General features: G+C 62.2%; 48 protein-coding genes (2 of these 48 running past the window's edge). 39 read left to right on the forward strand and 9 right to left on the reverse strand.

What is annotated here, in order from left to right:
* The 9 genes from DLM86_RS21755 to DLM86_RS21795 form a co-directional block, all read left to right on the forward strand.
* A protein-coding gene (locus DLM86_RS21755; RefSeq protein ID WP_245954807.1) for a GT-D fold domain-containing protein crosses the window boundary here: on the forward strand, nt 1-913 show its 3' portion. Its footprint begins 104 nt before the window's first position; only the last 913 of its 1,017 coding nucleotides appear in the window; its start codon lies off the left edge, out of view; the stop codon is at nt 911-913.
* Between the two features lie 82 nt (nt 914-995).
* Nucleotides 996-2,375, forward strand: coding sequence for a glycosyltransferase family 2 protein (locus DLM86_RS21760; RefSeq protein ID WP_245954808.1), 1,380 nt, complete (start codon nt 996-998; stop codon nt 2,373-2,375).
* Between the two features lie 20 nt (nt 2,376-2,395).
* Nucleotides 2,396-5,239, forward strand: a complete 2,844-nt coding sequence (locus DLM86_RS21765; protein ID WP_110842180.1) for a glycosyltransferase — start codon at nt 2,396-2,398, stop codon at nt 5,237-5,239.
* Between the two features lie 19 nt (nt 5,240-5,258).
* Nucleotides 5,259-6,044 (forward strand): class I SAM-dependent methyltransferase, encoded by a 786-nt coding sequence (locus tag DLM86_RS21770; RefSeq protein ID WP_110842181.1) that lies wholly within the window; start codon nt 5,259-5,261, stop codon nt 6,042-6,044.
* A gap of 189 nt (nt 6,045-6,233) precedes the next feature.
* Nucleotides 6,234-8,063: a cache domain-containing sensor histidine kinase gene (locus tag DLM86_RS21775; RefSeq protein ID WP_110842182.1), complete on the forward strand. Its 1,830-nt coding sequence runs from the start codon at nt 6,234-6,236 to the stop codon at nt 8,061-8,063.
* Entirely contained in the window at nt 8,035-8,808 is a 774-nt protein-coding gene (locus DLM86_RS21780) for a response regulator (protein WP_110842183.1), read from the forward strand. Before DLM86_RS21775 ends, DLM86_RS21780 begins: the two co-directional genes overlap by 29 nt.
* A gap of 131 nt (nt 8,809-8,939) precedes the next feature.
* Complete coding sequence (locus tag DLM86_RS21785) at nt 8,940-10,277, forward strand: ABC transporter substrate-binding protein (protein WP_110842184.1); 1,338 nt, start codon at nt 8,940-8,942, stop codon at nt 10,275-10,277.
* Nucleotides 10,278-10,352: 75 nt separating this feature from the next.
* Entirely contained in the window at nt 10,353-11,234 is an 882-nt protein-coding gene (locus DLM86_RS21790) for a carbohydrate ABC transporter permease (RefSeq protein ID WP_110842185.1), read from the forward strand.
* Complete coding sequence (locus DLM86_RS21795) at nt 11,234-12,070, forward strand: carbohydrate ABC transporter permease (RefSeq protein ID WP_110842186.1); 837 nt, start codon at nt 11,234-11,236, stop codon at nt 12,068-12,070. The genes DLM86_RS21790 and DLM86_RS21795 overlap by 1 nt, the downstream gene beginning before the upstream one ends.
* 69 nt (nt 12,071-12,139) lie before the next feature.
* Here DLM86_RS21795 and DLM86_RS21800 read toward each other — a convergent pair whose 3' ends face one another.
* The gene (locus tag DLM86_RS21800; protein WP_110842187.1) at nt 12,140-13,261 is read right to left on the reverse strand and encodes a class I SAM-dependent methyltransferase; all 1,122 of its coding nucleotides are present in this window, start codon (nt 13,259-13,261) and stop codon (nt 12,140-12,142) included.
* A 188-nt stretch (nt 13,262-13,449) separates the two neighbouring features.
* Between DLM86_RS21800 and DLM86_RS21805 the strand changes: the two genes are divergently transcribed.
* The 12 genes from DLM86_RS21805 to DLM86_RS21865 all read left to right on the forward strand — a co-directional run bounded on the left by DLM86_RS21805 (nt 13,450) and on the right by DLM86_RS21865 (nt 26,316).
* Nucleotides 13,450-14,580 carry a glycosyltransferase family 4 protein gene (locus DLM86_RS21805; protein WP_110842188.1) on the forward strand — a complete coding sequence of 377 codons (1,131 nt, stop codon included), beginning with the start codon at nt 13,450-13,452 and terminating at the stop codon, nt 14,578-14,580.
* Between the two features lie 312 nt (nt 14,581-14,892).
* Nucleotides 14,893-15,927, forward strand: a complete 1,035-nt coding sequence (locus DLM86_RS21810; RefSeq protein ID WP_110842189.1) for a mannose-1-phosphate guanylyltransferase — start codon at nt 14,893-14,895, stop codon at nt 15,925-15,927.
* The gene (locus DLM86_RS21815; protein ID WP_110842190.1) at nt 15,924-16,874 is read left to right on the forward strand and encodes a GDP-mannose 4,6-dehydratase; all 951 of its coding nucleotides are present in this window, start codon (nt 15,924-15,926) and stop codon (nt 16,872-16,874) included. Before DLM86_RS21810 ends, DLM86_RS21815 begins: the two co-directional genes overlap by 4 nt.
* A gap of 20 nt (nt 16,875-16,894) precedes the next feature.
* Nucleotides 16,895-18,280 (forward strand): glycosyltransferase family protein, encoded by a 1,386-nt coding sequence (locus tag DLM86_RS21820; RefSeq protein WP_110842191.1) that lies wholly within the window; start codon nt 16,895-16,897, stop codon nt 18,278-18,280.
* 15 nt (nt 18,281-18,295) lie between these two features.
* Nucleotides 18,296-19,681, forward strand: a complete 1,386-nt coding sequence (locus DLM86_RS21830; RefSeq protein WP_245954809.1) for a glycosyltransferase family 4 protein — start codon at nt 18,296-18,298, stop codon at nt 19,679-19,681.
* Between the two features lie 28 nt (nt 19,682-19,709).
* Entirely contained in the window at nt 19,710-21,104 is a 1,395-nt protein-coding gene (locus DLM86_RS21835) for a glycosyltransferase family 61 protein (RefSeq protein ID WP_158289608.1), read from the forward strand.
* A 146-nt stretch (nt 21,105-21,250) separates the two neighbouring features.
* Nucleotides 21,251-21,460 carry a DUF4214 domain-containing protein gene (locus tag DLM86_RS21840; protein WP_158289609.1) on the forward strand — a complete coding sequence of 70 codons (210 nt, stop codon included), beginning with the start codon at nt 21,251-21,253 and terminating at the stop codon, nt 21,458-21,460.
* Between the two features lie 93 nt (nt 21,461-21,553).
* Nucleotides 21,554-22,864, forward strand: coding sequence for a glycosyltransferase family 61 protein (locus DLM86_RS21845; RefSeq protein ID WP_110842194.1), 1,311 nt, complete (start codon nt 21,554-21,556; stop codon nt 22,862-22,864).
* A gap of 35 nt (nt 22,865-22,899) precedes the next feature.
* Entirely contained in the window at nt 22,900-23,835 is a 936-nt protein-coding gene (locus DLM86_RS21850) for a GDP-L-fucose synthase family protein (protein WP_110842195.1), read from the forward strand.
* A gap of 12 nt (nt 23,836-23,847) precedes the next feature.
* Nucleotides 23,848-24,855 (forward strand): DUF4214 domain-containing protein, encoded by a 1,008-nt coding sequence (locus DLM86_RS21855; RefSeq protein ID WP_110842196.1) that lies wholly within the window; start codon nt 23,848-23,850, stop codon nt 24,853-24,855.
* Nucleotides 24,856-24,883: 28 nt separating this feature from the next.
* A complete protein-coding gene (locus tag DLM86_RS21860) occupies nt 24,884-25,516 on the forward strand; it encodes an FkbM family methyltransferase (RefSeq protein WP_110842197.1) in 633 nt (210 codons plus the stop codon).
* 134 nt (nt 25,517-25,650) lie between these two features.
* Complete coding sequence (locus DLM86_RS21865; protein ID WP_158289610.1) at nt 25,651-26,316, forward strand: class I SAM-dependent methyltransferase; 666 nt, start codon at nt 25,651-25,653, stop codon at nt 26,314-26,316.
* A 63-nt stretch (nt 26,317-26,379) separates the two neighbouring features.
* On the opposite strand, the gene DLM86_RS21870 is transcribed toward DLM86_RS21865, so the two are convergent.
* Nucleotides 26,380-27,030, reverse strand: a complete 651-nt coding sequence (locus DLM86_RS21870; RefSeq protein WP_110842199.1) for a class I SAM-dependent methyltransferase — start codon at nt 27,028-27,030, stop codon at nt 26,380-26,382.
* A 183-nt stretch (nt 27,031-27,213) separates the two neighbouring features.
* On the opposite strand from DLM86_RS21870, the gene DLM86_RS21875 reads away from it, so the two are divergent.
* A complete protein-coding gene (locus tag DLM86_RS21875) occupies nt 27,214-27,873 on the forward strand; it encodes a hypothetical protein (RefSeq protein WP_110842200.1) in 660 nt (219 codons plus the stop codon).
* 109 nt (nt 27,874-27,982) lie between these two features.
* Here DLM86_RS21875 and DLM86_RS21880 read toward each other — a convergent pair whose 3' ends face one another.
* Together DLM86_RS21880 and DLM86_RS21885 are read right to left on the reverse strand one after the other, a co-directional pair.
* A complete protein-coding gene (locus DLM86_RS21880; protein ID WP_110842201.1) occupies nt 27,983-28,837 on the reverse strand; it encodes a hypothetical protein in 855 nt (284 codons plus the stop codon).
* Nucleotides 28,838-29,024: 187 nt separating this feature from the next.
* A complete protein-coding gene (locus DLM86_RS21885; protein WP_245954810.1) occupies nt 29,025-29,558 on the reverse strand; it encodes a cupin domain-containing protein in 534 nt (177 codons plus the stop codon).
* Nucleotides 29,559-29,888: 330 nt separating this feature from the next.
* On the opposite strand from DLM86_RS21885, the gene DLM86_RS32800 reads away from it, so the two are divergent.
* The 5 genes from DLM86_RS32800 (at nt 29,889) to DLM86_RS21915 (ending at nt 33,341) form a co-directional block, all read left to right on the forward strand.
* A complete protein-coding gene (locus tag DLM86_RS32800) occupies nt 29,889-31,952 on the forward strand; it encodes a glycosyltransferase (RefSeq protein WP_245954813.1) in 2,064 nt (687 codons plus the stop codon).
* Nucleotides 31,953-32,107: 155 nt separating this feature from the next.
* Complete coding sequence (locus tag DLM86_RS21900) at nt 32,108-32,398, forward strand: nucleoside-diphosphate sugar epimerase (protein ID WP_110842203.1); 291 nt, start codon at nt 32,108-32,110, stop codon at nt 32,396-32,398.
* Nucleotides 32,399-32,456: 58 nt separating this feature from the next.
* Entirely contained in the window at nt 32,457-32,798 is a 342-nt protein-coding gene (locus tag DLM86_RS21905; RefSeq protein ID WP_110842204.1) for an alpha-helical endospore appendage domain-containing protein, read from the forward strand.
* Nucleotides 32,798-33,124, forward strand: a complete 327-nt coding sequence (locus tag DLM86_RS21910) for a hypothetical protein (protein WP_110842205.1) — start codon at nt 32,798-32,800, stop codon at nt 33,122-33,124. The genes DLM86_RS21905 and DLM86_RS21910 overlap by 1 nt, the downstream gene beginning before the upstream one ends.
* Entirely contained in the window at nt 33,081-33,341 is a 261-nt protein-coding gene (locus tag DLM86_RS21915) for a hypothetical protein (protein WP_110842206.1), read from the forward strand. The genes DLM86_RS21910 and DLM86_RS21915 overlap by 44 nt, the downstream gene beginning before the upstream one ends.
* A 64-nt stretch (nt 33,342-33,405) precedes the next feature.
* On the opposite strand, the gene DLM86_RS21920 is transcribed toward DLM86_RS21915, so the two are convergent.
* Together DLM86_RS21920 and DLM86_RS21925 are read right to left on the reverse strand one after the other, a co-directional pair.
* On the reverse strand, nt 33,406-35,376 hold the full coding sequence (locus DLM86_RS21920) for a methyl-accepting chemotaxis protein (RefSeq protein WP_425453993.1): 1,971 nt from the start codon (nt 35,374-35,376) through the stop codon (nt 33,406-33,408).
* A 414-nt stretch (nt 35,377-35,790) separates the two neighbouring features.
* On the reverse strand, nt 35,791-37,170 hold the full coding sequence (locus DLM86_RS21925; protein WP_110842207.1) for an extracellular solute-binding protein: 1,380 nt from the start codon (nt 37,168-37,170) through the stop codon (nt 35,791-35,793).
* A gap of 295 nt (nt 37,171-37,465) precedes the next feature.
* On the opposite strand from DLM86_RS21925, the gene DLM86_RS21930 reads away from it, so the two are divergent.
* From DLM86_RS21930 to DLM86_RS21960, 7 genes are all read left to right on the forward strand, one after another.
* Complete coding sequence (locus DLM86_RS21930) at nt 37,466-38,335, forward strand: sugar phosphate isomerase/epimerase family protein (RefSeq protein WP_110842208.1); 870 nt, start codon at nt 37,466-37,468, stop codon at nt 38,333-38,335.
* A 163-nt stretch (nt 38,336-38,498) separates the two neighbouring features.
* Nucleotides 38,499-39,530 (forward strand): Gfo/Idh/MocA family protein, encoded by a 1,032-nt coding sequence (locus DLM86_RS21935; RefSeq protein WP_110842209.1) that lies wholly within the window; start codon nt 38,499-38,501, stop codon nt 39,528-39,530.
* Nucleotides 39,527-40,828 carry a neutral/alkaline non-lysosomal ceramidase N-terminal domain-containing protein gene (locus tag DLM86_RS21940; protein WP_110842210.1) on the forward strand — a complete coding sequence of 434 codons (1,302 nt, stop codon included), beginning with the start codon at nt 39,527-39,529 and terminating at the stop codon, nt 40,826-40,828. Before DLM86_RS21935 ends, DLM86_RS21940 begins: the two co-directional genes overlap by 4 nt.
* A 1-nt stretch (nt 40,829) precedes the next feature.
* Entirely contained in the window at nt 40,830-41,603 is a 774-nt protein-coding gene (locus DLM86_RS21945) for a glucosamine-6-phosphate deaminase (protein WP_110842211.1), read from the forward strand.
* A gap of 4 nt (nt 41,604-41,607) precedes the next feature.
* Complete coding sequence (locus tag DLM86_RS21950) at nt 41,608-42,834, forward strand: N-acetylglucosamine-6-phosphate deacetylase (protein ID WP_110842212.1); 1,227 nt, start codon at nt 41,608-41,610, stop codon at nt 42,832-42,834.
* Complete coding sequence (locus DLM86_RS21955; protein WP_110842213.1) at nt 42,831-43,682, forward strand: sugar phosphate isomerase/epimerase family protein; 852 nt, start codon at nt 42,831-42,833, stop codon at nt 43,680-43,682. Before DLM86_RS21950 ends, DLM86_RS21955 begins: the two co-directional genes overlap by 4 nt.
* A 113-nt stretch (nt 43,683-43,795) precedes the next feature.
* The gene (locus DLM86_RS21960; protein WP_110842214.1) at nt 43,796-44,599 is read left to right on the forward strand and encodes a polysaccharide deacetylase family protein; all 804 of its coding nucleotides are present in this window, start codon (nt 43,796-43,798) and stop codon (nt 44,597-44,599) included.
* A gap of 113 nt (nt 44,600-44,712) precedes the next feature.
* Here the strand turns inward: DLM86_RS21960 and DLM86_RS21965 are convergent, their stop codons facing one another.
* Together DLM86_RS21965 and DLM86_RS21970 are read right to left on the reverse strand one after the other, a co-directional pair.
* On the reverse strand, nt 44,713-45,555 hold the full coding sequence (locus DLM86_RS21965) for an aldo/keto reductase (RefSeq protein WP_110842215.1): 843 nt from the start codon (nt 45,553-45,555) through the stop codon (nt 44,713-44,715).
* Nucleotides 45,556-45,639: 84 nt separating this feature from the next.
* Complete coding sequence (locus DLM86_RS21970) at nt 45,640-46,779, reverse strand: MFS transporter (protein WP_245954816.1); 1,140 nt, start codon at nt 46,777-46,779, stop codon at nt 45,640-45,642.
* Nucleotides 46,780-47,012: 233 nt separating this feature from the next.
* Here DLM86_RS21970 and DLM86_RS21975 point away from each other — a divergent pair, with 233 nt between their 5' ends.
* Nucleotides 47,013-47,339, forward strand: coding sequence for a winged helix-turn-helix transcriptional regulator (locus tag DLM86_RS21975; protein ID WP_110842217.1), 327 nt, complete (start codon nt 47,013-47,015; stop codon nt 47,337-47,339).
* A gap of 106 nt (nt 47,340-47,445) precedes the next feature.
* On the opposite strand, the gene DLM86_RS21980 is transcribed toward DLM86_RS21975, so the two are convergent.
* A complete protein-coding gene (locus DLM86_RS21980; protein WP_110842218.1) occupies nt 47,446-48,822 on the reverse strand; it encodes an extracellular solute-binding protein in 1,377 nt (458 codons plus the stop codon).
* A gap of 345 nt (nt 48,823-49,167) precedes the next feature.
* Between DLM86_RS21980 and DLM86_RS21985 the strand changes: the two genes are divergently transcribed.
* The 4 genes from DLM86_RS21985 to DLM86_RS22000 all read left to right on the forward strand — a co-directional run.
* Entirely contained in the window at nt 49,168-52,419 is a 3,252-nt protein-coding gene (locus DLM86_RS21985; protein WP_110842219.1) for a hypothetical protein, read from the forward strand.
* Between the two features lie 148 nt (nt 52,420-52,567).
* Nucleotides 52,568-54,028, forward strand: coding sequence for a DEAD/DEAH box helicase (locus DLM86_RS21990; RefSeq protein ID WP_110842220.1), 1,461 nt, complete (start codon nt 52,568-52,570; stop codon nt 54,026-54,028).
* A gap of 82 nt (nt 54,029-54,110) precedes the next feature.
* Nucleotides 54,111-54,653 (forward strand): hypothetical protein, encoded by a 543-nt coding sequence (locus DLM86_RS21995; protein WP_110842221.1) that lies wholly within the window; start codon nt 54,111-54,113, stop codon nt 54,651-54,653.
* A gap of 254 nt (nt 54,654-54,907) precedes the next feature.
* On the forward strand, nt 54,908-57,671 hold the 5' portion of the coding sequence (locus DLM86_RS22000; protein ID WP_158289611.1) for an ATP-binding protein. 581 nt of this gene lie beyond the right edge of the window; only the first 2,764 of its 3,345 coding nucleotides appear in the window; the start codon lies at nt 54,908-54,910; its stop codon lies beyond the right edge, outside the window.

Raw genomic sequence — 57,671 nt, forward strand, 5'->3', positions numbered from 1 at the left:
CGGCCCATCCCCCCTCTACGATCAAGGCTATGAGGCGGGCTACAGCGACGCGCTCCGGCAAACCGCCGACCATAAGAGCGACGAGGTCCGCGCCGCCTTCGGGGAAGGGTACGACAAGGGCCGGTACGAAGGCGGGGAGCGGCTGATCGAAACGCAGCTGCCCGAAGGCCACGTGCTGCCCGAAGTCGGGCTGGAGGGCGTCGTCGCCGTCGGCTTGGAGCATATGGGCCATCAATTTCTCAGGCTGACGGGCGCGGGCGAGGTGTTCGAGCGGATGGTGGAGGCGATGGACGCGCAGCGGCCGCTGGCCGTCGTCCGTCTCGGAGACGGGGAGACGCTGGCGCTTGCCCAGGAGCTCGTCATGAGCGCGGAGGAGGTGCGGCGGGCCGGGCCGTTCCTCGCCTATGCCGGCGTGGACGTGCCGGACATTCGGGCGCGCGACATGCTGGCCGACGCCGTGCGCCGGGCGGGAATCGTCGGCATCCCGATATCGCGGCAGCCGTATTTCCAGCCGCTCCTGTTCGCCGTCCTGCGCGCCCACGGCATCGACTACCGCGAGCTGACACTTACGTTTTCGACGGTGAACTACATGATGTACCTCGAAGGCTACCTGAGCCGTCTGCTGGCGGGACGAAGGGTGCTGCTCGTCGGCAATGCCGCCGAGGAGCTGGCGGCCGTGCTGGAGCGGCACGGCGTCGCCGTCGCCGGGGCGGTCGCGCCGGTCCGGGGCATCGACGACGTGCCGGCCGTCATGGAACGGATACGCGGCGCAAGCTTCGACATCGCGCTCGTCGCCGCGGGCATCCCCGCCGTCGTGCTCGCCGTGCGCATCGCCGACGAGCTGGGCAAGGTCGCGCTCGATTTCGGCCATCTGGCCAATTCGTTCGTGAAAGGGGAAGCGGTTTGGACATGAACGGAGCTACCCCGGAAGGAACCGGCGCCGCCGCGAAGCGTCGCCTCCATCCGGGGCATTTCGGGGAAGGGGGGACATGGAAGTGACCACGACATCCATCAGACGGCGCCGCCGCTTCGCCCGCTCCAAGCCGAGGCGCGGCGTCCGGAGGTCGCCCTCCGCCAAGCGGGCGTCGCTGCAGCGAGGGTATGAGCTCGGCCGGGATGCCGGGTACGCCGACGGCGTGCGCGAAGGGGCGCACCGGTTTCACGTGCCGTTCCCCGGCACGAGCATCGTCATTCCGACGTACAACCAAAAAGACTATTTGCGGCAATGCGTCGAAAGCATTTTTGCGCACACGCCCGAGCCGTTCGAATTGATCGTCGTCGACAACGGATCGGAGGACGGCACCGCGGACTACTTGCGCTCGATGGGCGGCAAGCTCCGCTACCGGCTGAACGAATCGAATCTCGGCTTCGCGGGCGCCATCAATCAAGGGCTGATGATGGCGAGAGGCGACACGCTCGTCCTGCTCAACAACGATACGGTCGTCACGGCGAACTGGCTGGCCAATCTGCTCGCCTGCGTCCGGGGGAACGACCGCGCCGGGCTCGTCGGGCCGGTGACGAACTATATCAGCGGCGAGCAGCTCATTCCGACGTCGTACGATACGATGGAGCAGATGCACGAGTTCGCCCGTACGCATAACGTCTCGAATCCCGCAGCCTGGCAGCAAACCGGCCGGCTGACCGGCTTCTGCGTCATGATGAGGCGCGACGTGTTCCAACGGCTCGGCTATTGGGACGAAGGCTTCGAGGTCGGCAACTTCGAGGACGACGATTACGGGCTGAGAACGCGGCTGCTCGGGCTCGACCTGATCATTGCGAAGGACACGTTCATCCACCATCACGGCAGCGTCAGCATCAAGTCGCTCGGTACCGGACTGGAGCGGGTGAACGAGAACAACTCGCGGTTTTTCACGGCCAAATGGACCGACATCGCCGGCTGGTTCCCGCCTTACGCCGTCCGGTCCCGGCTGGAGTCGGAGCATCCGAGCTCGCTCGACTACTTCGCGACCTGCGTCCTCGTCCGGGGCGTCGGGCCGGATGTCTACTGGGTGGAGAACGGCGTGCGCCGTCCGCTGGCGGCACCCGTACCGCTCGAGCCCGTCCGGCTGTCGCAGGTCGACGTGCGCAAATGGCCGATCGGCCCGCCCGTCTCGCCCGAGTACGTCGCGCATACGCTTCACGTTCTCGAGATGTCCGCGGTTTTGCCGATGGAAGGCATGCTCGTCAAGACGGCCGACGGCCTTACGTACCAGGTCAAGGGCGGAAAGCTGCATCGCGTCGCGAACGAATGGGCGCTTGCCGCGTGGAAGCTTCAAGGACGGCATGCGTACGCGATCACCGACGAGGAGCGGGGCCGATTCGTCGAAGGACCGCCCGTGGTGGCGCCGCCGGTCGTGCGCGCCTCCAACCTTTAGCCGAAGGAGGATGCATACCTTTGAATATTGCGTTCGATATGTTCTTTGCCAAAACCGAAGCGATGAAAAGGGGGATCGGGCGCTATTCGAAAAATTTGATCCAATCGCTCGTCATGCAGGAGCAGGATCATGCTTACTATTACTTTTACCCGGATATTGCGAAGGGCCCCGATCACGTGAACCATCAGCTTCGGCAATTTTTGGGCCGCAACCGGATCGACTTGTTCCATATCATGAGCCCGTTCTACCTGTTCCATCTTCCGCCGCATTTGTTCCAGCAGTACAAGGACGCGATGATGCACCGGGACTGGTTCGGCAAAACGCGCGTCGCCGTCACGCTGTACGACGTCATCCCGCTCGTCTTCCCCGAGCGGTACTTGACGACCGACGAGGTGCGCGCGGTCTACATGCAGGGCATCGAGCTCATCAAGTCGTGCGACGTCATCTTCGCCATATCCGAGACGACGAAGCGGGACGCCGTCCGGCTGGCCGGCATCGACCCGGATAAAATCGTCGTCGTCATGGCCGGTCTCGACCCGCACTTCGAGCCGCTCGCGCAGACGGACCGGACGGGGCTCGCCGCGCGTTACGGCATCGACAAGCCGTACGTCCTGTTTACCGGCGGCAGCGATTTCCGCAAAAATACGGACCGGCTCCTCGATGCGTTTTATCGCGCCAATCCGTTTTTCGGCAACGGCTATCAGCTCGTTCTCGCCTGCGGCGTGTCGGACGAGGAGCGGCGACGGCTCGTCGAAGCCGCGGCCGTCCGGGGCGGTGCGGACCGGCTCGTCGTAACCGGCTACGTGCCCGACGACGATTTGGTGCAGCTGTACAACGGCGCGACGGTTTTCGCATTCCCGTCGCTGTACGAAGGGTTCGGGCTGCCCGTGCTGGAGGCGATGGCGTGCGGAGCCCCCGTGCTCACCTCGAACAATTCGTCGCTTCGGGAAATCGTCGGGGACGCCGCCCGCTTGGTCGATCCCGAAAACGTCGAAGACATCGCGGCCGGCTTGATTGCGCTGCTCGCGCGGCCGGAGCTGCGCGAGGCGCTGGCGAAGGAGGGGGTCGGCCAGGCGAAGAAATTCGACTGGCAGGGCGTCGCCCGCCGCGTGATGGACGGCTACGAGTCCGTCTGCCGCCCGAAGCTGGCGCTGTTCGCCCCGGTGCGGACGGACCGGTCGGCCGCCTATTCCGCGATCGAGACGTCGCTTCCCGTATTGGCCGAGTTCGCGGATTGCGACCTGTACGTCGACGACGGATATGACGAGGCGCAATCGTCCTTGGCCGGCATGGCCGCCGTCCGCATCCGGAACTACCGGCTGTTCGAAGGGACGGCGAACGATTACGACGCGGTCGTCTACGAAGTGAACAACGAGGAAGCCAGCTTGTACATGCTCGATTTCATGAACCGGTTTCCGGGAATCGTCATCGCGGACGAGTCGAACCTGCACGACCTCGCGGACAAATGGACGATTCAGCGCAACAATTTGGAGCTGTACTTCCGCGTGCTGGAAAAAGATTACGGCACCGACACGCACCGTATCCTCGATTCCGTGCTCGGAGCCGGCACCGACCGCTCGCTCGTTCCCGTCGCCCGCTACTTTTTGGAGCGCGCGCGGGCGATCGTCGTGCACAGCGCCCATGCCGAGCGCCAGCTGCTCGCGTTGGGGGCGGATCGCGTCTCGTCCTTCGGCGCCCCGATCCGCCTGCCGGAGCCGCACATACGCTCCGGGCGGGCCGAATTCGTCTTCGCGTTGTGGGCGTCTTCGCGCGGGAACGGTCTTGAAGACGCGGCGCTGCGAAGTTTGCGCCACATGATGACGGCCGGGCACGACAACGTAAAGGTCCGGATATACGGCGCGCTCGACCCGAATCGCGAGCGCGAGCTTCGGCAGCTGGCCGCCGACCTGCAGGCGGACGCTCGCGTCGAATTCGCGAGCGGGCTGCCCGGCAACCGGTACCACGACGGTATCGGCGAGGCGGATGTCGTCCTCCAGCTTCGCAGCCCGACCAACGGGGAGACGGCCTACGCGGCGCTGGAGGCGATGGCGTACGGCGTTCCGGCGATCGTGGCGGACGCGGACGCTTATCGCGAGCTTCCCGACGGCGCGACGTTCCGGATCCCGCCCGGCGGGGACGCGGAGGAGCACGTACGGCGCGCGATGCTCGAGGCGTACGGCAGCGAGCCGCGGCGCCGGACGATGGCGGAGGAGGCGCGGCGGCACATCGCCCGGCATCACGGCGTACGGCCGTATGCGGAGCGTCTCATGGACGTCGTCCGTGAACTTCGCGACCACGCGGAAACGCCGGTCGTCCTGTGGCAGCATAAGGCGACGTACGACGGCGAGCCGCTCTATGCGGGCGCCGACGGTGCGGCCGGCCGCGCCGACGACGGGCAAGCGGCCGCCGCAGCCGCAGCCGCCGCAGCGGCGGCTGCAGAGGCAGCGGCGGCTGCGGGAAGCGGGCCGGCTGCCGGAGACGCGGTGCCCGCGGTCGTCACGCTCCGGCCCGACCGGCTGCGCAAGCGGAAACGAAGCCGCGGCGCCGTCACGTACGTTTCGTTCAACCTGGCGGAGCTGCCGCCCGGCGTGACGATCCGGGAGGCGATTCTGCATATCCCCGCCGGCAAAAATAAAACCGTCCGGGTCCATCGGATTCGCCGTCCCTGGAGCGAGGCGTCGGCGGCGAGAAGACGGCCCGTGCCGTACCGGAAGCCGATCTTTTCGGCCAAGACGAAACGGGGCGGAGAGGTCCGTTGGGACTGCACGCGGTGGGTTCGCCTATGGCAAACCGATCATGCGTCCAACCACGGGCTGTACGTTCCGATCGGAACCGATCCGGTGCTGCAGATCCGGGTACAATGACCGCGAACGGAGGATAGCGATGCTTATTTCGCAACTGTGCAAAGAAGCCGATTTCACCGCTCCTTGGTTCGCCGCCGCGTGCTCGAAGCTGCGGGAAGGGTTCCGGTACCACCGCAAATTGTGGGAGTGGTGCTACATTTACCAGGCGCTCCGCGAGCGGGGGGCGCTCATGCCGTTCAAGCGCGGGCTCGGCTTCGGCGTCGGCAAGGAGCCGCTGGCGGCCGCCTTCGCCTCGTTCGGCTGCGAGATCGTGGCGACCGACATGGACGTGGAGGCGGCCAAGGCGCAAGGCTGGGTCGACACGAACCAGCACGCGGTAGCGTTAAGCGACCTGAACGACCGGGGACTGTGCGATCCGGACCAATTCAACCACCTGGTCACGTACGAGACGGCCGACATGAACCGGATCAGCGACCGTTACATCGGCCGGTTCGATTTCACGTGGTCGTCGTGCTGCTTCGAGCATCTCGGCTCGATCGAGCACGGCAAGCAGTTCATCGTCAACCAGATGAACTGCTTGCGCCCCGGCGGCGTCGCGGTCCATACGACCGAATTCAACCTGTCGTCCAACGAACAGACGCTCGAAACGGATGTGCTCGTCCTGTACCGGCTTCGCGACATCGATTGGATGGTGCAGACGCTGAAGGCGTACGGCTACAAGGTCGACATCGACTACACGGTCGGGACCGGACCGATCGAGTCGTACGTCGACGTCCCGCCGTTCAAGCTGAACCCGCATCTGCGGCTGATGCTCGACCGATACGTATCGACCTCGGTCGGGCTCATCATCGAGAAGCCGAAATAAAGCCCGCCGGCGTGCGGTGTCGCCGCGCGCCGGGCCGGATCGCCGAATCGTGCGGGACGCCCCGTACGGTTCGGCGGCATCCGGCGGACAAGCTTCCCGGATGAAGCCGACGAAATTCCGGGTGCCGTCCGCCGTCCGCTCCTGTTATGATGGGGATACAACCATCCCAAGTGCGAAGGAGCGATCAGCGTGCGCATCCCGTTCTCCCGCCTCGTCCCCCACACGTTGAAAAACCGGCTGATCGCGGCGTTTCTCCTGCTCGTGCTGCTTCCGTTCGCCCTGTTGAACGCGTACTACTTCGGGGAAATGGAGTCGGTCATGCAGCGGAAGGCCGGCGAGCAGGACAAGCGGCAGCTCGAATCGTTGAAGCGCTCGCTTGAAGATTTTACCGGCACCTCGGTGAAGACGCTGACGCTTCTCGAGCAGGACCCGACCGTCACGGCGATATTGGCGAATCCCGGCCAGTACGATCCCTGGAACCGCCGAACCGACATCGAGGCCAAGTTTCTCAGCATCGGCAACAGCTTGTTTTTGACCGGATCGCAAGTGTATTATACGCTCCTCGACTTGCAGGGCAACCTGTACGCGTCGTATACGCCCGAGCGGCCGCTCGACTATGCGGACATGATCCGGGAGCCGTGGTACCGGGACATGCTGGAGCGCGGCGAGCGGACGATGTGGCGGACGAGCGACCCGAATTACGTGAAAAAGGACGTAAGCCGCAGCGCGTACCTCGCTTCCCTGTGCGCCGTCTTGAACGACGGCAAAACCGGCAAGCCCTACGCGCTGCTGCGCATCAGTCTCGATTACGAGCAGTGGTTCAAGCGGGAGACGGGAGGGGCGGACGGCGCCGGCAAGGAACGCGCCCTCTACTATATCGTGAACAGCCGGGGCGAGACGGTGCTGGAGTCGTCGCCGGGGCAGCGGCTGCCGCAGGCCGTCGCCGACCGGATCGCCGCCGCCGGAGGCTCGCCGGACGGAGCCGGCGTCGAGCTGCTCGACGAAGCCGGACAAGCGGCCTATACGGCATCCTACATGAAATCGCTCGATTGGTATATCGTCAAAAGCACGCCTCTCGACTTGCTGTTCGCCGAGGCGAATGCGTTGAAGCGGCGGTTTTTCCTCGTTTTCCTCGGCTTGACGCTGCTGTTCATGGCGATCACCGTCCTGCTCTCGTCCAGCGTCACGCGTCCGCTCAAGCGGCTGGAGCGCAAGATGAAGACGATGGCGGACAACGATCTGAAGGTCGCGCTTCCCGAGACCCGGGCGGTCGGCGAGGTGCTGTCGCTGACCCGAAGCTTCAACCGGATGGTGAAGGACATTCACGACCTCGTCCACCGGCTCAAGAGAGAGGAGCGGCAAAAGCAGGCCGTCCGGTTCCAGGTGCTCGTCTCCCAAATGAACCCGCACTTCCTGCTCAATACGCTCAACACGATCAAAAGCATCGCCATGAGCCGGGACGACGAGGAAACGCACGAAATATGCGTCTCGCTCGGCAAGCTGCTCGAATCGAGCCTCAATCTCGACGTCGACCTGATTCACTTGAAGGAGGAGCTGGAGCTGGTCCGCGCGTACCTGCACATCCAAAATTCCCGGTTCGGCCGCCGGTTCGAATCGGCATTCGAGCTCGACCCCCGGCTCGAATATGCGCTTGTCCCGAAATCGTCGCTCCAGCCGCTCGTGGAGAACGCCATCGTCCACGGCTTCGGCCGCTCGATGCAGTCGGGCAAAGTGACCGTACGCGCCTCCGCGGCGGACAACCGGCTCGTGCTGGAGGTCGAGGACGACGGCATCGGCTTGGAGGCGGCGGCGGCCCGGCCGAGACGGTCGGCCGGCTCCGGCATCGGCCTGTCCAATTTGCGCGAGCGGCTGCAGCTGCTCTACCAAGGCGGGGCGGAGCTGAAGCTGGCCGCCCTGGAGCGGGGGACGTCGGTCCGGATGGACATTCCGCTGCTGCTGGCTACACCCTACAGCAAGGAGGACGATCACGATGCGATCGGTTCTGTTGGTCGAGGATGAAGAACAGGCGCGCGCCTACATCAAGAAGGTGCTGGAGAAGCTGGACTGCGGCTTCGTCGTGGCGGGGGAGGCGGCAAGCGGGGCGGAGGCGCTTCCGCTCATCCGGGCCGACGCGCCGGATCTCGTCATCGCCGACATCGTCATGCCGGAGATGGACGGAGTCGAGCTGCTGAAGGCGGTCCGGGAGGAAGGGATTGACTGCCGGTTCGTCATGCTCACGTGCATGAGCGATTTCGAGTATGCGCGGCAGGCGGTCGAATACGGGGCGTCCGGCTACCTGCTCAAGCTGTCGCTGGACCCGGCGGCGCTGCGCGAGACGCTCGCCAAGATCGAGCGGGAGCTGCTGTCCCGCGACCGGCTACGCAAGCTCGACCGCTACCGCCGGGCGATCCCGGAGAAGATCGGCGACGAGCCGACCGATCATCCGGAAATCAATAAAGTGATCCGGCATATGGCCGAGCATTACGCGGAGGAGCTGTCGCTCCGGGACATGGCGGAGCTGGCTTGCATGGAGCCGACCTACTTGAGCGACCTGTTCAAGAAGAAAACCGGGTCCACCTTGACCCATTACGTTCAGAAGCTCCGGGTCGAAGCGGCCGCTTTTTACTTGCGGGAGACGGAGCTGACCGTATCCGCCGTCGGCGAAAAGGTCGGCTTCGCCAACGACAGCTATTTCATCAAAATTTTCAAGCGCTGGACGGGGTTGACCCCAAGCGATTACAGAAGGGGGGACGGCTGCGGCTGACCGCCTTCTTTTTTTCCAAAAATCGTTGCATCAGAACCCAAATTGCGTATATGCCGGCGATTCGCTCCCGGTGCTATGATGAAGCTGCAAATCGGAAAAACGTCACGACGACGAAGACGAGGGGGACTTCGATGAAGGCGAGAAAATGGGCGATCGGCGGATTGAGCGTGCTCATGGCGTGCGGCTTGGCGGTCGGCTGCGGCAAGTCCGAGCCGAACGGAGCGGCGGGCGGACAGGCGAGCCCGAACGCGGGAGGGGCGGCGTCGCCGGGCAAAACGGTGCTGCTGAAAATGTGGGGAGGCGTCCCGGCGGAATCGGGCCCGCAGGCGGTCGTGGACGCGTGGAACAAGCAAAACCCCGACATTCAGGTGACGTACGAGCGGTTCGTGAACGACGACGCCGGCAATTTGAAGCTGGATACGGCGCTGATGACGGGACAGGACGTGGACTTGTACGTCAACTATACGATGCCCCGGCTGCAGAAGCGCAAGGAGTCGGGGGCCGCACTCGACCTGAGCGCCTTCCCGGATTACAGCATCGACGAGAAGATGGGGCCGGACGCGAAGCTGTGGCAAATCGACGGGCGCTATTACGGCATGCCGACCAAGAAAAACTTGTCCTTCGTCTGGCTGAACAAGGATGCGCTGGACGAAGCCGGCCTGCCCGTTCCTCCGCTCGACTGGACGTGGGACGATATGCGCAGCTATGCGGCCAAGCTGAAGAAGGACAAGCGGTGGGGGCTTCTCGTGCACGAGTCGTCGTACATGGGCCACGTCGATGCGGCCACCGCGGCCGTCGGCTATACGAAGCCGGACGGCACGTCGAACCTGAATCATCCGCTCGCGGCCAAAGGCTTCGAGGTCATGTACGACATGATGACCAAGGACAAGTCGATGCCGACGTACGGCGAGCAAGTGACGTCGAAAATGCCGACCGATACGATGTTTTTGAAGGGAGAAGCGGCGATTTTGTACGCCGGGGAATTCATCTTCCGCAGCTCGAACAACTTGAAGGACAATCCGCGCTCGTTCAAGATCGCCTTCGCCACGCTGCCGAGGCTGTCCGCGAACGAAAACGAGTTCAAATATCCGTCCGGCCTCGGCGACGTCGTCTCGATCAACCCCAAATCCGCCAACAAGGAGGCGGCGTGGAAGTTTCTGAAATGGTACGCGGACGGCGGCATGACCCCGCTCGCCGTAGGCGGCCGGCTGCCTTCTTCGAAGGACGTCAATGCGGACGAAGCGATCAAGCTGCTGCTGAGCGGCGCCGAGTCCACCTACGATCAGGAGTCGCTCAAGAAAGTCGTCTTCGGCAAATTCCCGACGTACCAGACGACGCTGGAGCAGCAGGTGATCGACATCCGCAAGGAAGAGTACGAGAAATATTTGCTCGGCAAGCAGGACTTGAAGACGAGCTTGGACAACATGGCGAAGCGTCATAACGATTTTATCAAGCAAAATAAAAAGTAACCGGACCGGAATTGCGGGGGAGCGCTCTCGCGGAGCCTCCCTTACTGCCGGCCGGCCCGAATCGGAGGATATGCCATGGGCGGAAGCTGGATGAAGCGGCAGCGAATGACGGGGTATTTGTTCATCCTGCCCAACATGCTGGGCGTCGTCGCGTTTTTTCTGATCCCTGCCCTGTTCTCGTTGGGGCTTACGTTTACGGACTACCGGTTCGCAAACCCCGACTTCCGGTTCGTCGGGCTCGACAACTTCGCGAGGATGCTCCGGGACGAAAAGGTTGCGGACTCGATCGGCAACACGCTGCTCTACTTGACGGCGGTGCCGGTATCGATCGTCTCGGCGTTTCTGGTCGCCCTCGTGCTGAACCGGAGCGTCTACCTGAAGAGCGTGCTGCGCTCCATGTACTTCATGCCGTATATTACGAGCGGCGTCGCCGTCGGCTTCGTCTGGATGCTGCTGTTCCAGCCGACGCACGGCCCGATCAACGAATTTCTCCGGGGGATGGGCGTCTCCGATCCGCCGGGCTGGTTCGCCTCGACGGACACCGCGATGTATGCGATCAATTTCATCGCGGTATGGGCGAGTCTCGGCTACAACATGATCATCTATATGGCGGCGCTGCAGGAAATATCTCCGGAGCTGCTGGAGGCGGCCCGAATCGACGGCGCCCGGCGGTATACGCTGATCCGCCGCATCGTCTGGCCCCTGGTGAGCCCGACCACGTTCCTTCTCCTTATCACGGGGCTGATCGGCGCGATCAAATCGTTCGGGCTGATCCAGGCGATTACGCAGGGCGGGCCGGGGACGAGCACGACGGTCATGTCGCTGTACATTTACAAAACCGCCTTCAGCTACTATGAAATGGGATACGCGTCGGCCGTCTCCTGGATGCTGTTCGCCTTCGTCCTGTTCATCACGCTCGTCCAATGGGCGGGGCAAAAAAGGTGGGTGCATTATTGATGAGGCCGCGTTCCCGGGAAAGCGCCGGCAAGCTGCTCCTGACGGCCGGTATGGCCGTGCTCGGCCTGGGCATGATTTTGCCTTTCGTCTGGATGATCGGCACGTCGGTCAAGACGCCGAACGAAGTGTTCGAATACCCGATCCGCTGGTTTCCGTCCCAGCCGGAATGGAAGCACCATCTGAAAGTATGGGACGGCCCGGACGGCTTCGCCCCGTATTATTGGAACTCGATCAAGGTCGCCACGGTCAGCATGATCGGCGCGACGTTCCTGTCGGCGCTCGCCGCCTACGGCTTTTCCCGCATCGAGTTCAAGGGCCGCGACCCGCTGTTTCTGCTGTACTTGTCGATGATGATGATTCCGCCGCAAGTGCTGTTCGTCCCGAAGTTTATCCTGTTCGACCGGATCGGCATTTACAACACGCATTGGGCTTTGATTTTGCCGGGCATGTTCACGATCTTCGGGGTGTTCCTGCTGCGCCAGTTTTTCATGGCCATTCCGAAGGAGCTGACGGAATCGGCGTTTATCGACGGGGCCGGGCACGGCCGCATTTTCGTCCGGCTTATGCTGCCGCTCGCCAAGCCCGCGCTGGCGACGCTCGCCGTCATCGATTTCTCGTGGCATTGGAACGACTACGAGAACGCGCTCGTCTTCCTGACGGACCGCAAGCTGTATACGGTGCCGCTCGGCCTGCAAAATTACGTTCTCGAATTCAACGTCGACTATAACGGGATGATGGCCGCCGCCACGGCCGGCATCGTGCCGATGCTGATCGTCTTCCTGCTCGGCCAGCGCTTCATCATCCAAGGCTTGACCGGCACGGCCGTCAAAGGATAGCCGAAAACGCCCCCGCTTCGCATGCGCGAACGGGGGCGTTTCGTCGCGTGTGCCGGCGATGCCGGCCGCTCAAACGGGCGCGAGCACAAGGACCGGGACCCGAACCCGGCACGGCGAGTCGTTGTGCTTATACAGCCGGATTTCGGCGTCGCCTGCCGCGGCCGCGACCGGGATGCGCGCTTCGATCTGCGCCGTCTGGGAGAACGAATGGCTCCACAGCGTCCGGCTGCCGGATTGCGTCGACACATTGAGCGTAAAATGCCCGTGTCCGAGCACCTCCACATAGGCGCGCAGCTCGTACGTTTGCGGCGCCAGCGGCACGTACGGGCCGTAAAACGCGTAGCCCGCCCGGTCGACCGGCATCCACCCGTCGTGATCGTACCCGTGCGGGCGGATGAACGGAGGCGCGTACAGGCTGCCGACGGCTACCGGCGGGTGGTAGCGGAAATGGGCGGCCGGCTGCGGGCGCACGTCGACGTCGCCGCTTACTTTGCGCAGACGAATGACGGCGATGCCGTTGGCGAACACGTACGGGCTGTCGAACGTCGTCTCCGCGAGCGATTCCGGCCCGCACTGGATCCACACTTGGCGGGGCGCCTCGAAGTGCATATCCATGTCGAGCTTTTTGAAGTACGACAGCGTCACCGCCTCCGGCGGCAAGCCGAACCGGTCGACCAGCGAATTCAAGTAGTCGTCGCCGAATTGGATCAGCCAGCCGAGATCCATCAGCTTGCCGAACGGGACGGTAATGAGCGCCAGGCCGCCCGGCTCGAGCAAATTGTATATTTTTTGGATGGCGAAGAGAGGCGCTTCCCTGTCGCCGATTTTATTCTCCCCGTAAGCGTGCTGCCCGACGTGCTCGACGGTGGACAAGGAGACGATCCGGCTGTACTTCGTCGCGAAATCCATCAGGTCGACGTTCAGAACGCCGGGGCATTGCTCGAATTTGTCCAGCACTTGGCGGTTGGCGAGCGCCGGGTGCGGGGCGAGCAGCGGCGCGTAATACGACAGCACGTTGCCGATCTCGAGATAGGGCGCATCCGTTCCCGCCCCGCTGTCGAGCAAAAACCGGACGGCGATCGGAATTTCGACGGCGCGCTCCGAGCAGTTGTTGTAATTGATCCGGTTGTAGGCGATCGGCTTGCGGTCGAACAAAAAATAATTCATCTTTTCCAAAGTCGTCATTCCCATCGGTACGAATCCATCCCTTCTTTCCGCGGTCGAACCGGCGTATGTCTCCCGGCATTATATGCGGCTTCGGCGGAAGAGGCATGGACGAATGCGTACGCGGATCGGACGCTTCTGTGCGACGACCTAATCACGGCGAGCTGATTCGCCATATACTGTCGTAAAGCGCCCGAAAGGAGGCACCGCATCTGATGACAGGCACGGGAGTGTATTGGATGGGACCGGTATACGATATGGGCGGGTACGGCAACGTATCGCGCAACTATTTGCGCGCGCTCGAATCGGCCGGCATCCCCGTTTGCATTCATCCGATCGGAGGCGAGCATCATGCGGAGATCGGGAGCGAGACGAGGCGATGGCTGGATTCGCTGTCGACCGACCGGCTCGGTCCGCGCATCGTATGCGTCAAGCACGGGACCCCGGATTTTTTCGAGCAGCCCGTTGCCGCTCCGCCAGCGGTCAAGACGGTCGGCGTGACGCTGTTCGAGACGGACCGGCTTCCGATCGGCTGGGCGGAGCTGTGCAACCGGATGGACGAAATATGGGTGCCGACGCGGTTCAACTATGCGACCTTTTCGCAGAGCGGCGTCATCCCCTCGAAGCTGCGCATCGTGCCGTACCCGATCGACGTCACGAAATATTACCCGGGAAAACCTTATAACCGAATCGTCTTCCAGCCGCCTCTCCGATCGTTCTCCTTCCTGTACGTGTTCGGCTTCGATTTTCGCAAAGGCATCGATCTGCTGCTCCAATCGTTCTGCGACGAATTCTCCCCTTACGAAGACGTGTCGCTCGTCCTGAAAGTGTATATCCATAGCGGGTACAGCCCGGCGTTCGTCATGTCGGAAATATGCTCGCACATTCCGGCGCACCGTCTCCAATCCCAAATCGTCGTCATCGTCGAGCCGTTCGACGAAGAGCGGCTGTCCGATCTGTACTTGAGCTGCGACGCCTACGTCTCGACCGACCGGGCCGGCTGGGGCATGCCGGCGATGGAGATGATGGCGCTCGGCAAGCCGGCGATCGGCTTGAATTGGGGCGGATATACCGAATTCATGAACGAATCGAACAGCTTCCTGATCGAGCCCGAGCCCCATCTCGTCCCCGTCGACGACAAGCTGCAGCGCGACCGGCCGCACTATTACGGCAATCACTATTGGGCGGACATCCGGCCGGAGAAGGTGCGGGCGGCGATGCGGGAAGCATACGCGAACAAGAGCAAGCGGGAGCGGATCGGCAAGAAGGCCGCGTTCGACATCCATTTCGAATTTTCCCCCGAGGCGATCGGGCAAACGATCAAGCGTCTGATCGAGCAGTCGTGAGACGGTCTCGACACCCCCTAAGCGGCCGAAAGGCCGATCAGCTTATTGAGAAAGTCCAAAGAGATCCATGAGATACAAAATGGGGTAGGGGAGATGTGGAGCGCATTCCCCTGCCCTATGCCTCCCCTGCTTCATCTCTTTGCAGACTTTCTCGACAGCTAGCAGCGGCCAGTAGGCCGCTTCTTTCTTTTTGTTGGCCGGGCGGGGGTAATCGTCCATGCCTTCCGGCGGGCCCTCTCATACTATAACAATGCATTGGCGTATGCCGATATCCATCAGCCCGTATTGGGTGCCGCACGGAGGTGAACATTCGTGAAAATCGTTATCATGGCCGGCGGCAAAGGAAACCGGTTTTGGCCGAGAAGCGTGGAGGGGAAGCCGAAGCAGTTTCTCGCCCTGACGTCGGAGGAGACGATGCTCCAGCTTACGTACCGGCGGTTCGCCGAGCGGCTGCCGGCGGGCGACATTTACGTCGTTACCGCGGAGCGGTACCGGGCGCTCGTCATGGAGCAGCTGCCGGAGCTCGACGAATCGAACCTGATCTGCGAGCCGGATCAGCGCGACACGGGGCCGTGCGTCGCTTTGACGGCGCAGCGGTTTTTGCGGCTCGGGGAGGATGACGTCCTCGTCACGATGCCTTCCGATCACCATATTCCGCATATCGGCGAGCTGTTCGACGTGCTTCGCAAGGCCGAGCCGATCGCCGCGCGCGATCGTACGATCGTGACGCTCGGCATCACCCCGACCCGGCCGGAGACGAACTACGGCTACATCGAGGCGGCCGCCGACGTGTCGTTCGACGCGGCGCACCGGGTCCGTTCGTTCATCGAAAAGCCGGACATCGACAAAGCCCGCCGGCTGCTGAAGACGCCGAACGTGTATTGGAACAGCGGCATTTTCATCTGGAAGCCTTCTACGATCGCCCACTATATGCGGCAGCATCAGCCGGATATGTGGAATGCGCTGCAAGGCTCCGAGGAGGAAGTAAGGACCGCCTACGCCGATTTGCCGAAACTATCGGTCGACTACGCCATATTGGAAAAAGCCGAGCACATCTACAACATCCCCGTCCGGTTCGAGTGGGACGATCTCGGCAGCTGGACGTCGCTCGAGCGGATCCGCGAAGCGGACGCCGACGGCAACATCGTGCACGGCGACGTATACGCGACCGAATCGAAAGGCAGCATCATTTTCGCGGAAGACCGCAGGACGGTCGTCATCGGGGCGAGCGACCTCATCATCGTCTCGACGGCGGAAGGGCTTCTCGTCTGCCACAAATCGCAGGAGCACGCCATCAAATCGATGGTGCAGCGACTGGAACAACATGAAGGAGGAATGCGGGAATGAAAGCTTTGGTTACGGGGATTTCCGGCTTCGTCGGAAGCCATATGGCCGAATATTTGCTCCGGCAGGGCGTAGAGGTGGTCGGCACGATCCGCAACCGCAGCCGGATGGAGCATATTCGCCACCTGCTGAAGGACATTCGCCTCGTGGAGTGCGAGCTGCGCGATCCGTTTTCCGTCGAGACGCTGATCGACGACGTGAGGCCGGATCTCATTTTCCATCTGGCCGCGCAAAGCTTCGTGCCGACCTCGTGGAATTCCCCGATCGATACGATTCATAACAACGTCGCCGGCCAAGTGAACATTTTCGAAGCGATCCGGCGGTTCGGGCTCGATACGAAAATGCAAATCGCCTGCTCGAGCGAGGAGTACGGGCACGTCGAGGCGAACGAGGTGCCGATCAAGGAGACGAATCCGCTCCGTCCGCTCAGTCCGTATGCGATCAGCAAAGTGGCGCAGGACTATTTGGGCTACCAATATTACAAAAGCTACGGCCTTCACGTCATCCGGACGCGGACGTTCAACCATACCGGACCGCGGCGCGGGGAAAATTTCGTCACCTCCAACTTCGCGAAGCAAATCGCCGACATCGAGAAAGGCAAAAAACCGCCGGTGCTTCACGTCGGCAACCTGGAAGCGAAGCGCGACTTCACGGACGTGCGCGACGTCGTCCGGGCGTATTGGCTGGCGCTGGAGAAGGGGGAGCCGGGAGAAGACTACAACATCGCCTCCGGTACGTGCTGCACGATTGCGGAAATGCTTGCGCTTCTGCTGTCGTTCAGCAAGGAAAAGATCGAGGTGAAAACGGACCCGAGCCGGCTGCGTCCGTCCGACGTCGAAATTTTGCTGGGCGATTACGAGAAATTCCATAAGCGGACGGGGTGGAGACCGGAAATTCCGTTCGAGCAAACGATGCGCGACCTGCTCGACTATTGGCGCGCCCAACCTTAACCGGAAGCGAGGTGGCATTCATGTGGTGCATGTGCACGATCATCTCGAAAAACTATGTCGCCTTCGCCCGGACGCTCGTCGAATCGTTCTTGCAGCACCACCCCGGGGGGAAGGCGTACGTGCTGCTGGCCGACGATCCGGAAGGGCTGCCGGGCTCGCGCCAGGAGCTTTTCGAGTGGGTCGACCTGGGGGAGATCGGGCTGCCCGACGCTCCCTCGCTGAAGTTCAAATATAACGTGACGGAGTTCAATACGGCGGTGAAGCCGTTTTTCCTCGATTACTTGCTCCGTGTTCGCGGACATGACAAAATGGTCTATTTCGACCCGGACATTCTCGTGCTGCGGAACATGGACGACGTGTACCAGATGCTGGACGACACCGCCGTCATCCTGACCCCGCACATTTTGTCCCCGCTGCCGGACGACGGGAAGCGGCCGGAGGAGATCGACCTGCTGAAGGCGGGCGTCTACAATCTCGGCTTCCTCGCGATCTCCCGCTCGGCGGCGAGCGACCGGCTGCTCGGCTGGTGGAAGGAACGGCTGCGGCATTATTGCTGGCTCGAGCCGGACCGGGGCTTCCATGTGGATCAGAAATGGATGGACTTCGCCCCGGCTATGTTCGACGGCGTGTACGTGTCCCGCGATTCGGCGCTCAACGCGGCGTATTGGAACGTGCACGAGCGCAAGATCACGTACCGGGACGGCGTTTTCCACGTGAACGGCAAGCCGTTGACGTTTTATCATTTCAGCGGCTTCATGCCGGATCTGAGCGGCATCTCGCGGCATCAAAACCGGTTCGGCTGGTCGGAGACGGCCGATCTGTACCATTTGTTCCGCGTGTATGCGGCGAAGCTCGAGAAGCACGGTCTGGCCGAGACGTCCGGCTATCGGTACGCGTACGGCCGCTTCGACAACGGCTCGAAAATACCGGACGTCGTCCGGATGCTGTACCGGGCGGCCGGACCGGAGGCGAGCCGGTTCGGCGATCCGTTCCGGACGACGGACCCCGGCGGCTTCTACCGGTGGCTGCTCGCCCCGCTTGACGGGGACGGCTCCATTCCGCGGCTGCTTCACGAGATTTATCTTCGCCGCGGCGACCTGCGCAGCCTGTTCCCCGATCCGCTCGGCGCGAACCGACGCGCTTTGCTGGAATGGGGACGGCAGTACGCGCCGGCCGAGTACGGAATCGACGCCGCGGACTGGAACGCCGCGATCGATCGCGCCGTCGCCGATGGCGCCGTTGCCGAGCCGATGCCGTCGCGGCCGGCCCGTCACACCGGCATCGGCCGGCAAGGCGGCGTCAGGGGCCCGGCGGGAAGAGGGCGCCGGCGCCGGCATCGGCCGATCGTCCGGAGCCGGGCCGCGAAACGGGCGTCCGGCCGCAGGTCGCGCCGGAGACACGGGTAGAAGGGGGGCAATCCGATGAAGACGAAGGCGAAACCGAAGGCGCGGGCGAAGCGACGGAAGCCTTCCAAGCTCCGGTGGCGCGCGAGAATCGTCAAGCCGCGCGGGGGCAACAGACGGCACGCGGCCTCGCCGAAGCCGTCCGCCGCCCCGGCGGTTGCGCTCCTCGCGCCGCCGTCCGCGCCCGCGCCCGCGCAGCCAGCGGCGTCTCCCGCCGTCCCCGCAGCGGCGGCGCCGGCGATCGCGCCGGCTGCGGCAATTGCGCCGGCGAGCCCTCCGCTCCGGCCGGCGGCTCTTCCGAGCTACGCACCCGGCATCAACTTGATCGGCTACGCCCGCTTCGAGATGGGCGTCGGCGAATCGTGCCGGCTCGCGGCCGGGGCGATCCGCAGTGCGGACATCCCGTTCGGCATCGTCAACTACGAGGCGGGCAACTATGCGCGCAACGGGGACCGGTCTTGGGTGTGGAAGGAAATCGCCGCGCCGTTCTACAACGTCAACCTGTTCCATGTCAATGCGGACCAGATGTCGCTCGCCTGGCGGACGATCGGGGAGGAAACGGCACGGGGACGATACAATATCGGCTATTGGCATTGGGAGCTGCCGGAATTTCCGGACGAATACGCGGAAGGGTTCCGGCATCTGAACGAGATTTGGGTGCCGACGAAGTTCATTCAAGCGAGCGTCACCGCCAAGTCTCCGGTGCCCGTCGTGCGGATTCCGCACGGCATACGCGTCGACGTGCCCGACGGCATCAACCGGCAGACGTTCGGGCTGCCCGATCGGCTGTTCCTGTTCCTGTGCATGTACGATACGTTCAGCTTCTCCCCGCGCAAAAACCCGTTCGCCGTCATCGAGGCGTATAAGCGGGCGATTCGCCAGGAAGGATTGCCCGCCGGTCTCGTCATCAAAGTGAACAACCCGGATCCGCAGGAGGTCGCCAAGCTGCGGGAGACGTTGGCGGGAGAGCCGAACGTCTTTCTGATCGACCGGGTGCTGGGCCGGGGGGAAGCGAACGCGCTGATCCGCGCCGTCGACTGCGTCGTCTCGCTCCATCGCTCCGAAGGGTTCGGCCTGCCGCTCGCGGAGGCGATGTACTTGGGCAAGCCCGTGATCGGCACGAATTGGTCCGGCAACACCGACTTTATGGATGCGAGCAACAGCTGCGCCGTCCAGTACCGGCTCGTCCGCATAGGCCGGGACTACGGGCCGTACAAGGCGCACCAATATTGGGCGGATCCGGATTTGGAGCATGCCTCCTATTATATGTGCAAGCTGGTGCGGGACGCCCAATGGAGAGCCGAACTCGCCGCCGCCGGCCAGCGGACGATCCGCACGTACTTCTCGCCGGATGCGGTCGGGAAGGCGATACGCGAGCGGCTGGCCGGCTTGCGGCTGCTTTAACTATCCACACGGTCGGGAGCGTTCGATTATGCCTACTCTTTTGCGCAAGAAGCGGATGCGAAGAAGGCGCGCGGCTTTGCCGGGCAAGCCGAAGAGGCGGAGACGGTCGAGGGACGACGTTCGGAGAAGCACCGGCAAGTCGGCCCGCTCCCGCTCCGCCCGCAAGCGGCGGTTTTGGCCGCGGCGCGGGAGGGCCGGTGCCCGGCGAAGCCGGAATCCCGCCTTTCGCGACGTCGGACAATCGCCGGCGCCCGGGCTCGAGCTCGCCCCCGGCTTCGGCGACGCGTCCCCGGCCGCGCCGCCCGAACCGGAGTCGGTTGCGGCGGAGGACGCCCGGCGGCCGGTGGGCTTTTACGCCGGCCCCGCCGAATGGCTTCGTGCCGCCGGTCTCGAGTCGGCCGGGCATTATCGTGAATATTACGGCGGTTACCGGTACGCGTACCGGGACGCCGATTGGCTCGGCGATCCCGTGCCCCCGAACTTCCGGCCTCTCGAATCGGTGTCGGCACCCGCCTATGTCGCGACCGTTCCGAACGGGCGCCTCTGGGGGCGGGGCGGCGCCGTCATAACGGAGGACGGTCGGCTTCTATCCGACGTATCCGTCGAGTACGACGGGGATCTCGTGCTCGGGGAGCGGCATTCCGTCTTCACCCGCTGGCAGCCTTTCCCGCTGCGCCGCATCCGGGGGACGGCGGCCGTCTTGACGTTTTGCGGGAGCGAGAACTACTTCCATTGGCTGTTCGACGTGCTTCCGCGGCTGCATCTGCTCCGGCTGCACGGCGAGCCGATCGACGCGTACGTGATCAACCGGAACGGGAACCGGCCGTTTCAAGAAGAGACGCTCCGGATGCTGGGTCTCGATCCGGCCCGTATCGTCGAGACGGACGACGCCTTCCACGCGGCGGCCGATCGGCTTCTCGTGCCGTCGCTCGTCATGTGGTCCGAGTATCCGAAATGGGCGACCGACTTCGTCCGCGGCGAGCTGCTCCGATCGGCGGACGCGGAAGAGCCGCCGTCGGGCAGCGGCGTCCGGCTCTACATCAGCCGCGCCGGGGCGCAAGCCCGCCGGGTGGCGAACGAGCCGGAGGTCGTCGAGCTGCTTCAATCCCGCGGGTTCATCGTGACGGATTTGCTGTCGATGACGGTTCGGGAGCAGGTGCGTTTATTCCGCTCGGCCGAAGCGGTCGTCGCCCCGCACGGGGCGGGTCTCGCCAATTTGGCGTTTTGCCGTCCGGGAGCGAAAGTGATCGAGCTGTTCGCTCCCGACTACGTGCCCAAACATTATTGGCTGATCGGCAACCATGTCGGACTCGATTATTATTGCTGTCTCGGAGGCGGCGTGCCGCGAGCGGGAGGGCACCATCACGATCTGGTCGTCGACCCGGTCAAGCTGGCCGGAGCGTTGAAAGCGGCGGGTTTGTAACCCGCCGCTTTCGCGCGTCCATGCGTCCAATTGCGGCGCAATTGGTGAAAACGCGCAATCGGTCCTGTCCGTCGGAACATAGCATATAGGAGGTTGTTCGCTGTCAATATGCCGACAGACAAATCGAATACAAGAGGAGGATGGGCATGCGAATTTACGAAACGCTGCAGGGATTAATGCGGCTGGAAGGCGAGGAATTCGTCGCCGAAGCTTATCGGCAGCTGCTCGATCGTGAAGCCGACCCGGTCGGAATGGAGCATCATTTGAACTTGCTGTGCGGGGGGGCGACCAAAGCGAACATCATCATCGGCTTGATGCTGGGCGCGGAAGCGGCCGTCTACTACAGCCAACGGTAGAACGGGTGAAGGTGGGCCCGTCTATTGAAAATCATAAGGCCGCATTGCCGGCGTACGGCTATTTAGGCGGGCGAGCGGGGGGGAGGAGAAACGTTGAGTGTAGCCAAAACTTTGCGAACCATTTTTGATAGGAACGACGCCGACTTTATAAGGGGGCTTTACCGGGAGCTGCTGGGTTACGAGCCGTCTCCGCCGATTGCGGAATACTTCTGCAGGATGTTGGCGCTGGGCGTGCCTCGGATTATCGTATTGGCCCAAATCGCGAAAGGGGAAGAGATGGCCGTCAAGCTTTCGGAGGAAATGCCCCCGCCTGCCGGGACGTATCCGACTACATGGGACTGGGTCGCTTCCGCCTTCGCGGATCCGCTTCAGCGAAAAGCCCATTACATGGAATTCGATCTGCCTGAAACCGTCATTCGTGCGCCCATGACAGGGTTGGACCCCGCTAAGGACGCCGAAATGAAACATTTTGAGAACGTGCCCCCCGTCCCTCAATTCGTCGCCGTCGTTCCCGGAGGTCGGGTGTGGGGCGTCGGCGGCGCGGTAATTAGCCCGGATAACCGGGTTTTGATGGACCTTTCCATCGATTTCTCGCAAGCGTACCCGATCCTGCACCAAACGGGGCTGCGACCGACGGTTTACGTACCGGAAACGTTGGGAGTCGCGACTTGCTCGGCGACCGCGTTCTACTACCATTGGATGATCGACGTACTCCCTAGATTTTCGCTGCTGCGGAATAGCAACATTCCGATCGACCGGTATGTCGTTAGCCGCGGTTACCCGATGCCATTTCAGGAGGAAACGCTGAACGCGATCGGGATTACCAAGGAACTGCGCATAGAATGCAATTCCAGTACTCATATTCAAGCCGCGCGGTTGGTCGTCGCGCCGATGAACGGACACGCGGGTCATCCGCAGAAATATGCCGTCGACTTTCTTCGCGACAACGTGATGCCGCCCCTTCGCAAACCGATTCCTGGTTTTGAATATCTCTATATCTGCCGCATGAATTCGGGTCACCGAAAACTGATCAACGAGCATGAAATAAGCGGTCTCCTCCAGTCCTACGGATTTTGTCGCGTTTTCCCGGAACAGCTTTCGGTTGCCGAACAGGCGGCATTGTTCGCACAGGCCAAAGTCATAGTGGGGCCGCATGGAGGAGGGATGACAAACCTTGTCTTTGCAAGCCCCGGTACGAAAGTCGTCGAATTTTTTTCTCCGAGCTTCATTAATCCTTGCTACTGGATGATCGCCAACCATGTCGGCCTCGACTACCGCTATTTGATCGGAGAACGGATCTCCCCCGAGTTGGCGGCTCATCCGTTCGGCATCGTGGGAGAACCGATTATGGTAAATCCCGGGCAATTGGAGCGGATGATCGAAACGGTGCTGCGTGATTCGTAACGATCCATCACTATTTTACTTGCGAGGTGGGGCATGTGAACTTGGCGGATAAACGGATCGTGGTAACGGGCGGATCGGGATTTTTGGGCAGGCATGTGATCGGCTTGCTGGAAAGAAGGGGCTATGAACATCTGTTCGTTCCGCGCAGCCGGATGTACGATTTGACGAAGGAAACGGACATCGTTCGGATGCTGGAAGACGCGAAGCCGGACGTCGTCATTCATTTGGCCGCTGTCGTCGGAGGAATCGGCGCCAACCAGAAGCTTCCGGGAACGTTCTTTTACGACAATTTGATGATGGGCGTTCAGTTGATGGAGCAAAGCCGGCGATTCGGGGTGGAAAAGTTCGTCAGCATCGGTACGATTTGCTCCTATCCGAAATATACCCCGGTTCCTTTTCGGGAAAGCGACTTGTGGAACGGTTATCCGGAAGAAACGAACGCTCCGTACGGGTTGGCCAAAAAAATGATGCTCGTCCAGTCCCAAGCGTACCGGCAGCAGTTCGGGTTCAATTCCATCCATCTGCTCCCCGTTAATTTATACGGTCCGGGCGACAACTTCGACCTCGAATCCTCCCACGTCATTCCCGCAATTATTCGGAAATGCATAGAAGCGATCGATACCGGCGCGAAATCGATTACCTTGTGGGGAACCGGCCATGTGACGCGCGAGTTTCTGTATGCGGAGGACGCGGCGGAGGGGATCGTCAAAGCGACCGAGCGGTACGACTTGTCGGAACCGATGAATCTCGGATCCGGCTATGAAATATCGATTCGGGAGCTGGCCGAGATGATCCGCCGTTTGACGGGATACGAGGGCGAGATTCGATGGGACGCAGGCAAGCCGGACGGTCAGCCGCGTCGCCAGTTGGACGTCGGGATGGCGAGGGACCGGATCGGCTTCGTCGCGAAGACCGATCTCGAAACGGGTTTGAAGCAAACGATCGAATGGTACAGGCAAAACCGGGCTTAAGGAGGCGAGGGAATGAGATTTCTGAACATCATGCGGAGGCTTCTCTCGTTGGACGACGCAGACTTTATCGTCGAGCTGTACAGGGAGGCGTTAAACCGCGAACCCGATTACGTGGGCTTCGAGCATCATTTGCGCTTGCTGCGGGCGGGTGCGTCCAAAAAAGATATTGCGATCGGCATCTTGTTGGGCGGCGAAAGCGTTCAGTTATGGACGATGAACGGGTCGCCCGTCGTTACGATGTCGTGCCTCGGGCACTTGGGACGGTTCGGCAATCAGTTGTTTGAGTATTCGTTTTTGAAAATTTACGCCAAGCGCCATGGATTTCGCGTCGAGACCCCTGTTTGGATCGGCCACTATTTATTCGGACATCGGGACCCGACGATTTCGATCGAGCTTCCTCAAGTGTTCCAAACCAACTATTACGACGCATCCCAAGACCCGGTCGTATTGGCCGACCCGCCGTACCGGAATGTGGACCTATTCGGCTGCTTCCAAGTTCATACGAGCTTCCACAGACCTTACAGAGAGTACTACCGATCCTTGTTCCAACCCGTCGGTGAAGCGAAGGCGGTCGTGGAACGGGCCGCGGATCAACTGCGGATGTTAGGGAGAACCGTGGTGGCCTTTCATATTCGGCGTACCGATTATTTGCTGTTTCCTCACGTGTTCTTCGTTCCGCCCAACGACTGGTACAAGGGCTGGCTGCACCAGCATTGGCACACGCTGGACCAACCGGTTTTGTTCATCGCTACCGACGAGCCGGATACGGTTTTGCCGGACTTTGCCGAGTACAACCCCGTTACGAGCGAACGGTTGGGCGCATCGTTGCCCGTCGCACCCTACTATCCGGATTTCTATTTATTGAGCCAGAGCGACGTAATGCTGATATCCAACAGCACTTTTTCGTTTTCTGCCGCCATGATGAACGAGCGAGCGACGACATTTCTGAGACCGTCCCGTTATGCCGGACAGTTCGTTCCCTTCGACCCTTGGGACAGTGCCGTCGGCGTCGTAAGCTGAGATTAGGAGAAGAAGGAGGCAACGATTCATGGACTGGGCTCAACTGATACAACAATACGGGGTTTCCCGAAAGGGCGTCATTCACATCGGCGCTCACGAAGGCCAGGAGGTAGGGGCTTATTTGGCCTTGGGATTCGAACGAATTTTGCTCGTCGAAGCAAATCCGTTCGTCTACCAGAGGCTCTATTCGGCGGTTGGGGCTTGGCCGCAAGTACGTACGGCACATTGCGCCATTTCCAACCAAAACGGCGATGTCCGGTTGCGCGTCACGTCGTTCGACCAGAGCAGTTCGATTTTACCGTTGAAGCGTCATAAAGATATTTATCCTCATATCGACGAGGATTACCAACTGACCGTGCCGTCCAAAACGTTGGACTCGCTTCTTGCGGAAATGGGGCTGTTCGCAACGGACTTCAGTTTCATGAACGTTGACATTCAAGGGGCCGAGCTGCTTGCATTTCATGGTGCCGCCAACACGCTTCCTTACATGGAAGCGATCTGCTCCGAAGTGAACTTCGAGGAGATGTACGAAGGCTGTGCACTCGTTTCGCAAGTCGATCAATATTTGGCGCTGTTCGGGTTTCAGCGCGTCGCTACGACTTCCGTTCATCACCCCTCATGGGGCGACGCTTTTTACGCAAAAGTCGGTCACGGAGGATGACGGGTTGAATTTAGGGAGGAACGGCGGGTTGGCATTGTACGTTTTTTTAATGGGATCGAGAGATCTTTGCATTGATATTTCGATTGGGTGACGTTTACGCCGCCCGAAAACCGTCTTGAATGGGAGGATCACGCATGAGTTATGTAAATGATAAGACGATGGTGTTTGACGACCCGCATTACAATGCGATTACGGCAGCCCGGCTCGGTCATCTGGCCTCGCTACAGCTGCCTATTTACGGCAAGTCCGTCGTCGATCTCGGCTGCGGAATCGGCCGGCTTTCCGAATTTTTCGCTCTCCATGGCTGCAACGTGCTCGGGCTGGACGGCCGGGAGGACAACATCGCGCAGTTCCGGTCATTTTATCCGCATTTACGGGCCGAAGTGGCGGATTTGGAAGGAGAAGACTGGCTGAATTACGGGAAATTCGATATCGTCTTTTGTTACGGACTGCTGTACCATCTGGCCGACCCGTTCCGGTTCATTCGGAACGCCTATCAAGCATGCGGGGAGATGATGCTCATCGAAACGTGCATCACTCCGTCTTCGGAAATGATATGCAAGTTGGTTGCGGAAAACAGCTTGGATAACTCCCAGGCGCTGCACGCCGTCGGGAACAGGCCAAGTCCCTCTTACGTCGCGTTCTGTCTGAAGCGCTCGGGCTTTGCGCATGTATACACGCCCATCCATAAGCCGATGCACTCTCAATTTCACGGGGAAGGGCAATGGGGGCTCATCCGGGACATTTTCATCGCCACGAAGACGCCGCTCGCAAACGATAAGCTTTCTCTTATCGAATGACGACAATCGCCTTGCCCATCCGTTTGGAGGGCAAGGCGATTATCGTTTGACGCAAGTACCGTTCTAGACGTTGAGAGACAAAATGCCGATGCCGTGCTGGATGTAAATCGGCTGAAAGCGATGGGGGAGCTTCGTCTCCCGCATGAAGTCTTCGACCGCCGTCAAGACGCCGTTGCGGGGGCCTCCTTCGTACAGGGCGTTGTTCATGCCGTCGTTCAGCCCCCCGTGGTCGACAAGGGTTGATACGCCGCGCACCATCCCTTTCTTCGCATAGGGGTGGCGGTATTCGGCCGGAATCGATTCGGGAAAGTAGTACAAGTCCCTCCTCCCGTACGGCCAATCGATGTCGTGGATGTAGACGGTTACCGGCCGGTTGTAATGCGTTGCGGCCCACTCGATCCATTTGAGCTCGTGGTATACCGTATACCAATTATGATCGCCGTCCAGCATGACGGCGTCGAACGGACCGATATAGGGCAGCACGCTCAGGCTGGTGCCGCGGATCAGGAAGAAATGCGAGCCGTAAATGCGCTTCAATTCGTGCTCGTCGAATACGGGCGCCGGGTCGATGACGACGAGCTCCCCGCCGACCATCGCGCAATAGTCGAGAAGCGGACGGGTCAAGTGTCCGGCTTCGGAGCCGATTTCCGCGACCCGTTTCGGCTTCGTGGCGTACAAGGCGGTCCGGATGACCGATTCCCACAGATGATGCATGGCTTCCCCTCCTTCCTCCATGCATTATATGGCGGGATGTACGAGCGTGAATGAGCGGAAGGACCCGGCGGTCGAAAATGTACGCTTGGACCGTTATCGTTTGTCCATTCCATACAGGCTGCTCGGAATATGATGGTAATGTGAGAGGATTCACGATCTCATAGACAAAAGGAGGGTTCCTGAATGCCAATCGTACCTGTTCAACGTATCGTCAGCCGTACGAACAACGTAACGACCGCTCCGACCGTCGCGGAGGCCGTGGCGCTTCTGTCCGGGGGAGCCGCGAACGTCGTCGACGTCGGCAACGCCGCCGCAGGGCTGTACCCGCAGCTCGCGAAGTTCGCCGGGGACAACAACCCCGTATTCGCCTCGTCCCCGGACCCGCAGGTTCTATGGTCCCAGCCGACCTTCGTTCCGGGCGAGCGCCGCGCCTTCGCCACCGTATCGCTGCCGATTCCCGTTTTGCTGGCTTTGGGCTTGACGGCCAATTTCATCATCTCCATGGCGGTGTTCTCGGACAACGCCGTGGAAGCCCGGATCCAATCGTTCTCCAACGCCCTGCTGTCGCTCCCGATCATCCCGACGCCGAACGTGCTGAACGCCCCGCTGACGGCGGGTAACATCGCGAACCCGGACGCTTCAATGACCGTTGACAACGCCTTCCCCTATAACTGGCAAAACATCCGCTTCTACACGATTCCGGTCAACCTGTCCGGTATCGCCCTGCTGTCGAGCGTCAGCTTCCTGTTCACGTTCGACGTTCTCAACTATGTCAGCAACGGAGCGCTCAATACGGCGGGCCTGTCGTTCATCATCGACATTTACCAAGAAACGCTGGTGTAAAGCCGTTTTTGTCATCGTCCTCTCACGAGACGCATCGTCCGGTTGCCCGGACGATTTTTTTCGGATAGACGACAAAGCCGCCGGCCCATGGCCGGCGGCCTCGTCCTCGTTATCCGATAGGCCGCAGCCGATCGGAACGGGGTCTCAGCGTAAATCGTTCCACCGCGATAAACGACAGGAAGCTTGCCGCGCGGAAGCAGGCCAGGTGGCCGATGCTCCAGCCGCCGTGAAATTCCAGCACGTTCATCTTCCATAAGATAACGTCCCCGGCCAGCACGGCCAAAAGAGGAACCGCTTTCCAGTAGTTCTTGCCCGTCATGCACAGGCAAGCGATGAACAATACCGCTATCCCCGCATGATACACGAAGCCGCTGAACAGCGTGCTGTCCCGGTACAGGTTGTCCACCCAACGGACGCGAAAAAACTGTTTCTCGAACAGCATAAGCACGCTGGTCGGCGTTTGCAGAAACGTCCATGCGATCGTCCAAAGCGTTATCAAGCGCGGAGCCTTGTGCGTGCCGGCATAAACGATGGAGTACCATTTTTTCATGAGAACCATAAAAAGGAAGGTCGCCAAGCCGGTCATAAAGGTGTGCCACCAATAGTGGGAGTAGACGCCGGCTCGGACAAACACGACCTCGATCAGCATGAACGCCACGGAGAACAACCCGATCCGAAAGTAGGAAAGCTGAAAGTACATGACCGCGATCGCGACGGAAGACCATAACGCCGTATTGGCGATGATGTGCCCGATAATATTGTCGGCGAAGGGGTCGGCAAAGAGCCCCGGCTTATAAGCGTAGGCATTAAAAACGAAGAGGACGACGGCTTCCCCGATCCAGGAGCAGGCCGTGGCGAAGACGAAGTAGGGGAATAAATCGGCGTCTCCTTTCCGGAGCGCGGTGTAGACGGTAATGGCCGTTCCGATGACGATCAAACCGTAGTACCAGAATAGATGAGGCATAGTTCCCTTTCCCGATTCCGCTAATCGTGACAAGTACGGAAGCCGTACGCATAAGCGTTCCGTTTATTTCGGACGTATTGGACATTATCTCCATATTGCGGGGGCGCTCATACGTCCTTCGTTCGCCGGTAACCGAGCGGCTCGGTCCGCTCGCGTCCGTTTGACGGGAACGGTCGTTCCGGAGGCGTCAGGTGTTGCCGTTGGCTCCGATTCGCCACCGAATATCCGTCGGATCGGGCGGGCCCATGACGACGGTGCGGTCGATCGGCTTCAGCACTTCGGCGAGCTTGGCGGCGTCGACTCCATAGATTTCTTGGAACACTTCGGGAGGCGTCTTTCTTAAAATGTCGGAGCCGAAAATGACCTCGGTGGCGTTGTTGTCGAAAATAGCCAGCAGGTGAGTCTGGTCCGCAAGCGCGAACGCCCAATGCCACCATCCCATCGGGATGTACACCGTTTGGGGCGGCTTCACCCGGTAACGGAGCAGCCGCAGGCCGGACGGCTCGAGAACGGAGATTTCGGCTTCCCCCTGCACCATATAAATCAGCTCGTTCGCATTGGGGTGCCAATGCGCCTCTACGCTGTTTCCGCGGCTGAAGTACACGTCGAGCAGGCCCAGGTTTTGCTGGAGGGGCTGCTGACCGGCGAACTGCTGGAGTATGAAGTTCCGATCGTTTTTTTTGAAATAGACGGCGTTCCTCATATCGAACGATAACTGCAACGGAGCCGGTCCGTATGGTTCCCCGACGGTGGACATCCTGCGACCACGCCTTTCCGGATGGTGTAAAGGCAAACACCCATATATATGCGGGCGCGCCTGCGCGAATGCCGGCCCAAATTGGCCGGCCGTCCCGCCCGTATGGTTATCGGTCCATTCCCTTCCGCTGACGTGTACATACACTATGATGAATTCCGCCGACAGAAAGGAAGGGAACTTATGCGAACGACCCGTCGAACGTTCAGAAAGGGACTCAAGCGGGCAAGCCGGCCGAAGCGGAAAAAGCGGCTGGCCGCGCGCAGAGGGGGCTCCTCGCGCAGAAGGAAGCTTCGCTTGAGAAAAGGAACGTTCGCTTCCGGCCGCAAGCGGCAAAAAGCGCGCAGAGGCAAATCGCGCCGCACCGGGCGGAAACGGACGAGGAAGGGCGCGTGGAGGCGCCGCCGCAGACGCGGCCGGCGCGGGAAGCGGCGCTCCCGGGCCATGGCTTCGGGTCAACCGGCAGGATCCGGGCCGACGGTGGACGATTCGATCGATTTCATCGACAATTGGCAAAACGTGACGCTGGAGCCGGCCAACGGAAGAACCCGCGGGCGGTATGAGCATAAAGCGAGCATCATCATCCCCACATACCGGCAAGTGGAGCTCGTCCGGCAATGCGTCCGCTCGATCGAGCTGACGGCGGGCGACGTTCCTTACGAGATCGTCATCGTCGACGACGGCAGCCCGCCCGACGTGCAGCAAGGCTTGGAAACGCTCGTATCCGGCCGGGTCAGGCTGATCAACAAAGCCGACAACACCGGGTACAGCAGCACCGTCAACACGGGGATCGCGGCATCGAACGGCGCCTACGTCGTCACGGTCAACAGCGATATCGTCTTCCATGAGCCGGGCTGGCTCGGCCGGATGGTGCGCACGGCCGAAGCGTCGCCCAATATCGGGATCGTCGGGGCGCGGCTGCTGTACCCGGACGGCACCGTGCAGCACGGGGGGGCGTATCCGAGCGCCAACCGGTTTTTCGACCACCGGTACCGGTTCATGCCGGGGGATTACGAGCCGGCGCAGGCGGTCGAGGACGTCGATGCGGTTACCGGCGCCTTGATGCTCGTGAAGCGCGAGCTGATCGACCAGATCGGTCCGTTCTCGGAGGAATATTATATCGCGTTCGAGGATATGGATATGTGTTACCGCGCCAAGTCGCGGGGGTGGCGAGTGATCTACTGCGGCGAGGCGGCGGCCACCCATTTGGAGGGTAAGACGAGGGGAACCGATTTCGCGACGAAAAGTCCGTTTTTGCTGGAAAAGGAAGAGCAATCCAAGCAGACGTTCTGGAGCAAATGGTCGGGCGGGTCTCCTTCGCCGTTCAGCCAAATGGAAGTCGTCTACGTGCTGGAGCTGACCGACGTCTCCGGCGGCATCAAAAACGTGTTCGAGCATGTGAACCGGCTTCACGACGCAGGCTACAAGGTGCATCTGTTCGCCCTCGGCGGGCAGCCGGGCTGGTTCCCGCTGAAAATTCCGGTGACGACGTTCCCGAATTACCGCGAGATGCTCGACCGTCTGCGGACGATGCGCGCGATCAAGGTGGCGACATGGTGGAAGACGCTGCCCGTCGTGCTCAAGAGCTGCGATGTCGCGACGGGAGGCCGAGGCTTCCCGTATTACCTCATCCAGGACGTCGAGGAGAGCTATTATCCGAACGATCCGGCGATGCAGGCCAAGGTGCACGTCACGTACCGGACGCCGGCCAATATGATAACCGTGGCGGAATGGACGACCAACCAGCTGCGCGAACGGTTCGGCAAACATCCGTACAACGTGTCGATCGCGATCGATCTGGACTTGTTCCGGCCGAACCGAACCGGTCATTACGATCCTTACCGGATATTGGCGTGCAGCCGCAAAAGCCAGCATTTGAAAGGCTTCGAGGTGACGGTCGCCGCGATGGAGGAAGTGCGCCGCCGGATCGATCGGGCGACCGCGGTCACGTTCGGACTGGAGCCGCCCGATCTGAGAGGCATCCCGAATCTGTTCATCGACCGCCCGGCCGACGCCGAAATCGCCGGGTTGTACGCCAACTGCGGCGTATTCGTGCAGACGTCGTACCACGAAGGGTTCGGCATGCCGATTCTGGAGGCGATGGCGAGCGGCGCTCCCGTCGTCACGACGCGGGCGCAGGGCAACGAGGAATTTTGCCGCGACGGCTACAACTGCATCATGGTCGAGAAGGGGGATGCGGCCGCCGTTGCCCAAGGGATCGTCAAAATGATGACGGACCCCGGCTTCGCGGCCGAGATGGCGCGCAATGCGGTCGCCACGGCGAGACGATACAACTGGTCGAGAGTGACGTTCCATCTGAACAATGCGCTGGGCGTCTACTCCGGGAATTATTATGTGTGAGGAAAGGCGGGGGCGGCTCTTGCGGGAGCCGCCTTCGCGCTTCGGCGAGCGGGCGGGAATCGGCGAAAATAGGCGGTCCGACGCTCGGGCGGGCGGACGTTTGCTCCGTTACCGTCATACAATAACGGGAGACCGAATTAGAGGGAGGAATCCTCGTGCAGGAGCATGTCTCGTCGATCATCGCGCATATGGCCAAATCGCATGCGGAGATGGCCCGCCTGCTGGAAGCGAAACGGCATTCGATCGTCAAGACCGCGCAAATGGTCGTCGTGCTCCCCAGCGAAAACCCGGGGTTCGACGGGGTGGAGGGCATTGCGAAAAATGCGATGGACGTCACGAAAAACATTACGGCCTACTTGAACGGCGTAGCCGACCTGATCGACGCGGTAGCCGACAACTTGGAAATGGTCGTGAAGGAGCTTAGCGCCTCGGAGGAGGAAGAGTAACCGCGGCCGCCGTCCGGATGGCGGCGGATCGGGAGCGGGACGAAAGGAGGACGGGGCGTTGGAACGCTCGCAATCGTTTATGCAAATGATGGAGGCCAGCGCGCGCATCCAATTCAACATTTCGCTCATCTTGGAAGCGAAGGCGTTCGAGGCGGAACGGTCGCGCGACTGGGTTTGCCTGCACGTGGCGGACGGCGCGTTCGGCGGTCACGACGAACAGCTGCAAAAATCGATCGAAATTCACGAGCAGTTCATCGAGACGATCGAAGGGCTGACGAAGCTGGAGCTGGCGCTGGCCAAAAGCTTGAAAATCGTGCTGAACAAGCAGGAGGAATCCGGCGGGGAAGGCTTCGACGGCGGAGGATTCGGCAACTTGCTCCCCATGGGCGGCGGCATGTAATGAACGATTTCCGCAGGCGGAACGAATTGATGCTCGATATGCTGGAGTCGCTGGCCCGGAGCCAGAGGGCGATCGCGAAGATGATCGAGAGCGTCGCGGACGTATCGGACGACTCGCCGAACTTCGCCAAGCAGCTGGCGGGCAACTTGCAGACGATCGGCCGGTACCAAAGGGCGGTGCTGGAGAGGCTGACCGGAATCCGGCTCACCCGCGTCGGCCGCTCCGACGGCGCCAAGCCTTGGGTGAACCGGACGGTCAAAGTCATGGCGGGAGGTACATCGGATGAAACGAAGCAGGATCGGGGCGACGGCGAAAACCTCGCGTAGAGGCGCGGGCAGGCGGCGCTCGGCCGCGGCGCCGCGCAAGCGCCGGATCCGCGCGGGCGCGGCGAACCGCAGAAAACGGAGAATACGCACGGCGAGCGGCGAGGCGGTTCAGGCGGCGTACAACCGGGCGTTCGACCAGGCGTACGACCGAGGCTACCGCGAAGGGTTCGCCAAGGGACTGGAGGACGGCCACGCGCAAGCCTACGCCGCGAATTGACGGCCGTGAGTCGGAAAAGGAAAGGCCGGTATCGCGAACGAAACGCGACACCGGCCTTGAACCGTCATATCGAAAACTTGCTGAGCGATTCCTTGAGCGAATTGGACAAGTCCTCGAGCTTCTCCGACAACCGGACGAGCCCGCCGCTGATGCTGAGCTGCTCCGAGCTGAGCGAGGCGACCTCCTCGGACGTCGCGGACGATTGCTGCGCGACCGCGCTGACGTTGCTCATCGCGTCGGAGAGCACCGCTTGCGAATCCCGGAGCTGCTGGACGGAATCGGTCACTTCCTTCAGCTGGTCGGCGAAGCCGTCCATCTGCGATTGCACCTGCTTGAATATTTCGTCGGCGTCCTTCACGGATACGATCTGCTCCTGGAAGATCGGGTACGCCTTGGACAGGACGGCGACCGTCTCCTGCATCTCGGTCTGGATGCGGTCGGTAATTTGCGCGACGACGTCGATCGATTGCTTCGACTGGTCGGCCAGCTTGCGGATTTCGTCGGCGACGACCATGAAGCCTTTGCCGGCCGCACCCGCGCGGGCCGCCTCGATTGTCGCGTTCAGCGACAAAATGTTCGTCTGCTTCGTAATGTTGTTCAGCATGTCCAATATTTTGCGGATCGAGCTCGTGCTTTCCTGAAGCTTCTCGACCTTCTCGACCATGGAACGGGTCATTTCCTCGGTCGTACCGGTTTTCGTGATCAGCTCGGACATGTACGCCGTCCCTTTGCGGCTCGCCAGCTGCACTTCGGCCGCCGCCGCTTCCATCTGCGCGTTCGCTTCGACGACGTGGTTCACCTTCTGCGTGATGCTGCCGGTCAAGTCGCTGCCGCGCTCCGCCTCGACCGCGAGGCTGGAGGCGCCGCCCGCGATTTCCTCGGTCGCCACGGCGATTTCTTTGGCCGACTGCGCCGTTTTCTTCGAGGCGTCGGACAGCTCCGCCGCCGTATCGAGCACCTCTTGGGCGGACACGGTCGTTTGCGAGACGAGGTTCGTAATCTGCTCCATCATCTGGTTGAAGCTGGCGGACAGCTGGCCGATCTCGTCCTGACGGCCGGTATCCTTCGTTCGGACGGTCAAGTTGCCGCGCGCGCCTTCCATCATCAGGTTGCGGACCGCGACGAGCGGGCGGGCGATCATCCGGATCGCCATATATCCGACCAGGACGGCCAGCAGCATCGAGACGAACACCATGACGTACATGAGGTTCGATATTTTTTTGGCGTCCTTCACGAGCTCGCCTACGGGTACGGCGCCGGCGATCAGCCATCCGGACTTCTGGATCGGATCGTACACCGTCAAGAAGTGCTCCCCGTTCTTCGTCGCGTCGAAGTTGGCCGAATCGTTGCCCGTGGAGGCGACGTTGGCGGCGACGTCGATCGCGTACTTCGATTCGATGTCGTCCGTCTTGTCGGAATAAATGACGTTGTTGTCGGCGGAAATGATCGCGATTTCGCTGCCTTCGCCGATCGAGACGACGCCGAGCGCGTCTTTCAGCGCCGTTACTTTGATTTCCACGATGAGAATGCCTTCGACGGAGCCCGACTTGATGTTGCGGAGGACGCGGCCCAGGGCGAACGAATTCGGGGACGTCACGTAGCCCGCTTTGCTCGTCGGGAGCCAGATCGCTTTGCCGTCGGCTTTTTTCACTTCTTCGAACCATGGCGCTTTGAACGTTTCGTCCTTCAACGTCGTGGTGGACCGGTATGTATCGGTTACGTCCGCTGCGAACGGTATGATATTGATGTCGGCGATTTTGGCGTTGGACAGCACGTAGCTTTTCAACCGGTTGCCGACCAGCTGCCCGGTTTGGAGCCTGTCGAATTGGGTGAGCGCCTTGTCCTTGAACTTCGTCATGTTGTCGGCGATCGTATCGTCGGACATGATCTGCACGGAGATGTTCTCCATGTTTTCGAGCAGGAAGTCGATTTTGTCCGTCGCCTGGACGATCGTCTCGTGGGAGGCGTCGGCGACCTTCGTCTTGATGACGCTTTTCGATATTTGATAGGAGAAAATCCCTACCACGAGCACCATGGCGACAATGCTGACGAAGAAAATCAACAGCAGCTTCGTGCCGACCGATTTGATCGGATTCGCCTGTTGCATCTGCTTCGCTACGCCGCGAATGTCGGTTGCGGACACGCTGCTTCTCGTTCGGTTCCATAGCTTAGACCATTGCGAGAGAAGTTTCGACAATGTCCCCTTCATAACAATCCCACCTTCAAATTTTTCGTCATGTTCGCAAGAAGCATGTACACCCATATTCGACAAGAAATCGCGTTCTCCTTTTCGAAAACGACAAAGTTCGTAGAAAAATGTTACAGATGGATCAGGTGTTGGTGGGACTTCCACCCGATATCGTTGGAAAAAGACGGGGCTTCGTAAGTCCGCGGACACAAAAAAAAGCTCCCCGGAAAAGCGGGGAGCGGGAGGCGGGCGGGAAACCGTTCAGGACAATAGGCGGATCATCCGGTCGGCGAGCGACTCGGCCGTCTCCAGGCCGGCCCAGAACAAGTCCATCTCGGCTTCGAGCTCTTCGAGCCGGCTCGAATCCTCGAACAGCTCGTGCAAAAAATAGCCGTTGTCGATTTGCCGGTTCGCGATATGAAGCGAGGCGAGATACGAGGCGTCCCACACCGTTTCGTTCACTTCCGGCAAGCAGGACAGGAAGCCGGTTTCGCGGGCGAGTCCCGTCTGCAGCTCCGGCTCGAGCGCGGTGCGCAGGAAGGAAAGGGCGAGCTCCGGGTCCTGGCAATCTTTGCGGACCATGAAGGCGTTCGAGACGAGCAGCGTCGAGCGGACCGGACCGAACGGCATCGGCGCGACCTTCGCTTCGAACGGCATGTTCTCGTTGCGCCAGCCGGCAAGCTCGATCGAGGTCGTCAGCACCATTGCCGCCTTCCCCCGCAAAAACGCGTCGAGGTTAATGCGCGAACGCCACGACTGGTACAGCGTCGCGATCCGCTGGCGGTACAGGACGTCGTGGAAAAAAGCGAGCGTGTCGACGAGCGAACGGCGGTCGGTCGTCGCGTCGAACTTGACCCCGTGCTGCAGGGCGATAACCGGCCAGCGGCTCGAATACGACGAGAGCGACAGCCCGTATACGTCGAAAATGCCGTCGCCGTCCGAATCGACGGTCAAGCGGCGGGCCGCCTCCAGCATCTCCTCCTTCGTCCAGCCGGGGTGCGGCTCCCGGACGCCGAACCGGGCGAACAGCTCCGGATTGTAGGCCAGGTAGACGGGCGAGAACGTCACGGGCACGGCCCGCTGCCCGTCGACGCCGCGAAACGGCTCGACGACGCGCGGGTACAGCGATCCGAGCAGGTCCTCGAGCCGCTCGCCGACGTCGAGGTACGCGTCGAGCCGGTCGGCCTCGGCGAAGGAGCGGTCCGTCACGAGCACGAGGTCCGGCTGCAGCCCGAGCTCGCCGCCGGACCGGAGCGAATCCCAGAAGTTCCAGCCGGGAAGGCTGAGCAGCTTCACCTCGACTTGCGGATAGCGGGCTTGGAACGCGTCGACGATCGCGCCGAGGCAGTTGTCGACGAAGTGGGACGGGGACGTCGCCACGATGCGCAGCGTCCGTTTTTCGTCGGGCGGGATGACGAGGTCGGGGGAGACGATCGTGCCTTGTCCGACCTTTTTCACGATAAGCCCTTCCTTCAGCAGCTGATCGAGCGATTTCCGCACCGACGTGCGGCTGAGGCCGTAATATTTGCACAGCTCGTTTTCGGAAAGCAAATATTCGCCGGGCTTGATGAAGCCGGACATGATTTGTTCGCGGAGAATATGGGCCAGTCGGGAATAGCGGAATTCGTTGTCGCGTCGCATGCGGGATCGTCCGTTTCGTTTGATTTGTTCCCATTATAGCGAATATTTCGCCGGCGGAGAAGCGAAACCCCCGAAATGGCGGTAAGCGGTGCGCTGAGGAGCGGAAACGATTGACGATCTTTGAAAGATACAACTATAATACAGGTGGGCGGCCGGAAACGAAAAAAAAGTAAAAACCGATCGTAAGAAAGATCAACATTTCCCGGGCCAACCTTGGTATAGTTAAAGGTGGAAATAAGCGGAGACCGCCCGGAGAGCGGGGGCCCGCAGCAGACGAAAGGGGAGGGCGTGAATCGTGGTGTTGGATCGGCTTGGCATTTTGACGGACGAAGTATATCCGGACCATTTCGCGAAATCGCTGGATTGGATCGCGGAGCAAGGGTTGAAGCATATCGAGGTGCGCGTCGTCGACGGCGTCAATATCGCGAATATGAGCGACGAGCAGGTGGCGGACGTGCGCCGGCAGGTCGAGGCGAGAGGGCTTTCGGTCAGCGCGATCGCGTCCCCGCTGTACAAGTGCGCGCTCGACCCGACGCGTCCGGTCGCGACCGGCGACGTGTTCGGACAAGCCGAGGAAAGCGTGGAGGCGCATCACGAGAAGCTGCACCGCGTCATCGCGATCGCGAAGCAGCTCGGCGCGCGGGGCATCCGCATCTTTTCGTTTTGGCGGGAGCGCGAGCCGGAGCGGTATTTCGACGACATCGTCGCGCATCTGAAGAAGGCGGCGGCCGTGGCGGAGCGGGAAGGCGTGCTGCTGCTTCAGGAGAACGAGCCGGCCTGCAACGGCGGATTCGCCGACGAGATCGGCCGGATCGTACGGGCCGTCGGTTCTCCCGCGATGAAGGCGCTGTGGGATCCGGGCAACGAGGCGTACGGCGGACGACCGGCGTTCCCCGAAGGCTACGAGGCGATTAAAGACGTTCTTGCACACGTTCACATCAAAGACGCGTACGTCCGCCCGGACGGGACGTCGCGCTGCGTGCCGGTCGGCTCCGGCACCGTCCCGTTCATCGCGCAGCTGCGCGCGCTGGCCGAGGACGGCTACGACGGCCTGTTCACGATCGAGACGCACTTCGCGCCGGAAGGCGGGACGAAGGCGGCCGGCTCGCGCATGACGCTGGACGCGTTCCGCGTGCTGGTCGCGGAGGCGTTCCCGGCGAAGTAAGCCGGCGGCTGCACGCCGAGCGAGAAGGTGGCCGATCGGGTACGCACGTACCTGATCGGGCCGAAACGGGGCGGCAAGGCGGGAAATAGGTACGAACGTACTTATTTCGGAGCCGCCTCATGCAAGAAGTCCGGCCTGGCCGGGATGAGGGAGGGAAACCGATTTGAAAACGTGGGGGTTCGGCATTATCGGCACCGGTTCGATCGCCGATTTTCATGCGGCCGCGATCAAGGAGCTCGCGAGCGGCAAGCTCGTCGCCGCGGCCAATCGGACGGAGGCGCGCGCGAAAGCGTTCGCGGACAAGGAAGGCTGCGGGTACGCGACCGACTACAAGGAGCTGCTCGCGAACCCGGACATCGACATCGTCTGCGTCACGACGTCGAGCGGCAGCCACGCCGCCATCGGGCTCGACGTGCTGAACGCGGGCAAGCACCTCGTCGTCGAGAAGCCGATCGCGATGAACACGAAGCAATCGCTCGAGCTTATCCGGGCGGCGAAGCGCAACGGCGTGACGCTGTCGGTCATCTCGCAGCGCCGCTTCGAGAAGCAGCACGTCGCCGTACGCGAGGCGCTTGACGGCGGAGCGCTCGGCAAGCTGCTGCTCGTCGAGGTGTCGCTGCCGTTTTACCGGACGCAGGCGTACTACGACAGCGCCGAATGGCGCGGAACGATCGAGCAGGACGGAGGCGCCCTCATGAACCAGGGCATTCACTCGATCGACCTGCTGCTCTGGTTCGGCGGAGCCGTCGAGACCGTCTACGGGAAAACGGCGACGCAAACGCACGACATGGAAGCCGAAGACATCGGCTTGGCGCTGCTTACGTTCAAGAACGGCGCCTTCGGCACGATCATGGCGTCGACGAGCATCCAGCCGGGCTTCCAGGCGGCTCTGAACCTGTACGGGGAAAAAGGGACGATCAAGCTCGAAGGATCGTCGATCGCGCATTGGACCGTTCCCGGCGTCGAGCAGCCGGAGCTCGGCGTTCATACGGGCTACGGCGGCGTATCCGACCCGCGCAGCATCTCGCACGTCTACCACCGGACCCAGCTCGAGAACGTCATCGAGTCGATCGAGTCCGGCAAGGAGCTGCTGCTGAAAGGGATCGACGGCTTGCGGGCCGTCCAGCTCGTCGAGGCGATCTACGAATCGTCCGCGAAAGGCGCGCCGGTCCGCATCGAAGAGGTCGCGGAATGAGCGGGGACGGCGGCGGACTGCTGCTCGGGACGGCCAAAGTCGACATCACCCCGGAGCGGCCGATTCCGCTTGCCGGGTTCGGCCACCGGAAAGGGCCGTATGCGGGCGTCAACCGAAGGCTGTACGCAAGAATCAACGTGTTCGAGCAGGCGAGAGACGGGGCGAAGCGACGCCTGCTCGTCGCCCAGGCGGATATCATATGGTGGGGCGGCGAGCGGATGGCGGGCATCCGCGAGACGCTGCGGGAGCGGTTCGGCATCGGGCCGTCCGACCTGATCCTGAGCGCCCAGCATACGCACGGCGGGCCGCAGACGAGCGCGCAATTTTGCGGCATTCTCGGGCTGCCGGACCCGTCGTACATGGACGGCCTCGAGGAAGCGCTGTATCGCGGCGTCGAGACGGCGCTGTCCGGCTTGGAGCCGGTAACGGTCGAGCGCGGGAGCGGCGAATGCCGCATCGGCGTCAACCGGCGGCTCGCCGTGGACGGCGCGATGACGATGGCGCCGAATCCGGACGGCCCGTACGATCCCGAGGTGAGCGTCATTCGCTTCCGCAAGGACAACGGCGGGGAGAAGGCCGTGTTCGTCCATTACGCCTGCCATCCGACGACGACGGGCGAAAACTTCGTCACGTCGGAATACCCGGGCGTGGCGGCGGAACGGCTTGAGGCGACGCTCGGCTGCGGGGCGGTCGTCTCGTTTCTGCAAGGCTGCACGGGCGACATTCGCCCCGCGCTCCATCGCGAGGGCAAGTTTTATTCCGGCGGCGACGCCGACGTCCGGCGGCTCGGGCGAGCGCTTGCCGACGAAGTCGAGCGCGTGCTCGACCGGCCGATGAAGCGGCTGCCGGTGACGGCGCTGTCCGGCCGTCGGCTCGTCGTGCAGCTGCCGTTCCAGGCGATGCCGACGTCGGAGCGGATCGAGGAGCGCATCGCGCAGGGCGGCCCTTTCGCGGAGTGGGGCGAGGCGATGCGTTCACGGCCGGAGCTGCTCCGGCCGGAGATCCCGTTCGAGCTGACGCGGCTCGACGTTGCGGAAGGGCTCTCCTTCCTCGCGATGGACGGCGAAGTCGTGCTCGAGTACGGCTTATACGTCAAGGCGAAATCCGGCGGCACCACGCTGCCGATGGGCTACAGCAACGGCATGATCGGCTACGTGCCGACCGCGTCCCAAATCGCGGAAGGCGGCTACGAGGCGAACGATTCCGGCATCTACTTCGCGCTGCCGGCGCCGTTCGCTCCGGAAATCGAGCCGGTGATCAAGCAGGCGATCGACGAATTGATCGGAGGAGGACGGTAAGATGAGTTTGCAGCCACAGCCCGTCAAGGCGGAAACGGTGGATTTGCTGAAGGTGAACGTTTATGCGAACCGGCGCGACTTGGGCGTCGCGGCCGGCCGCGCGGCGGCGGCCCGGATCAAGGAGCTGCTCGGCAGCAAGGAGCGCATCCGGATGATCTTCGCCGCGGCTCCGTCGCAAAACGAATTTCTCGAGACGCTGTCGTCCGATCCGGATATCGACTGGTCGCGCATTACGGCGTTCCACATGGACGAATATATCGGTCTTCCGAACGACGCGCCGCAAACGTTCAGCCGGTTTCTGACCGAGAAGCTTTTCGATAAAGTGAAGCCGGGGCGCGTGCATCTGATCGACAGCTCCAGCTCGATCGAGGCGGAGTGCGAACGGTACGGGAGCCTCATCCGGGAGGCGCCGATCGATATCGTCTGCCTCGGCATCGGCGAGAACGGCCATATCGCGTTCAACGATCCTCCCGTCGCCGATTTCGAGGATCCGTATACGATCAAGGCGGTCGAGCTGGACGACGCGTGCCGGCAGCAGCAAGTGAACGACGGCTGCTTCCCGACGTTCGGCGACGTGCCGACGCACGCGCTGACGCTTACGATTCCGACGTTGACGTCGGCTTCCTACCTGTACTGCATGGTGCCGGGTCCGACGAAACGCGCCGCCGTCCGGCGGACGCTGGACGGCGGCATTTCGACCGAATGCCCGTCGACCGTGCTGCGTCGCCATCCCGACTGCACGCTGTACGTCGACCGCGATTCGTACGGAGCGTGAGCCGATGACGAACGCGACGAACGGAATCGGAATCGGAAACGGAATCGGCAGCGCGGACGGGCGGTTCGAGCGCGTCGGGCGGCATTACGCCACCGGACTTCCGGTGCGGGTCGCCGTCCGCGCCGGCTTGATCGAGAGCGTGGAGCCCGCCGCCGGAACGGAGCGCGCGGAGGAGCTTCCCTGGATCGGGCCGGGGCTCGTCGATTTGCAAATCAACGGCTACGCCGGCGACGACTTCAACACGCTGCCGTTCGGACCGGAGCTCGTCGTCCGGGCGAGCCGGGCGCTTTGGCGGGAAGGCGTGACGTCGTACTATCCGACGGTCATTACGAATTCGCCCGAGGCGATCGAGGAGGCGGTCGGCGTCATCGCCCGCGCGTGCGAGGCGGACCCGCTGACGGACCGGACGGTGGCCGGCATCCACGTCGAAGGGCCGTTCATATCGCCGGAGGACGGCGCCAGAGGCGCGCACGGCCGGCAGTACGTCCGGGCGCCCGATTGGGAGCTGTTCGAGAAGTGGCAGCGCGCGTCGGGCGGACGAATCCGCATCTTGACGCTGTCGCCGGAATGGCCGGACAGCGCGGCGTTCATCGCCAAGTGCAGCGCGAGCGGCGTCACGGTGTCGATCGGGCATACGTCGGCGACGCCGGAGCAAATCCGCGAAGCGGTGCGCGCCGGCGCGCGCATGTCGACGCATCTCGGCAACGGCGCCCATCTGATGATGCCGCGCCATCCGAACTACATCTGGGAGCAGCTGGCGCAGGACGAGCTGTGGACGTGCGTCATCGCGGACGGCTTTCATTTGCCCGACGCGGTGCTCAAGGTCGTCTTCAAGACGAAGGGCGAGCAGGCGATGCTCGTCAGCGACGCCGTCTACTTGTGCGGCATGCCGGCCGGGGAGTACGAGACGCACGTCGGCGGCAAAGTGGTGCTGACGCCCGAGGGGCGGCTGCATACGGCGAGCAACCCGAACATATTGGCGGGCTCGGCGCAAATGCTCGTATGGGGCGTCGAGCACTTGCTGCGGCGCGGATTGGCCGACCTGAGCGGCGCTTGGGACATGTCGTCGGTCCGGCCGGCCCGGTTCATGGGGCTGGCCGCGGGACAAGGCTTGACGGCCGGCGCCCCGGCGGACTTCGTCCTGTTCGAGCGGAACCGGGACCGAATCGGGCTGCTGGAGACGGTGAAGGACGGGAAGTCGGTCTATATACGGGAGGAGAAAACGGCATGAAATTCGCGGCATTCAGCGGAGTATTGATCGATCACAGCATTCAGGAGGCGCTGCAGCTGACGAAGAAGCTCGGCTTCGACGGCATCGAGATCGCGGCGAGGGAGCCGCATTTGTCGGCGGCGACGAGCGCGCCGCGCGTCAAGGAAATCCGGACGGTCGCCGACGGCCTCGGCCTCGACATCCCGGTTATCGCGGGGTATATGGGCGGCTTCTCCACGGCGAGCGACAAGGAAAGCGAGCAGGCGTTCTCCGAATTCCAGCGCATGCTCGAGATGTCCGAAACGCTCGGCGCCTCGATGATTCGCGTCGGCTCCGGCGGGCCGAACGCGTTTCTCGCGGAGGATTACCATTATGCGAAAGCGGCGTTCTGGCTCCGCAAATGCGCGGCCGAAGCGAGAAAGCACGACAAGCGCATCGTTCTCGAAATCCATAACGTCTCGCTCGTCGAAACGGTGGAGTCGGGGCTTCGTCTGCTCGACCTCGTCGGCGAGGATAACGTCGGCCTTATTCACGACGCGGGCAACATGTACATTACGGACACCGACTACGGCCGCGACTCCGTCATCGCGCTCGGCAGGAAGATGTTCCACGTTCACGTGAAGGACGAGAAGCGCGTAGCCGAAGCGGGTTCGCCGGGGACGTTCGTCAACCGGACGAAGCACGGCGAGGAGAAGTTTTTGCAATGCCGCCTCGGCGAAGGCGAAGCCGACCATCAGCCGCTGTTCGATGCGCTGAAGGAAACCGGCTACGACGGCTGGGTGACGCTGGAGTGTCATGCGCCGTTCCCGGCGTACGAGCGGCTCGAGCACGATTTCCGGAAAGTGAAGCAGATGCTCGGACTCGCCTGACGTCCGGGATCGGCAAAGCGGGACGCACCCGGGTTTTCGACCGACGACGAACGTACGGATCGGGCCGAACCGGTGCGCTCTCGCTTTTTTTTATCGAATGGAGGAGGGGTTCGATGAAACGATTCGACTATGCGTTTCCCGACGGGAAGAAGAAAGCGGTCACGTTCAGCTACGACGACGGCAGGGAGCAAGACCGGAGGCTCGTCGCGATCTTCAACCGGTACGGCATCCGGGCGACGTTCCATCTGAATTCCGGGAAGCTCGGTGAAGACCGTTACGTTCGCGAGGACGAGGTCGAAAGCTTGTACCGGGGACACGAGGTGTCGGCGCATACCGTCACCCATCCGTTTTTGACGGAGGTGCCGGCCGAGCGAATCGCGACGGAGCTGCTGGAGGACCGGGCCAAGCTGGAGTCGCTCGTCGGTTACCCGGTCCGCGGCATGTCCTATCCGTTCGGCGCGTTCTCCCCGAGCGTCGTCAGCCTGCTCCCCGCGCTCGGCATCGTGTATGCCCGAACGACGATAAGCACGCAGCGGCTGGCGGCGTTTCCCGACGACTTTTTGCGGTGGGAGGCGACGTGCCATCATAAGGACCGGCTGGCGGAGCGGATCGAGCAGCTGATCGCGGCTCCCGAGGGACGGAATATGTCGCTTCTCTATGTATGGGGTCACAGCTACGAATTCGACAACGACGGCAACTGGGACATGATCGAGCGGGCGGCCGAACGGCTTCGGGAGCACGCGGACACCGTCTGGAGCGCAACGAACATCGAGTATTACGATTACGTCCAGGCGCTGCGGCGTCTGCAGTGCACCGTAAACGGCGACGTCGTGCACAACCCGTCGGCGCTGCCGGTGTGGATCCGGTACGGCGGCAAGGCGGTGCGAATCGGCGGCGGCGAGACGGTCCGCTTGTAGCCGGCGGCCGGCGAGGCGCAAGGTGCCGGGCGTCGACGCCGTTGCTTCAACGACGAAAAGGGCAGGTTTGTCTTAACCTGCCCTTTCGTGTCGTCTCTCTATTCCCGACGCGCTCAAAAATCGAAGTTGTCCGGGTCCGGTCCGACGCGCCGGTCGCGGTTCAACGCATCGATTCGTTCCATCTCCTCGGACGACAGCTCGAAGTCGAATATCGTTCCGTTTTCGACGATGCGCCGTTCGTGCACGGACTTGGGGATCGTAACGACGCCATGCTGCAAATCCCATCGCAAGACGACTTGCGCGACCGTTTTGCCGTGCTCGTGCGCGATGGCCTTCAACACCTCGTCCTCCAGCAGCCGCCCTTGCATGAGCGGCGACCAAGCCTCCAATTGTATGCCGTTCGCCTTCGTAAAGTCGAGCAGAGGCTTTTGCGTCAACAACGGGTGAAACTCCACTTGATTGACCATCGGCTTGATTTCGGCATCCGCCATCAAATCCTCCAGATGGTGAACTTGAAAATTGCTGACGCCGATCGCCTTGACCCTCCCGCTCTTATACAGCGTCTCCAGCGCTCTCCATGCCTCCTTATATTTCCCCGCAACGGGCCAATGAATAAGGTACAGATCCAGGTAGTCCAGCCCGAGTTTGCCCAGGCTCGCCTCATAAGCGGTCAAAGTCGATTCGTAGCCCAGATCGGCGTTCCACACCTTCGACGTGACGAAAAGCTCTTCCCGGGCCAGACCGTTCTCCGCCAAAGCTTCGCGAATTCCCGTCCCGACGCCGGTTTCGTTGCCATAGATGGCGGCGGTGTCGACGCTCCGGTATCCGTGCTTCACGGCCGCTTTCACCGCTTCGACGAGCTCGCGGCCCTCTTCGACCTGAAAAACGCCGAGACCGAGCCATGGCATCGCAATGCCGTTGTGCAGGTGGGTCGTATGTTGTACGTGTTGAGTCATGATTCGATTCCCTCCGGTTATCTTGTAGAGTTTGCAGGCTTGGATGCTCTCCCCGGCAAGCTTGCCGGAAAGAGCCGTTTTCGTTTAGTTTCGTTCAAGCTTGGCGGATACGGCGGTTAACAAGACGGCGGCGGCGACCATCAAGCCGCCGATCCAGGGCGTATGCACGAGGCCGATCCGATCGACGACGATGCCGCCGGCAAGCGCGCCGATCGCGATTCCGACATTGAACGCCGCAATATTGATCGCCGAAGCGACGTCCACGGCCGAGGGCACGTACTTTTCCGCGAGCTGCATCACGTAAAGCTGCAAGCCCGGGACGTTCATGAACGCGAACAAGCCCATGAGAAAGACGGCGGCCAGCCCGGCGACCCGGAACGGAATCATGAAGGACATCGCGACGAGAACGACCGCGTGGATGACGAACATCGAGAGCAGGGCGCGAACCGGGTTGCGGTTCGCCCATCTTCCCCCGACTTCGTTGCCGACGGCGACGGCGATTCCGTAGCCCAGCAGGACGATCCCTACCGCGCTCGGGCTGAGCTGCACCACGTCCTGCAAGATCGGGGTCAAATAAGTGAATGCTACAAAGGTGCCCCCGTAACCGAGCGCCGTAATGGCGAAGCCGATCAGCAATCGGCCGTTCGTCACCAGCCGAAGCATATCCGCAAACCGGACGGGCATCGGCGGCTTCAAATGGCGGGGAATGAGCAGGGCAATGGCGGCGATGGCGACGACGCCGAGCAGCGCCACGCCTCCGAACGTCGCTCTCCACCCGAACGTTTGTCCGATAAACGTGCCGAGCGGAACGCCGGTAACGGTCGCCACGGTTAATCCCGTGAACATGAAGGCGATCGCGCTCGCTTTTTTTTCCGGCGCCACCAGCTGGACGGCGATCGTCGATCCGATGGAGAAGAAGACGCCGTGCGAAAAGGCGGTGACGAACCGTGCGGCCAGCAGCACGGGAAAGGACGTCGACAGCGCGGCAACCGCGTTGCCCGCGATGAATAGGATCATGAGCCAGACGAGCAGCGATTTGCGGCTCATCCGATTCGTAAGGGCCGTGAGCACGGGAGCTCCGAGCGCGACCCCGATGGCGTAGCCGGAAATGAGCAAGCCGGCCGACGTAATGCCGATACTCAAGTCGCCCGCGATGGAAGCGAGCAAGCCGACCGGAACGAACTCGGTCGTTCCGATGCCGAACGCGCTTATGGCAAGGGCCATGATGGCCCATTTTCCCGATATGCCGGTCTCTTCGGTCCGAGACGCCGGCGGTGAAAAAGACGTATTCATATGCGATTTTCCTCCTTCTGGGGTAATGGCTGCCCCGTATGACGTTGTGGCTTTCGGTGCATGGGTGTTATTATAAGCGGGAACATGTTCGATTCGTAAGTACGCACTTTGAAGTAACGTAGATACTCCGAAGTGCCCTACCCTCAGAAAGGAGGCATGCGGCCATGTTCAACATTCCGGTGGAAGCGACGCTTGACGTGATCGGGGGAAAGTGGAAGGTCGTCATCTTGTGTCATTTGGACAAGGGAGAGAAGCGGACAAGCGAATTGAAGAGGCTCATTCCGGATATTACTCAAAAAATGCTCACGCAGCAGCTGCGCGAGCTGGAGGAAGACGGGGTCGTGGAGCGAAAGGTGTACGAGCAGGTTCCGCCCAAGGTCGTTTATTCGCTGACCGGGTACGGATGGACGCTCAAGCCGATTCTCGATGAAATGTGTGCGTGGGGAGAACGCCATATCGGGCAAAAAGACGGGGGCGCTCAAGTCCTCTGAACGGGTAAGAGGGCAAGCGGAGAACTTGCCGTTAAACGGAACGAAGGAGGGCGCAAGCCCTCCTTCGTCATTTACCGGGAAAGAAACCGGAGGCCGGACCGGTCGGTCAGACGTCGGCGCCGTTCAGCCGCTCGATAATCGACGGCGGCTCCTCCAAGCCGGCCCAAAACAGCTTCAGCTCGCGACCCAACGCGTCGAGCGCCTTCATCCGGATGCCGAGCTCGGCGTAGTCGGCGTAGGCGGGCACGATCTCGCGGTACAGCCGGTACCGGGAAGGGCCGGGAAGCCCTTCCTCCTCGGCCCGATCCGCCGCCGATCGATGGGCCGGAATGCTCAAGGTCGTCCGCTGGACGAACAGCTGGGACGTCTCCGACGTCAAAAACTCGACAAGCCGCCGGGCCGCTTCCTTCCGCCCGGAAAACCGGTTGATCGCGATGCCGGTCGCCAGCAGCAGCGTTTTCGGCGAGCCGGCGAACGGAAGCGGCGTCATGTCGTACCGGAACGGCACGTCCCGCAGCATGCCGAGCCCGTAGTAGGTCGTCATGATCATGGCGACCTTCTGCTGCCGGAACAGCATCTCGGCGCCGGCGTCCCTTTCGGACAAAAAAGCGGGCAGGAAGCCTTGTCCATGGAACCAATCGCGGCACGCCCGGAGAGTATCCCACAGCGCGGGGTCGTCGAACCGGTATCGTCCGCCGTCGTCTTGCCGGAACCGGTAGCCGGCCTGCAGCAGGAAAATCGGGAACCGGTTCAGCGACTCGATGTGCGCGTAAAACCCGTGGATGCCGGCACGGCTGCGGATCTCGCGCGCATTCTCGAGCAGCCGCTCCCAGCTCCAGCCGCTGTCGGGCTCCGCGATGCCGCAGCTGCGGAACACGTCCTTGTTGTAGCACAGCACGACCGGCGAGAACTGGAACGGCACCGCGTGAACCGTCCTCTCTTCGCCGAACAGACGGTTCAGGAACGGGTAATGGTCCGGATCGGACGGCTGCGGCTCCAGCATGGAGAGACTGCCGGTATCGACCATGTCCCGGTAATTCCGGTTGTTCAGCGTGAAAGCGTCCAAAAAGCCGTTGTCCAAAACCGATTTGATCGAGTGAGGATAGTTGCTGTACGGCAGCGTGACGGTTTCCACGCGAATATGCGGATACCGCTCGTAAAATCGTTCCAGCAGTCCGTTCAGGAACCGCTGCTCCTCGACGGACGCATACAGGCCGAGCCTGACGGTCGTCACGGACGGCGACGCCGGCAGCGTGACCCGGTTGCCGACGCGCGGCACTTTGGTGATCCAGCCTTCCCGGACCAGAACGTCCAACGCTTTGCGCACCGATTTTTTGCTCAAATGAAACTGTTCGCCAAGCACGATCTCGGAAGGCAGGTAGGTGCCTTCCGGGCGGATGCCGCTCACGATGTCCGTTCGCAGCTTGGCCAGCATCTCGTCCATGCGCGCTTGAAACGTTACGCGATCCGGTTTGCCGCTCATAGCCAACTCCTGACGGGGGAATGGAAAAATTCGTTAGTTCGGTTACCGTCATTATATCACAACGGCTGCCAATGGAAAGTATGTACACCACAAGGGAACCAATTTTTCGAAAAATGGACGCAAACTCGGTTGACAAGGACGCCGATTTTGCCTAATATATGCACCATAAGGGTACCAGAAATGTTCGGGCGGATGCACCGGCCGTACCCGCCATACGGAAAGGAGGAGAGGAGAACGTTTTCGCCTCATTATGAGAGCGCTTACGGCTTGTCTGCATCGAGGCGCGAACGACCTAGGCCAGGGATCGTTTCCGAAGCAAGCGACAATCGACGAGGAGGTCATCTGATGAAATTCGCCATGCCGCGCTTGGGCGCGGTTGCGCTCGGTTTATGCATCGCCGTGTCCGGCTTGGGGGCCGGATCGGCCGTCTCCGCCGCGGAGAGCAAGCTGTCGCAAAAAACGTACGGCGCTCCGCAGGAGCTGCTCATTCCGAACAACTATACGGTGGCGATCTTCAACGGCGCCGCCGGCAAGGAAGACGGCCGCAACGTGCTGTATGCGACGGCCAAAGGAAAGCCGGGTTACTTGAACGTCATCGATCTCGAAGACTACAAGCTGCTGCGAAGCATCCCGCTCGCCCCTTCGGAAAGCTCGTGGGCGCATACGATCGCTCCGGACGGCTCGCTTTACTTGGCGGCCGACGGCGGCGGCGCCAGACTGTGGCACTATTCGCCGGTCACGCACGAAGCGAAGCAGGTCGCCCAAATCGACGGGGAATCGGTGCCGAACAGCATTACGACGGATGAGCAAGGCCGCGTCTATGTGGGAACGTACCCCGGGGGCAAGGTGACGCGCTACGACCCCGCGACCAAGCAGCTGAAGGATTACGGCCGCATGATCGGCGACATCAGCCAGGAATACGTCCGCTCGATCGCCTACCAGGGCGGCAACGTCTACGCCGGAACGGCGCATCGGCAAATCGTCCGGGTAAACGTCGAGACCGGGGAGAAGACGAACATCGCCGGCTCGCTGAACGTGAAGGAAGATACGGTCTACGATTTGGATACCGTCGACGACCGTTACTTGTTCGCCCGCTATACGGACGGCAGCGGCGTTCCCGGGGAGGCGTTCATTTACGATACGCAAACCGAGGAGTGGCTGGACGTCGTCCTGGAGAACGTAACGGGACTGCACGCGACCGATTCGTTGAACGGCAAAATTTATTTCATGTCCGACAAGAAGCTGAAGACGTTCGATCTCGCGACGTATCGAGTGGAAGAGACGGGGATGGAGTACGCGAGCGGCTTCCGCGGCGCGGATTGGGTCGAATTCCCGAACAAGCCCGAGCTGCCGGGCCCCAATCTGGTCACCGTCCGCTACGACGGCGGCGCCACGATCATGAACATCGAGACGAAGCAGGTTCATCTGTATCCGCCGATCGTCCCGGGACTGCCCGGCGTCGTCAACCGGCTGCAGGCCGTCTCGCCGACGCAGGTCATTACGACCGGCTCCCAGGCCCGTTCGTCGCTCGTCGATCTGACCACCAATACGGCGAAGCCGTTCAGCATCGGCCAGGCGGACAGCGTCTATCCGATCGGCAATAAAGTATATATGGGCGTCTATCCGGAAGGCGGGCTGTACGAATTCGATCTGAACGTCGAGCCGGGCGCGGGGAATCCGAAGCGTCTCGCGGTGCTCGGCAACGACCAGGAGCGGCTCGTCCATATGTCGAGCGGCGAGGGCAAGCTGTTCATTTCCACGATCGCCAGCTACGGCAATTTGGGCGGCTCGCTCACGGTGTACGACCCGGCTACCGGCGAGACGAAGGTGCACCGCAACGTCGTCCAAAACCAAAGCGTGCTCAGCACCGCATATTTGGACGGCAAGGTGTTCGGCTCGACGACGATACGCGGAGGACTCGGCTCGACGCCGACGGAAGAGGAAGCGAAAATTTTCGTTTGGGACGTCGCCAAGGAGCAAAAACTCGCGGAGTTTCCGCTTCGCGTCCCGGGTCTCGACAAGCCGATCTTCATCGGCGACTTGTCGGCGGGACCGGACGGTTTGATCTGGGGCGCGTCGTACGAATACATTTTCGCCATCGATCCGAAGACGTACGCCGTCGTCAAAAGCAAGAAGATTTATCCGAAGCTGAATTTCAGCCAATGGGCGCACCATCCGCTCCGCTGGTCCGAGGACGGTCTGCTCTACGTGCTGTTCAACGACAAGCTGACGGTGATCGATCCGGATACGCTCGATTTCCGGACGCTCGCGACGACGGCGCGGTTCGACCTCGGCATGGACGGGAACTTGTATTTGACCGACCAGCAGACGAATACGATTTTGTACCGGATCCAGGTGGACGGCGACATTACGGAGCCGTATCCGGACGTGCCGGTTCCGGTCGCCAACGCCGGGTTCGAGCAGCCTTTGGCCGGCAGCGCCATTCCGGGCTGGAGTCCTTTGTTCGCGACGGGCAACGGCTACGGGTACGAGACGAGCGGGGAGCGAAGCTTCTCGGGAACGAAAAGCTTGAAGACGGTCGATACGCTGCGGACCGCCTCCGTCGCCGTCCAAAGCGACAAAATTCCGGTTACGCCGGGAGAGGAGTACGTCGCCGGCGTTCATCTTTATATCGAGTCGGGGCAGCCGGGCTTCATGTTCCGTTATTTCGACAAAAACAACGCCACCCTCTCGACGCTGGAAATCCATCTCGACGAATCGCGACTGGCGCAATGGCAAGAGGTGACGCTGCGCGGCAAAGCGCCGGCCAACGCCGCTTACGCCAGATTGATCGCGGTTACGTCCCGGTATAACGTCGCGACCGCGTATTACGACGACTTCTACGTGAAGGTCAAAGATCGGGTACCGCCGACTTCGGTCGTCCGCGTCAGCCCGGCCGCGAACGAGAACGGCTGGATCAACGGCGACGCGGCCGTTACGATCGAAGCGGACCGCGCGCATTCGATCGTGTATGCCGCGACCGGGGCGCAGACGATCGGGGAAACGACCGCGAAAGGAAACGCGGTGACCGTTCCGATTACGCAGGAAGGCGTCACGACGGTAACGTACGCCGCCGTCAACTTCTCGGGCGTCCGCGAAACGCCCGGAACGATCGACGTCCGGGTCGACAAAACGGCGCCGGTCGTCCAATTCTCCGGCAAGCCGGTTTACTCCGTAAGCGAAGCGGTCTATATCGGCTGTACGGCGACCGACGCGTTGTCGGGTATCAGCGGCCAACCTTGCGCGGCGCCGTTGGCGGCAGCCCCGGCGTACGCCTACGAGCCGGGCGATCATGAGGTCGCCGTAACGGCATCGGACTTGGCCGGCAACGCGGTGACCGCCACCTTCGCCTTCCGGATCGAAGTGGACTACGACGGCCTGATCGCGCTCGTCCGCCAGTTCATGGCGGCCGATCCGGGCGTGGCCGACGCGCTTGCGGTCAAGCTGCAGCAGGCGCGGGAGGCGGAGCAGCGCGGCAATGCGAACGCGAAGGCGGGCGCGCTGCGGGCGTTCGTCAATCAGGCGGAGGCGCAAAGCGGCAAGAAGTGGACGGAGGAGCAGGCGCGGATCGCCATCAAGCTGGCCTCATTCTTATAAGGGAAACGAGAGGGCTGCGGCTCGAATCGGAAAGATTCGGGCTGCAGCCTCTTTGTCTTCCGGTCATTTGGGACCGGGCGGAACGTGTGGTATAGTTGAAGGTAATGAAAACCAACGAACCGACTATCGGACAAGAAGGAGCCACTCTATGAATACGACGTTCGAATCGCTCGGGATCGGCCCCGGACTCGCCGAGGCGCTGGCCCGGCACGCCATCTCGGAGCCGTCCCCGATTCAGCGCGAGGCGATACCGGAAGCGCTCGCGGGCCGCGATCTGCTCGCCCAGTCGCAGACGGGTACGGGCAAGACGCTCGCCTACCTGCTGCCGATTCTCGAGCGGATCGATCCCGCCGAGAAGGAGCTGCAGGCGATCGTGCTGGCGCCGACCCGGGAGCTCGGCGTTCAGATCGCCGCCGAGATCGAGAAGTACGGCGGGCCGCTCGGCATTCGCGGCCAGGCGCTGATCGGCGGCGCCGCGATCAGCCGGCAGATCGAGCGGCTGCGGCTGCATCCGCATCTCGTCGTCGGCACGCCGGGACGGGTCGCGGAGCTGCTGAAAATGCGGAAGGTGAAGCTGCACCGCGTCCGGACGATCGTCATCGACGAGGCGGACCAAATGTTCGCGCTTGGCAGCGCCAAGGACGCGGAGACGATCGTCGAAGGCGCGCTGCGCGACCGCCAGCTGCTGTTCTTCTCCGCGACGATGCCGCCCGAGGTGCGGCGCATGGCCGCTCGCTGGATGCGCGAGCCGAAGACGATCGAGATCGATCCCGGCCGGCGGACGGCCGGAGGCATCGAGCATCTCGTCTTCGTCTGCGAGGAGCGCGAGAAGGTCGATACGCTGCGCCGGCTGATCCGGCTGTACGAGCCGAAGTCGGCGCTCGCCTTCGTCAACGATCTGGACGTCATCGCGGAAGTCGCCTCCAAGCTGCAGTTCGCCGGCTTGCCGGCCGAGGCGCTGTACGGCGACGCGCCGAAGCAGGAGCGGACGACGCTGCTGAACCGGTTCCGCACGGGCCGCGTCAAGACGCTGGTCGCGACCGACGTCGCGGCGCGCGGACTCGACGTCCCGGGCTTGACGCACGTCTTCCATCTGCAGCCGGCGATCGACGCCGACCACTACGTGCACCGGGCCGGGCGGACGGGCCGGATGGGGGCGAGCGGCTTCTCGATATCGATCGCGACGGAGCAGGAGATGTTCATCCTGCGCAAGTTCGAGAAGCAGCTCGGCATCGTCATCAGCCGGAAGGCGATGTACAAAGGCGCCGTCGTCGAGCCGGACGAGGCGCGCGGCGCGGGCGGCGGGACCCGGCCGGCGGCGAAAACCGGCGCCGCCGGCAAGGAGCGCGCCCGGACCGCGGCCGCCACCGCCCCGGCGAAGCCGCCCCGCCGGACGGCCGCCGCGGCAACGCCGACTCCGGCGCCGCAGCCGGACGCGCCCCCGCGCGCCGCGGCGAAGCCGCCGGCACCGGAGACGGCGCGGGCGCCGGTGCCCGCGCGCGCCAAGGCGAAGGCGGCCGAGCGCGAGCGCGACCGCAAAAACAAAGGAGCGCCGCGCTGGCTGAAGGAAAAAGCGGAGCGCGGCGGTCCGAAGCCTCAGCAGCCGTGACGCTTCCGGCCGCCGAAGAAGCGAAAGCCTAAAAAAACGCGGTGCCGGCATCCGGCACCGCGTTCGCATGGGAGGGGAGAGCTTGCTTCGCAAAACGATCAAAGCCGCGGCCGTCCTGCTCGTCATCGCCGCGCTGCTCCTGGGCGCGGCCGTCCTGTACGTGCGGCCGGCGGAAACGCTCGATCTCGCTTACGAGCCGGTGTCGGTGTCGCAAAAGCTGCTCGACATCGTCAAAACCCGCAAGCCGGAAGTGCACCTGACCGGCCGGGAGCTGAACGACCTCGTCAAGATGAAGCTGGCCGAGCGGCCGCAGCTGAACGAGCGCGTCACGATCGAAGGCGCGCGGCTCGAGCAGCGGGGTGACCGGTTGACCGCCTACGTCAACTTGAAGACGATCGCCGGCGTTCGCGTCGGGGCGGCGCTCGATTTCGCGCTGGAATGGAAGGCGCCCGAGCTCGTAGTCCGCCATACGGGGACGCGCATTCGCGACTTCACGGTCCCGCCTTCGTGGCTGACGCTGGACCCCGTCGTCGTCCCGATCGACGACAGCGCCGTTCCTCTCGTCAAGGTGAAGGCGATCGCCTTTCTCGACGACGGCGTCCGCATCGATCTCGGCTTGAAGTAGGCGCCGCTTCCTTCTGCTCATTCGAAAAAAGCTGCCGTCGCTGCTGCGACCGGCAGCTTTTTTCGTTTACCGGCTCCTTCGTTGCCGTGATGCCCGCGTTTCGGGACGGGAACATTTTCCGCCGCTCGACTGGGCGTATCGCCCTATAACCCGGGATGCAAATTTGAGGCTTAGAGGGAAGGTTTTGCACGGGGAACTCATATAGAATGAAGAGGAAAGGGAAGGGATCGGAATCGGACTGGGGGATATCGGCTGTGACAAGTTGCCATTTCCAACTATTCGGACGGTTGAACATCGTTCTCGACGGCGTGGAGCGGACGAACGACGTGTCCGGCGGCAAGAGCCGGCTTCTGCTCGCGTATATGGTGCTCGCTTACGGCTCGCCGCAAAGCCGGAAGCGAATCGCCTTCGACTTCTGGCCGGATTCGACCGATAAGCAGGCGCTGTCCAACCTGCGGAAGCTGCTTCACGATTTGCGGGAGAGCGTTCCGCAGATCGACCGGTATATTCGGGTCACCCCCGGGTATTTGGAATGGAACCGGGAGGCGGCGTTCCATTCGGACGTGCGCGAATTCGAGCGTGCGGCGCAGGGGCAGACGCTCTACGAGCTGCGCGAGGCGGAGGCGCTGTACCGCGGGGAGCTGCTGCCGGGATTTTACGAGGAATGGCTCGAGGAGAGGCGCGAATGGCTGGCACGAACGTACAGGAGCGTGCTCGAGAAGCTCGTCGCCCTGCTGGAAAGCCGGCGGGAGTACGCGTCGGCGATCGATTATGCCAACAAGCTGCTCGAACGGGACAAGTGGCGGGAGGAATCGTACCGCACGCTGATGCGGCTGCATGCGCTGAACCGAGACAAGGCGGGCGTCGCGCAGACGTACGGGCGGCTGCGGGACGTATGGGAAACCGAGCTCGGAATCGGACCGGCGGAGGAGAGCGCCCGGCTGTTCGCGACGCTCATGGAGAATGGCGGAGGGGATGACGCCGCCGGGCCAGACCCGGCCCCGTTCGTCGGCCGCAACGGCGAATGGGGCGGCTTGCTCGACGCTTGGAAGCAAGGGGCAAACGGCGGGCACGTCGTCCTGCTGAAAGGGGAGTCGGGGATCGGCAAAACCCGGCTGGCATTGGAATTCAAGGCATGGGTGGAAAGCCAGGGCGGACATACGGCCTCGGCCGGCTGCTTCCCGTCGACGGGAGCGCTGTCCTATACGCCCGTCGTCGCGTGGCTGCGCAGTCTGCCCTTGCCGCCGCAGCTGTGCCCGGTCGCGAGGTCGGAATTGTCCCGGCTGCTGCCGGATTTGCTGGAGCGTTACCCCGACCTGCCGAAGCCGGACCCCGTTCGGGAAAATTGGCAGCTGCAGCGCTGGTTCGAGGCGATCCGGCGAATGCTGCTGGCTTCGCAGCCGATGCTGCTCCTACTCGACGACATCCAATGGACCGACGGGGAGACGCTCCAGCTTCTCTCCTACTTGCTGCGCAGCGACTCCAAGGACGCGCTGCTCGTCCTGGCCACGATGCGGACGGACGAGTCGGCCCAAGATGCCGTCGCGCCGTTCTTCGCCGGGCTGCGGACCGGCCGGAAGCTGACGGAGATCGAGCTGGCGCCGCTCGGGGAGGAGGAGACGAGACGGCTCATGGCGGCGACGGTCGGCGAAGCGTTGGCGGACCGCCACGCCCCCGGATTGTATGCGCAAACCGGCGGCGTTCCGCTCTATATCGTGGAGACGCTGCGGGAATGGCAGGCGGGCGGCGCCCGGAGCGAATGCCGCCCCTCTCCGCTCGCGGCGACGGTCATCGAAAACCGGCTCGGCCGTCTCGAGCCGGACCGGCGGCAGCTCGCGATCGCGATCGCCGCTGTCGGAAGACCCGTGTCGCCGGGCTTCATGGCGGCCGTGACGGGCGCGGACGAGCGCACCGTTCTGGAAGCGATGGAGCAGCTCGCGCAGCGGAAGCTGATCCGGGAAAACGACTGCGGGGACTACGACTATACGCATGCAATCGTCAAAGAGACCGTTTACGCAACGGTTGGCGCAAGCGGCCGCCGTTTCTGCCACCGGCAAATCGCGAACGGTCTGATCGCGTTTCACCAAGATCAGCCGGAAGCCGCGGCGGCGGAAATCGCCTACCATTTCGAGCTGGCGGGCATGAAGGAGGAGGCGATCGCCTGCTACGAAACGGCCGCTGAGGCGGCGGGGAACATTCGCGCCTACGAATCGACGATCGGCTATTACCGGAAGCTGTGCGACTTGCTCCCTTCCGGCCGGCTCCCGCCCGTCCTGATGAAGCTCGGGGATGCTTGGATGATGGCGGGGAACGGGAAGGAAGCGGAGCAAGCTTACCGGCAGTGGTTCGAGCGCTTCGCCGACTCGGTCTCGGCGCGCGAGCGGTCCGTTAGCGACGTTGCGTTGGGCGATTGCCTCCGTCAGCAGGGCCGGTACGAGGAAGCGAGGCTCCATCTGGAACGGGCGCTCCGGCATTTCGAAGCGGCGGGGGATCGATCCGGCCTCGGACTCGTCTATGGCGCGCTCGGCATGCTGGATGCGGATATCGGAGACGACGATCGGGCGATCGAGCGTTTGACGGCGAAAATGCGACTCGCCGACCTCGCCGGCCGGACGCGGGACGATTGCCGGTTCTACGGCGTGGCCGCGGAGCTGCACCATATCCGGTGCCAGTACGGCCGGGCGATGCGGGTCTACAAGGAACAGCTGGGGCTGGCCATGGAGCATCGCGATCAGGAAGCTGCGGGATCCGCTCTGGACGGATTGGCGCTCCTCTATCTCGACATGGATCGGATGGAGCCGGCTTTCGGCCTGATCGCCGAACGAATCGAGCTGAGCCGGTCGGTCCGCGACCGCCGGGGCTTCGCCGCCGCCATGGGAATGCTGGGCAAGTTTTATTGGGCGCAGGGGTTCTGCGCGCAGGCGGAACCCTGCATCGCTTTCTGCCTCGAAGAGGCGGCGGCTCTTCGCGATTGGCGCATGGCCGCCGACATGCTCGTCGCGGAAGGAGGCGTCCGGA

This window comes from Paenibacillus flagellatus (assembly GCF_003217775.1).
Classification (GTDB): domain Bacteria; phylum Bacillota; class Bacilli; order Paenibacillales; family NBRC-103111; genus Paenibacillus_AB; species Paenibacillus_AB flagellatus.

Bases quoted from the DNA above. Each gene is read 5' to 3' on its own strand.
- DLM86_RS21770 (WP_110842181.1), top strand. From the start codon at position 5,259: ATGCTTATTTCGCAACTGTGCAAAGAAGCCGATTTCACCGCTCCTTGG.
- DLM86_RS21780 (WP_110842183.1), top strand. From the start codon at position 8,035: ATGCGATCGGTTCTGTTGGTCGAGGATGAAGAACAGGCGCGCGCCTAC.
- DLM86_RS21785 (WP_110842184.1), top strand. From the start codon at position 8,940: ATGAAGGCGAGAAAATGGGCGATCGGCGGATTGAGCGTGCTCATGGCG.
- DLM86_RS21790 (WP_110842185.1), top strand. From the start codon at position 10,353: ATGGGCGGAAGCTGGATGAAGCGGCAGCGAATGACGGGGTATTTGTTC.
- DLM86_RS21795 (WP_110842186.1), top strand. From the start codon at position 11,234: ATGAGGCCGCGTTCCCGGGAAAGCGCCGGCAAGCTGCTCCTGACGGCC.
- DLM86_RS21800 (WP_110842187.1), bottom strand. From the start codon at position 13,261: ATGGGAATGACGACTTTGGAAAAGATGAATTATTTTTTGTTCGACCGC.
- DLM86_RS21805 (WP_110842188.1), top strand. From the start codon at position 13,450: ATGACAGGCACGGGAGTGTATTGGATGGGACCGGTATACGATATGGGC.
- DLM86_RS21815 (WP_110842190.1), top strand. From the start codon at position 15,924: ATGAAAGCTTTGGTTACGGGGATTTCCGGCTTCGTCGGAAGCCATATG.
- DLM86_RS21820 (WP_110842191.1), top strand. From the start codon at position 16,895: ATGTGGTGCATGTGCACGATCATCTCGAAAAACTATGTCGCCTTCGCC.
- DLM86_RS21830 (WP_245954809.1), top strand. From the start codon at position 18,296: ATGAAGACGAAGGCGAAACCGAAGGCGCGGGCGAAGCGACGGAAGCCT.
- DLM86_RS21835 (WP_158289608.1), top strand. From the start codon at position 19,710: ATGCCTACTCTTTTGCGCAAGAAGCGGATGCGAAGAAGGCGCGCGGCT.
- DLM86_RS21840 (WP_158289609.1), top strand. From the start codon at position 21,251: ATGCGAATTTACGAAACGCTGCAGGGATTAATGCGGCTGGAAGGCGAG.
- DLM86_RS21855 (WP_110842196.1), top strand. From the start codon at position 23,848: ATGAGATTTCTGAACATCATGCGGAGGCTTCTCTCGTTGGACGACGCA.
- DLM86_RS21860 (WP_110842197.1), top strand. From the start codon at position 24,884: ATGGACTGGGCTCAACTGATACAACAATACGGGGTTTCCCGAAAGGGC.
- DLM86_RS21865 (WP_158289610.1), top strand. From the start codon at position 25,651: ATGAGTTATGTAAATGATAAGACGATGGTGTTTGACGACCCGCATTAC.
- DLM86_RS21870 (WP_110842199.1), bottom strand. From the start codon at position 27,030: ATGCATCATCTGTGGGAATCGGTCATCCGGACCGCCTTGTACGCCACG.
- DLM86_RS21875 (WP_110842200.1), top strand. From the start codon at position 27,214: ATGCCAATCGTACCTGTTCAACGTATCGTCAGCCGTACGAACAACGTA.
- DLM86_RS21880 (WP_110842201.1), bottom strand. From the start codon at position 28,837: ATGCCTCATCTATTCTGGTACTACGGTTTGATCGTCATCGGAACGGCC.
- DLM86_RS21910 (WP_110842205.1), top strand. From the start codon at position 32,798: ATGAACGATTTCCGCAGGCGGAACGAATTGATGCTCGATATGCTGGAG.
- DLM86_RS21915 (WP_110842206.1), top strand. From the start codon at position 33,081: ATGAAACGAAGCAGGATCGGGGCGACGGCGAAAACCTCGCGTAGAGGC.
- DLM86_RS21920 (WP_425453993.1), bottom strand. From the start codon at position 35,376: ATGGTGCTCGTGGTAGGGATTTTCTCCTATCAAATATCGAAAAGCGTC.
- DLM86_RS21925 (WP_110842207.1), bottom strand. From the start codon at position 37,170: ATGCGACGCGACAACGAATTCCGCTATTCCCGACTGGCCCATATTCTC.
- DLM86_RS21940 (WP_110842210.1), top strand. From the start codon at position 39,527: ATGAGCGGGGACGGCGGCGGACTGCTGCTCGGGACGGCCAAAGTCGAC.
- DLM86_RS21945 (WP_110842211.1), top strand. From the start codon at position 40,830: ATGAGTTTGCAGCCACAGCCCGTCAAGGCGGAAACGGTGGATTTGCTG.
- DLM86_RS21950 (WP_110842212.1), top strand. From the start codon at position 41,608: ATGACGAACGCGACGAACGGAATCGGAATCGGAAACGGAATCGGCAGC.
- DLM86_RS21955 (WP_110842213.1), top strand. From the start codon at position 42,831: ATGAAATTCGCGGCATTCAGCGGAGTATTGATCGATCACAGCATTCAG.
- DLM86_RS21960 (WP_110842214.1), top strand. From the start codon at position 43,796: ATGAAACGATTCGACTATGCGTTTCCCGACGGGAAGAAGAAAGCGGTC.
- DLM86_RS21965 (WP_110842215.1), bottom strand. From the start codon at position 45,555: ATGACTCAACACGTACAACATACGACCCACCTGCACAACGGCATTGCG.
- DLM86_RS21970 (WP_245954816.1), bottom strand. From the start codon at position 46,779: ATGGCCCTTGCCATAAGCGCGTTCGGCATCGGAACGACCGAGTTCGTT.
- DLM86_RS21975 (WP_110842217.1), top strand. From the start codon at position 47,013: ATGTTCAACATTCCGGTGGAAGCGACGCTTGACGTGATCGGGGGAAAG.
- DLM86_RS21980 (WP_110842218.1), bottom strand. From the start codon at position 48,822: ATGAGCGGCAAACCGGATCGCGTAACGTTTCAAGCGCGCATGGACGAG.
- DLM86_RS21985 (WP_110842219.1), top strand. From the start codon at position 49,168: ATGAAATTCGCCATGCCGCGCTTGGGCGCGGTTGCGCTCGGTTTATGC.
- DLM86_RS21990 (WP_110842220.1), top strand. From the start codon at position 52,568: ATGAATACGACGTTCGAATCGCTCGGGATCGGCCCCGGACTCGCCGAG.